The 57,671-nt window shown below is 46.6% G+C and carries 51 protein-coding genes, 1 other RNA gene and 1 riboswitch (1 of these 53 running past the window's edge); of the genes, 9 read left to right on the forward strand and 43 right to left on the reverse strand.

Going from position 1 to position 57,671, the window contains the following annotated elements:
• Positions 1-440 precede the first annotated feature (440 nt).
• From DW642_RS08385 to DW642_RS08440, 12 genes are all read right to left on the reverse strand, one after another.
• Complete coding sequence (locus tag DW642_RS08385; protein WP_055226878.1) at positions 441-1,673, reverse strand: ABC transporter permease; 1,233 nt, start codon at positions 1,671-1,673, stop codon at positions 441-443.
• A gap of 24 nt (positions 1,674-1,697) precedes the next feature.
• Positions 1,698-2,363 carry an ABC transporter ATP-binding protein gene (locus DW642_RS08390; RefSeq protein ID WP_055226876.1) on the reverse strand — a complete coding sequence of 222 codons (666 nt, stop codon included), beginning with the start codon at positions 2,361-2,363 and terminating at the stop codon, positions 1,698-1,700.
• A gap of 31 nt (positions 2,364-2,394) precedes the next feature.
• A complete protein-coding gene (locus DW642_RS08395) occupies positions 2,395-4,071 on the reverse strand; it encodes an ABC transporter ATP-binding protein (RefSeq protein ID WP_055226874.1) in 1,677 nt (558 codons plus the stop codon).
• A gap of 20 nt (positions 4,072-4,091) precedes the next feature.
• On the reverse strand, positions 4,092-4,985 hold the full coding sequence (locus DW642_RS08400) for a leucine-rich repeat domain-containing protein (protein WP_022463281.1): 894 nt from the start codon (positions 4,983-4,985) through the stop codon (positions 4,092-4,094).
• A 6-nt stretch (positions 4,986-4,991) separates the two neighbouring features.
• Positions 4,992-6,401 carry an ABC transporter permease gene (locus tag DW642_RS08405; RefSeq protein ID WP_158554998.1) on the reverse strand — a complete coding sequence of 470 codons (1,410 nt, stop codon included), beginning with the start codon at positions 6,399-6,401 and terminating at the stop codon, positions 4,992-4,994.
• Between the two features lie 141 nt (positions 6,402-6,542).
• Positions 6,543-7,586 (reverse strand): DUF1611 domain-containing protein, encoded by a 1,044-nt coding sequence (locus DW642_RS08410; protein ID WP_055226872.1) that lies wholly within the window; start codon positions 7,584-7,586, stop codon positions 6,543-6,545.
• A 2-nt stretch (positions 7,587-7,588) separates the two neighbouring features.
• On the reverse strand, positions 7,589-8,995 hold the full coding sequence (ccpM, locus tag DW642_RS08415) for a Cys-rich peptide radical SAM maturase CcpM (RefSeq protein WP_055265672.1): 1,407 nt from the start codon (positions 8,993-8,995) through the stop codon (positions 7,589-7,591).
• On the reverse strand, positions 8,988-9,254 hold the full coding sequence (locus DW642_RS08420; protein ID WP_055226866.1) for a hypothetical protein: 267 nt from the start codon (positions 9,252-9,254) through the stop codon (positions 8,988-8,990). Before DW642_RS08420 ends, ccpM begins: the two co-directional genes overlap by 8 nt.
• Positions 9,255-9,712: 458 nt before the next feature.
• Entirely contained in the window at positions 9,713-10,852 is a 1,140-nt protein-coding gene (locus DW642_RS08425; protein ID WP_055226864.1) for a hypothetical protein, read from the reverse strand.
• A gap of 682 nt (positions 10,853-11,534) precedes the next feature.
• Positions 11,535-12,224 (reverse strand): CvpA family protein, encoded by a 690-nt coding sequence (locus DW642_RS08430; protein ID WP_055226862.1) that lies wholly within the window; start codon positions 12,222-12,224, stop codon positions 11,535-11,537.
• Positions 12,225-12,236: 12 nt separating this feature from the next.
• A complete protein-coding gene (locus tag DW642_RS08435) occupies positions 12,237-13,433 on the reverse strand; it encodes a DUF5711 family protein (protein WP_117509901.1) in 1,197 nt (398 codons plus the stop codon).
• 88 nt (positions 13,434-13,521) lie between these two features.
• On the reverse strand, positions 13,522-14,829 hold the full coding sequence (locus DW642_RS08440) for a LysM peptidoglycan-binding domain-containing protein (protein ID WP_242991157.1): 1,308 nt from the start codon (positions 14,827-14,829) through the stop codon (positions 13,522-13,524).
• Positions 14,830-15,029: 200 nt separating this feature from the next.
• On the opposite strand from DW642_RS08440, the gene yyaC reads away from it, so the two are divergent.
• Positions 15,030-15,617 carry a spore protease YyaC gene (gene yyaC / locus DW642_RS08445; RefSeq protein ID WP_055226856.1) on the forward strand — a complete coding sequence of 196 codons (588 nt, stop codon included), beginning with the start codon at positions 15,030-15,032 and terminating at the stop codon, positions 15,615-15,617.
• A 91-nt stretch (positions 15,618-15,708) separates the two neighbouring features.
• Here the strand turns inward: yyaC and DW642_RS08450 are convergent, their stop codons facing one another.
• The 9 genes from DW642_RS08450 to ffs form a co-directional block, all read right to left on the reverse strand.
• Positions 15,709-16,650, reverse strand: a complete 942-nt coding sequence (locus DW642_RS08450; RefSeq protein ID WP_022463274.1) for a transketolase family protein — start codon at positions 16,648-16,650, stop codon at positions 15,709-15,711.
• Positions 16,638-17,477 carry a transketolase gene (locus tag DW642_RS08455; protein WP_055219293.1) on the reverse strand — a complete coding sequence of 280 codons (840 nt, stop codon included), beginning with the start codon at positions 17,475-17,477 and terminating at the stop codon, positions 16,638-16,640. The genes DW642_RS08450 and DW642_RS08455 overlap by 13 nt, the downstream gene beginning before the upstream one ends.
• Positions 17,478-17,586: 109 nt before the next feature.
• Entirely contained in the window at positions 17,587-18,240 is a 654-nt protein-coding gene (gene fsa / locus DW642_RS08460) for a fructose-6-phosphate aldolase (RefSeq protein WP_022463272.1), read from the reverse strand.
• 280 nt (positions 18,241-18,520) lie between these two features.
• Positions 18,521-19,624 (reverse strand): LacI family DNA-binding transcriptional regulator, encoded by a 1,104-nt coding sequence (locus tag DW642_RS08465; RefSeq protein ID WP_022463271.1) that lies wholly within the window; start codon positions 19,622-19,624, stop codon positions 18,521-18,523.
• 2 nt (positions 19,625-19,626) lie between these two features.
• On the reverse strand, positions 19,627-20,223 hold the full coding sequence (gene recR, locus DW642_RS08470; protein WP_022463270.1) for a recombination mediator RecR: 597 nt from the start codon (positions 20,221-20,223) through the stop codon (positions 19,627-19,629).
• Entirely contained in the window at positions 20,223-20,576 is a 354-nt protein-coding gene (locus tag DW642_RS08475) for a YbaB/EbfC family nucleoid-associated protein (RefSeq protein ID WP_022463269.1), read from the reverse strand. The genes recR and DW642_RS08475 overlap by 1 nt, the downstream gene beginning before the upstream one ends.
• Before the next feature lie 32 nt (positions 20,577-20,608).
• Positions 20,609-22,258 carry a DNA polymerase III subunit gamma/tau gene (dnaX, locus tag DW642_RS08480; RefSeq protein WP_117509902.1) on the reverse strand — a complete coding sequence of 550 codons (1,650 nt, stop codon included), beginning with the start codon at positions 22,256-22,258 and terminating at the stop codon, positions 20,609-20,611.
• 143 nt (positions 22,259-22,401) lie between these two features.
• The gene (locus tag DW642_RS08485) at positions 22,402-23,481 is read right to left on the reverse strand and encodes a 6-phosphofructokinase (protein ID WP_022463267.1); all 1,080 of its coding nucleotides are present in this window, start codon (positions 23,479-23,481) and stop codon (positions 22,402-22,404) included.
• A 195-nt stretch (positions 23,482-23,676) separates the two neighbouring features.
• An RNA gene (ffs, locus tag DW642_RS08490) (signal recognition particle sRNA large type) lies at positions 23,677-23,939 on the reverse strand.
• A gap of 214 nt (positions 23,940-24,153) precedes the next feature.
• Here ffs and DW642_RS08495 point away from each other — a divergent pair.
• From DW642_RS08495 to asnA, 3 genes are all read left to right on the forward strand, one after another.
• Positions 24,154-24,897, forward strand: coding sequence for a ThuA domain-containing protein (locus tag DW642_RS08495; RefSeq protein WP_022463266.1), 744 nt, complete (start codon positions 24,154-24,156; stop codon positions 24,895-24,897).
• Positions 24,898-25,030: 133 nt separating this feature from the next.
• Positions 25,031-25,882: a sugar phosphate isomerase/epimerase family protein gene (locus tag DW642_RS08500; protein WP_055219283.1), complete on the forward strand. Its 852-nt coding sequence runs from the start codon at positions 25,031-25,033 to the stop codon at positions 25,880-25,882.
• Between the two features lie 214 nt (positions 25,883-26,096).
• Positions 26,097-27,110, forward strand: a complete 1,014-nt coding sequence (asnA, locus tag DW642_RS08505; RefSeq protein WP_022463264.1) for an aspartate--ammonia ligase — start codon at positions 26,097-26,099, stop codon at positions 27,108-27,110.
• A gap of 214 nt (positions 27,111-27,324) precedes the next feature.
• On the opposite strand, the gene DW642_RS15760 is transcribed toward asnA, so the two are convergent.
• From DW642_RS15760 to DW642_RS08530, 6 genes are all read right to left on the reverse strand, one after another.
• A complete protein-coding gene (locus tag DW642_RS15760) occupies positions 27,325-27,519 on the reverse strand; it encodes a hypothetical protein (RefSeq protein WP_147326112.1) in 195 nt (64 codons plus the stop codon).
• Positions 27,520-27,645: 126 nt separating this feature from the next.
• A complete protein-coding gene (gene tuf / locus DW642_RS08510) occupies positions 27,646-28,839 on the reverse strand; it encodes an elongation factor Tu (RefSeq protein ID WP_022463261.1) in 1,194 nt (397 codons plus the stop codon).
• A gap of 198 nt (positions 28,840-29,037) precedes the next feature.
• The gene (fusA, locus tag DW642_RS08515; RefSeq protein WP_117509903.1) at positions 29,038-31,155 is read right to left on the reverse strand and encodes an elongation factor G; all 2,118 of its coding nucleotides are present in this window, start codon (positions 31,153-31,155) and stop codon (positions 29,038-29,040) included.
• Between the two features lie 15 nt (positions 31,156-31,170).
• Positions 31,171-31,641 (reverse strand): 30S ribosomal protein S7, encoded by a 471-nt coding sequence (gene rpsG, locus DW642_RS08520; protein WP_022463259.1) that lies wholly within the window; start codon positions 31,639-31,641, stop codon positions 31,171-31,173.
• Positions 31,642-31,815: 174 nt separating this feature from the next.
• Complete coding sequence (gene rpsL / locus DW642_RS08525) at positions 31,816-32,232, reverse strand: 30S ribosomal protein S12 (RefSeq protein ID WP_022463258.1); 417 nt, start codon at positions 32,230-32,232, stop codon at positions 31,816-31,818.
• 288 nt (positions 32,233-32,520) lie between these two features.
• Positions 32,521-32,988, reverse strand: a complete 468-nt coding sequence (locus DW642_RS08530; RefSeq protein WP_118697500.1) for a hypothetical protein — start codon at positions 32,986-32,988, stop codon at positions 32,521-32,523.
• A 160-nt stretch (positions 32,989-33,148) separates the two neighbouring features.
• A riboswitch (PreQ1 riboswitch) is annotated at positions 33,149-33,193 on the forward strand.
• A gap of 28 nt (positions 33,194-33,221) precedes the next feature.
• On the opposite strand from DW642_RS08530, the gene DW642_RS08535 reads away from it, so the two are divergent.
• Both DW642_RS08535 and DW642_RS08540 read left to right on the forward strand, forming a co-directional pair.
• Positions 33,222-34,268 (forward strand): nucleoside hydrolase, encoded by a 1,047-nt coding sequence (locus DW642_RS08535; RefSeq protein ID WP_117509905.1) that lies wholly within the window; start codon positions 33,222-33,224, stop codon positions 34,266-34,268.
• Complete coding sequence (locus tag DW642_RS08540) at positions 34,265-34,876, forward strand: ECF transporter S component (RefSeq protein WP_022463255.1); 612 nt, start codon at positions 34,265-34,267, stop codon at positions 34,874-34,876. The genes DW642_RS08535 and DW642_RS08540 overlap by 4 nt, the downstream gene beginning before the upstream one ends.
• Before the next feature lie 152 nt (positions 34,877-35,028).
• On the opposite strand, the gene DW642_RS08545 is transcribed toward DW642_RS08540, so the two are convergent.
• Positions 35,029-37,038 carry a glycoside hydrolase family 127 protein gene (locus DW642_RS08545; RefSeq protein WP_117509906.1) on the reverse strand — a complete coding sequence of 670 codons (2,010 nt, stop codon included), beginning with the start codon at positions 37,036-37,038 and terminating at the stop codon, positions 35,029-35,031.
• Between the two features lie 189 nt (positions 37,039-37,227).
• On the opposite strand from DW642_RS08545, the gene DW642_RS08550 reads away from it, so the two are divergent.
• The gene (locus tag DW642_RS08550) at positions 37,228-38,160 is read left to right on the forward strand and encodes an AraC family transcriptional regulator (protein ID WP_117509907.1); all 933 of its coding nucleotides are present in this window, start codon (positions 37,228-37,230) and stop codon (positions 38,158-38,160) included.
• 362 nt (positions 38,161-38,522) lie between these two features.
• On the opposite strand, the gene DW642_RS08555 is transcribed toward DW642_RS08550, so the two are convergent.
• Positions 38,523-41,621: a hypothetical protein gene (locus DW642_RS08555; RefSeq protein ID WP_117509908.1), complete on the reverse strand. Its 3,099-nt coding sequence runs from the start codon at positions 41,619-41,621 to the stop codon at positions 38,523-38,525.
• Positions 41,622-41,971: 350 nt separating this feature from the next.
• Here DW642_RS08555 and DW642_RS08560 point away from each other — a divergent pair, with 350 nt between their 5' ends.
• The gene (locus DW642_RS08560; RefSeq protein ID WP_117509909.1) at positions 41,972-42,631 is read left to right on the forward strand and encodes a TetR/AcrR family transcriptional regulator; all 660 of its coding nucleotides are present in this window, start codon (positions 41,972-41,974) and stop codon (positions 42,629-42,631) included.
• A 205-nt stretch (positions 42,632-42,836) separates the two neighbouring features.
• Here the strand turns inward: DW642_RS08560 and DW642_RS08565 are convergent, their stop codons facing one another.
• Positions 42,837-43,610 carry an SGNH/GDSL hydrolase family protein gene (locus DW642_RS08565; RefSeq protein ID WP_117509910.1) on the reverse strand — a complete coding sequence of 258 codons (774 nt, stop codon included), beginning with the start codon at positions 43,608-43,610 and terminating at the stop codon, positions 42,837-42,839.
• Between the two features lie 351 nt (positions 43,611-43,961).
• On the opposite strand from DW642_RS08565, the gene DW642_RS08570 reads away from it, so the two are divergent.
• Positions 43,962-44,882: an aldo/keto reductase gene (locus tag DW642_RS08570; protein WP_117509911.1), complete on the forward strand. Its 921-nt coding sequence runs from the start codon at positions 43,962-43,964 to the stop codon at positions 44,880-44,882.
• A gap of 303 nt (positions 44,883-45,185) precedes the next feature.
• On the opposite strand, the gene DW642_RS08575 is transcribed toward DW642_RS08570, so the two are convergent.
• The 13 genes from DW642_RS08575 to DW642_RS08635 form a co-directional block, all read right to left on the reverse strand.
• Positions 45,186-47,186: a glycoside hydrolase family 31 protein gene (locus DW642_RS08575; protein ID WP_117509912.1), complete on the reverse strand. Its 2,001-nt coding sequence runs from the start codon at positions 47,184-47,186 to the stop codon at positions 45,186-45,188.
• A gap of 274 nt (positions 47,187-47,460) precedes the next feature.
• On the reverse strand, positions 47,461-48,153 hold the full coding sequence (gene rplA / locus DW642_RS08580; RefSeq protein WP_022463246.1) for a 50S ribosomal protein L1: 693 nt from the start codon (positions 48,151-48,153) through the stop codon (positions 47,461-47,463).
• Positions 48,154-48,232: 79 nt separating this feature from the next.
• Positions 48,233-48,658 (reverse strand): 50S ribosomal protein L11, encoded by a 426-nt coding sequence (gene rplK / locus DW642_RS08585; RefSeq protein WP_022463245.1) that lies wholly within the window; start codon positions 48,656-48,658, stop codon positions 48,233-48,235.
• Positions 48,659-48,730: 72 nt separating this feature from the next.
• Positions 48,731-49,252 carry a transcription termination/antitermination protein NusG gene (nusG, locus tag DW642_RS08590; protein WP_022463244.1) on the reverse strand — a complete coding sequence of 174 codons (522 nt, stop codon included), beginning with the start codon at positions 49,250-49,252 and terminating at the stop codon, positions 48,731-48,733.
• 16 nt (positions 49,253-49,268) lie between these two features.
• Complete coding sequence (secE, locus tag DW642_RS08595) at positions 49,269-49,469, reverse strand: preprotein translocase subunit SecE (protein WP_022463243.1); 201 nt, start codon at positions 49,467-49,469, stop codon at positions 49,269-49,271.
• Between the two features lie 21 nt (positions 49,470-49,490).
• Entirely contained in the window at positions 49,491-49,640 is a 150-nt protein-coding gene (gene rpmG / locus DW642_RS08600) for a 50S ribosomal protein L33 (RefSeq protein ID WP_055219257.1), read from the reverse strand.
• Positions 49,641-49,983: 343 nt separating this feature from the next.
• Entirely contained in the window at positions 49,984-51,468 is a 1,485-nt protein-coding gene (locus DW642_RS08605; RefSeq protein ID WP_117509913.1) for a C69 family dipeptidase, read from the reverse strand.
• Positions 51,469-51,540: 72 nt separating this feature from the next.
• Complete coding sequence (locus tag DW642_RS08610) at positions 51,541-53,238, reverse strand: M20/M25/M40 family metallo-hydrolase (protein WP_158554999.1); 1,698 nt, start codon at positions 53,236-53,238, stop codon at positions 51,541-51,543.
• On the reverse strand, positions 53,231-54,541 hold the full coding sequence (locus tag DW642_RS08615) for a CapA family protein (protein WP_119188878.1): 1,311 nt from the start codon (positions 54,539-54,541) through the stop codon (positions 53,231-53,233). Before DW642_RS08615 ends, DW642_RS08610 begins: the two co-directional genes overlap by 8 nt.
• A gap of 129 nt (positions 54,542-54,670) precedes the next feature.
• Positions 54,671-55,411, reverse strand: a complete 741-nt coding sequence (locus DW642_RS08620) for a gamma-glutamyl-gamma-aminobutyrate hydrolase family protein (protein WP_055219249.1) — start codon at positions 55,409-55,411, stop codon at positions 54,671-54,673.
• 96 nt (positions 55,412-55,507) lie between these two features.
• On the reverse strand, positions 55,508-56,599 hold the full coding sequence (locus tag DW642_RS08625) for a M42 family metallopeptidase (RefSeq protein WP_117509916.1): 1,092 nt from the start codon (positions 56,597-56,599) through the stop codon (positions 55,508-55,510).
• 43 nt (positions 56,600-56,642) lie between these two features.
• On the reverse strand, positions 56,643-57,443 hold the full coding sequence (locus DW642_RS08630; protein WP_117509917.1) for a M55 family metallopeptidase: 801 nt from the start codon (positions 57,441-57,443) through the stop codon (positions 56,643-56,645).
• A protein-coding gene (locus tag DW642_RS08635; RefSeq protein ID WP_055219243.1) for an ABC transporter ATP-binding protein crosses the window boundary here: on the reverse strand, positions 57,440-57,671 show its 3' portion. Its footprint extends 761 nt past the window's final position; the window shows 232 of its 993 coding nt (coding positions 762-993); the start codon falls outside the window, past its right edge; its stop codon occupies positions 57,440-57,442. Before DW642_RS08635 ends, DW642_RS08630 begins: the two co-directional genes overlap by 4 nt.

Genomic DNA, 57,671 nt, shown 5'->3' on the forward strand with positions numbered 1-57,671 from the left:
TCGAGGATGTGTTTCACTGTTTAATTATCAAGGATCTTTGCTGTTCCGACTCGAATCAGCTCATTTATTTTATCACAGAGCTTTTCGTTTGTCAAGAACTTTTTTAAATTATTTTTCGAAGTTCTTTTGAACTTCCCGGGAACGTTTTGTTCCCTGCTGTTCTCTCGATCAGCAACTCATTTATTTTATCAAACTCATTCGCTTTTGTCAAGAACTTTTTTCAAGTTTTTTTGAAGTAGTTTTGCAACCCGCGGCAGCCACCCGGCTCCGAACTAGGTTTTTCTGTTTCAAAAGAACTCATTCACTGTAGCTCTCGCTGACAGCTTAGTTATAATAACACCCCCGAAAGCAAAAGTCAACACCTTTTTTCGAATTTTCTTATTTTTAGAAAAATACGGTCAATTCTGCATATTCAGTATTTTATCTGACTATTTCTTTTTTTACTCCATCATCAAAATCTTTTTCGGCTGATATCGTACAATCTGGTATACCATAACCATAGAAGAAGCCAGCACAACCCCCATTCCACAAAGATACAATATTATAATCTGCTGTGTCTTAATTGCAGCCTGCACACCGTTCGAAAGATCTACAGCTATTTTTATCACATTCGCCAAAGGATAAGAAAAAATTACCCCCGCTGTAATTGCCAGCAATACCGGGCAAAAAGATTCCATCAACATCTGCAGCATAATCCGCATCTTTGTTTCTCCAACAGAAAGAAGAATGCCAATCTCAAACATGCGATCCCGCAAATTCATAAGAATCAAAAAACTTAATGTGATAGTTCCAAGGATTACGGAAACTATCACCATGAGATTCGAAATCCCTGCCAGGCTCTTCAGGCTGTCGGCCACCGCTTTATAAGCTGAAACATTTACCGTATAGTCCATATCATATTCTTCTTTGATATATTCCGGCATTTTTTTCGCATCTTCAGCAAACGCTCTTCCTTCTTCCGGGTCCTTCAACTGCAATGTAATTTCTTTTACATTATCATTTTCATTCATCTCATAAACTGGTGTATCCAGGGTATAGATAGCATTTGCTGGGTTATTATATACCACATTTCCACTGTAAGCTGCCTCGTTCGTACTGTAAATACCACTGATTTTAAATGTATACCGCTCCTTTGTGTATGGTGAAAGAACAGCTATGGTATCTCCTATTCCCAGTCCATTCCGTTCCGCAATCCCATCACTGACTACCGCTTCTTCTGCATTCTGCGGTACATGTCCCGAAATCAGTGTAACTACAGAAGAAACAGAACTAAAATACTCGACAGGATCAGATGATCCCTCCACATAAATATTTTCTGTTCCATTTTCTTCCTGTCCGTCCATAATTTCAGCTGTAAAGTTATCCGCCAGAGCAGCTGTCACCGTATTACAGCTGCCAAACCGAATTCTTTCATCAGCGCAGAGTTCCAAATATTTTTGATGTGAAATCGAATTCACACCGCGCGGCTCTTCACTGTATATCTGACGCTCATTCGATACAAGCACGCTTCCTCCGATGCTCGTCCGAATCTCCCATATCCGTTCCCGACTTGCCGCGCGGATACATAAGCCAAACAGGATCAGGATGGATAAAATCAGGAAACTTAAAAACATCAGAATTGTATTTTTTTTATGATAAGAAATACTGCGAAATGCTCTTTTGATCCAGTTCATAAAAACTTTCCCTCCCCCTCATGTTTAATCCTGCAATTTTTTCTTTTCCAGCCGTACCACCACATCTGCCTCCGCGGCAAATGCTTCCGAATGTGTAACTGCTATTACACATTTCTTATCTTCATGAGCCAGCTCTTTGAAAATTTTCACAATGCCAGCCGCCGTATCAACGTCCAGATTTCCCGTCGGCTCATCCGCAAGAATCACCTCTGCATTTGTCGAAATCGCACGCGCAATCGCTACGCGCTGCTGTTCGCCTCCTGAAAGTTTATTGATATTGCGGTTCATCTGATCTTCTGTAATTCCCATTCGTGTCAGAAGTTCCCGCGCCCGTTCTTTTTTGTTTTTAATCGGATTTGACGTAATTTCCATTGCCGCCAGCACATTCTCCAGCGGGGTCAGATAAGGCAGCAGATTATACGCCTGAAACACAATTCCAATCTTGCTGTTTCGATATCTTGTATAGCCAATTTCCCGGATATCTTTTCCTTCAAAGCACACGCAGCCGCTCTTAGGTTCTTCCAGCGCACCCGCCAAAGTCAGCGTCGTTGTTTTCCCCGATCCAGAAGGACCAACAATCGTGTAAAGAGTACCCTTCTCAAATGAATAGCTGGCTTTATCCAAAATATCAATTCTCTTTCCGCCGCTCTCGTAAAAATAGCTTACCTCTTTTAATTCCAGTTCTGCCATATTGTTCCTTTCTACTATAATCTAGTCGCCTCTACATTTTTCCAGTTCTCACTTCCGTAAGAAACCCATCTTTTACCAAATATACTTTATCAAATTTTTCCAGTTTATCATAATGATGTGTAATAAAAATCACAGATTTTTCCGGCATTTCTTCTGTTATAATTTTATAAAGATATTCATTGGCTTCTACATCAAATCCACTGGACGCTTCATCAAAAAGCATAACCGGCGCATCTTTCAATAGTGCCCGTGCAACCACAAGCTTTTGTCTTTCTCCTCCTGAAAGAAATGCTCCATCATCTCCTATTTGTGTTTTTTCTTTTTCTGGAAAACGTTGCAAGTATTTTTTCACGCCACTTTTCCTTAGTACCTCATTCAGTTTTTGTCTGTCTGCTTTCCCCTCCAAATCTATATTCTGCACAATGTCCCCCAAAAACAACGCTGATTTCTGACTCACAACAGAAAAAAGGCTTCGGTATTCTGATAATTTTAGCACTTTTATATTTTCACCATTACATAAAATTTCTCCTTCTTCCGGTTCATAAAATCGTAATAGTAATTCCAAAATTGTTGATTTTCCACTTCCATTTTTTCCAATAATAGCCACTTTTTCTCCCGGCTCAAGTTTAAAAGATACTTTCTTTAACACTTCCCTATCCTTTGTATACTGAAATCTCACATTTTTAAATTCTAATATTGGCGAAATCTCTTTTTCCACTCTTTTACTTCCACTTCGTTCCTCTTCCATATTCAAAAATGTATAAAGTCGTTCAGCGGACGGTTTGACACTTGCAAAATGCATACGCAGATCAATTAAACTATTTACCGGTCTTGTAACATAACTAGAATAAGAAACAAAAGCAAAAACTGAACCTATGGAAATTTTTCCCACGAACACCAAATATCCACCAACTAAATAAATAAGAATTGTTACACCCCACTCTAAAACAGCATCCCCAAAAATATTCCATGTCTCAATCATGGTTCCTTTCATTTCAACCGCTAACGATTTACAAATCTGTTTTAAAAATTCGCATTTTCTTAATTCATATAGATTCCACAATTTAATTTCTTCCACAGTATTAATTGTATCGCCAAGCCATCCTCCAAATTGTTGCTCAACTTGAATATACATTTTCATGTTTTTCTCACGCTTTTTAGCAAGACATTTTACTAACACGTATTTCACTGGAATTACTATCACTACAATGCATAACAGTTCAGGACTCAACAGCATAAGTCCAGCAAGTCCACTAATTACACGAAAAACATACGAAAAGCTCATCACTACATATCTATCTGTCATAGACGCAACCTGAGATACATCGCATTGTAACATTTGCACTATTTCCATACTATTTTTCATTTGAAAATAATGTTTTTTTAAATGCAATAATTTTCGAAATACATTGCAATACAAGTTCTTATAGAATGAATTATGTATTTCTGCAAAAGTTTTTGCCTGCACAACTTCAATCATTAAATATACCAGCACACAAACAAATAAACCGGCTACTCCATTAACAATTTGGGGCATATTTTTTTCGAGTATTCCGATGTCTGTGATCTGTTTTATCAATAATGGTTGCAGAAATACAGTTACTGTAGAAACAATAGTGCTTATACTCAAAATACCTATTTCTTTTTTATATTTGAGTAACTCTTTTAAAAAATATAAACATTTATTATTCTCTATTATTTTCTTCATTGTTCACAAATATAATATTTTTAATCCTTTAAGCAAACACTGATTCCTATTAGTCCAACCATACACACCCCAAGAAATATGTCCATCCAGACTATTTTCCCACTTTGCTTTTCTCCACTCGAAGGAGCCTTAAAAAATACTTTTTCAAAGCCTGTATCATTTTTATCAAAATATTTTTGTCCTATAACCTCTTCTTTCGTTTCATTCTCCTTCTTCTCAAGCCAATACTGGATCGAAATTTCCTGCATTTCTTCACCACCATATTCGGCTCTTTGATTATCTTTTGCAAGTTCTTCCGCTATTTTTCCGCCAAAAATCTTCATCGCACTATCTTGACTTTCTTCATAGGGTTTTCCAGCTCCCAAAAATAAAAATTGTCCTACTTTCTCCACGCTATCTGGAATCCGTATTTTTGACAAAGAAGAGCAATACATAAAGGCATTATCACCAATGCTCTCTAAACCATCATAAAAATAAATCTGTGTGATTCTAGTTCCCTGAAATGCGCTTTTTCCTACCTTTTTTAGTGTTTTTGGCATTACAATGCTGATAAACCCAGCAGTTGTATCACTGTACTGACCATCTTCCGCAAAGGCAGATTCCCCGATTTCAACAATGCCTTCGGATATCTGCACTGCCCGAAGATCCGTTTTTCTCAAAAAGCAGGAATCTCCGATTCTCGTCACTTCTTTCCCACCTACTTCTTTCGGTGTGACAATCACGCTTTCCGTCCCGATATAGTTTCGTAAAGTTACAGTTTCATCTTCTTCCACGCTATACTGGTAATCTCCCTCTTGGAGCCAGTCTGCCTGTAGCGAAACCTGTGTCGTTCCAGATTCCACTGCAAAAACGTCTTCCCGCCATACCAGCACCAGAACCATCGCTACGATCATTATCATTCTTTTTTTCTTCATGAACACCTACTTTCTGTCCAGCAATATAGATGCCGGGCTTTCTCTAGTTATTTTGCCGACTTGCAGAATTAATATCAAAAGGAAAAGATCTAAAATACCAAGAATCATCCCCGTCATGATTTTCCAGTTCCACTCAATGGACAAATCCGTATCAACAGTTACTCCCGTTGATTCATACGCAGCTATTTCGCTTGTCGGGAGCGCGTTTTTAATATTTCCCGACAGATCTTCATTTTCCTGCTCCACTTTCTCAGCCTGATTCGAAATCATCCGATCTGCGAAATACTCTGCTGTTGGTGTCGCACACAGCGCCGCAAAAACCAGGGCAATCAAAACCGGAACCAAATTCTCCAAAACGAACTGTCCTAAAATCCTTTTTCTGTGTTCCCCCATCGAAAGTAAAATTCCAATCTCACGTTTTCGCCCTTTGACTGACAGGCTGGTCAGAATGCCGAACAGTAAAATTCCGGCAGTCACAAATCCTACGATCATATATCCTATCAGACGATTCAATTTTTCAACAGGTTTCGCAACCATCTCATACCATTCCTTGTTTCGAATCAACTGATAGGACCATTCTCCAGATTCCAAATCCTGCTGTGATATTACCATTGGCTTTACGCTGGAACGTATTCCATTTTCATCGGTCTGTACAACATCATCCACACTTCCTATTTTTATTTTGTTTTTTGTTTCTTCTATGAATGGTTCAACTGATTTTGTATCTTTCAAATAGACCGTAACTGTATTAAATCCCACATTTTGAATTTTTAATGCTTTCATAGAATACTCGCAGAAAATATCCAGTGGAATAAAAATTAAATTATTGTGCCAGTCATTCACAACGGAATCGGACTGATAAACCTCTGGAGTTCTGTAAATGCCTCGAATTTTGAAACTAATTTCTTCCGGGGCACTTACTTTATAGTATTCGATCGTTCCCTGCTCCATTTTATATTTAACAGTATCGCCCACATGGAGATGATTTTTTTCGGCGTATTTTTCTCCTACCACAGCTTCGTATTTGCCCCGTTCTCCGTAGCTCAGTCCGCTTCCTTCCACAATCCTGTAACCCTTTGCCAGAAAATAGGTATCGTATGCGCAGTCCAGTGTTCCAACAGCCGTCATCGTATACATGCCTGAATCTTTCAGATAACCTTTTAGGCGCTGTTGTGTCTCCTCGCTGATATATGTTTCCGTATCCACCGGATCAAGCCAATATGTTCCCGCTTCCATGGTGTACCCCTGAACATAATTGCTGTCAATGAACTTTTCTACGATTGCGGACGGGATCGCATATACAGTACATGATTTTCCAGCTTCTCCCTCGGCCGGCCCGCGCAGAGTAATAGAGTTGGCCAATGTTTCCTGTGCTCTTTTCACTTTATTTCCACTTGCAATTCCAATCATCAGCATAGAAAATATCGCCAGGAAAAGTACTAAAAACAGTATGATATACATCAATGTTTTCGCAGGAGTACTTCTTAATTTTCTGCTTGCTCTTTTCAACATATTCTTTCTTCCCCCTATATATTTCAAAATGCGACAAGCTTATGTTTAATTTTCAAGTGTCCAAATAATCCTATCGCTCAATTTTTCTATTTGAGAATCACTTTTAATATCAACAACTGATATTTTTTTCAAATGCTCAAAATCCCTTTCCTTGTCAATTAATTTTAAAAAACACATCTTTTTTTGTTCAAAACTCGCATCCATATCAATTGCAAATTCTGATATTCCAATATCATTAATTGTAATATCATATCTTTTTTGAACCTCATCTTTAACATGACTAATAAACGCTTCTTCATAGCGCATATATGGTAGCATCAAAACACTATAATCTGGTTCTATTGCACACATAAACAATTGTGTAGTAATGCCAAAATCATTAGAATATTGTGGATTAAACGAGAGACATGCTCCTGGTATCCCAACAATTACAATATCATAATCTTGTTCTAACCGCTTTACAGCCGCATTTATATTTATAATTATCTCTTCATTCCTATTTTTCCCATTTAAATATTTCTTTTCAAAGCAAAATGTATCTTTCCCAATTAATCCATTTAATCCAGAAACAATTGCTGCAACTTTATATCCTTTTTGTTTCAAACATTTTTGCAGTTCTAATTCCATTTTCAATTTTCCACTATTTTGTGTCAAACCCAAAACGCAAATAACCGGAATATTTATCTTTCTTACTCTTAAATCGTCACACTTTTTTTGAATTTTTAATTTTTTAGCAACAACGACATTTTCATAATGCTGATCTATCTCTAAACTGTTCCTGATATTATTAATAGAAACTATCGTTATGGATTTCTGCTTTGCTGTTTTCACCACGCTCTTTATATATTCAGGCGATGCATCGTGCCAACTTTCAAGAAGAATTAACACTTCACATTCTTTTATAATATTACCTATTCCCTCCTCTATTATTATCTCACTACCATCACAACGTTGAATTTTTTTCCCGCAAAGTCCCCATGCTTTTATTGAAGCAATATGCATAATTTCACCATATCTACATTCATGTATGTTCTCAAATAGTGTTATACTTTCTTGATCTACCGGAAATATACCTACTCTTTTTAACATTTTCATTCATACTCCTCAAATTTATAACCAAGTTCTTTTAAAGTACAGTAATTTTTCATTGCCTCTTCAAATCCCCCTCTAACCTTCCAGCAATGTTTTTCTATTTCTTTATTTGAAATATTTTTAGTGTCATCTGCACATGCTATACAAATTGTGCAATGTTGATATGCCCAACAATCCTTACACCGGTCTTGCGAATATCGTTCTATATTTAGCAAATTTAACACTTTGTTTTTATCTATTCCTTTTTTTATATCACCTATTTTGGAAACTTCTGATATTTCACTCACTCGCTCACACGGATATATATTTCCTTCTGCTGTTACAAAAATTTTTTTCGCGCCTGGAATACAGGGACCACTATGATGATTTACCTTTGAAATCTCTTCTTGCATTTTTTCCTCATGTTGTTTAATTTCTCTCATTTCATTATCAAATTCTTCTTTTACTGCTCTAGCCACAAATTTTTCATTAATTCGTTTTAATTTTGAAAGAAAACATTTAAAATATTCATATTCCTGTTCTTCAACAAATTCTCCGCTAAATTCACATTGTTTATCCGTATAATTATCATTCAAAACAGATATTCTACTCAAATTTTTCGAAATCAGCCTATCTTTATCCAAAAACTCATATATTGTTCTTAACTCATTTTGGGGATCTAACACTGTGTTGAAAGACACATTTTTTTTATAATATTTTCTGTCCATACTATATATCATTTTCATGCTATCTCTCAATTTTTCAAATGATCCTCTATTACTTCCTGCAAATATTCTATTTTTATCGTGCACTTCTTTAGGCCCATCCAAACTAAACATAATTTGTATATTATTTTTAATAAAATACTGAACAATTTCTGGTGTAAACAACGTTCCATTAGTGGTCAAATTAAAATGTACCGTTCTTTGGCAATATTCTCTCTTCACATACTCAACTACTTCTTTTATCAATCTGAACATTAATAATGGCTCTCCGCCATAAAATGATATATATATGTCTTCGCTAGACATCGAATGCCCATACAAATAATCTACTGCTTCTTTTGCAGTTTCCCAGCTCATTTCTTTTTGACTATGATTTCTATTTTTGTAATCACCAGAATAAACACAATAACTGCAACGCAAATTACATTTTTGTGTCACTTGCAAAACTAACTGATTCATTCTATTTTCTAAATAAGATTCTAAAAAGTCCGTAGCAAAATGTTTTACCTCTTCTACCCGCGTTCTTTTCAAATATCCTTCATTTATTAGCTTTTCTATTTCTCTTTCCGCTTTTTCATCCCAAATATTGTTTTCCAAAAAATTATATGTTTCGAAAGACACCTGAATAATTTTATCAGTATTCACATCATATACATAATATTCTTTTGCAGTTTTGAAACAATGAATAAATGGTTTATGCATGTTCTTTTCCTCTTGTTTTATATGCTATTTCTTTGTTAATCAATTTTATTATGTCATCAAATGTATCAAATTTTCCAGCCACAATATCTTTTTCCTTAAAATGAATATCAAATTCTTTTTCTAACTCCACATATACATTTATCAAATCTCTTGCGCTGAATTTTAGATCATTTCCTAAAAGCTTTTGATTTTTCCAGTCTTTTTTCTGTTCTAAATTTCTATATTTCTTTAATATATCTTTCACTTTTTCTTCTATCATTTCTATTCTCTTTCATCAAATCTACTATTGTCAGCATTTTTACTCTACAACAAACATATCAACATTTTAACAAACGCTATTTCAAAGGATCTATAATACTTCTAGCCATATTCTTAAACGATTTTTTATAATGCTTAAATCAACTTTTAAACTTATCCTCTAATTAAAATGAGGACTACCACTAATTAACACTGTAGCAACCCTCATCTTTCTTACATTTTAGTGATTAGCATTAGATCCAAATACACTTGTGTATAACTGATTCTGCGCCTGAGCTTTCTGAACATAGGCAGACCCACACGTAGAAAAGCATGTGCATGAACACGGTCCATTTGCATAAACACTCACATTATTTCTTCCCTTATGTTCTTTCTTTTTAAGCGTTTTCTTCATTTGAATACCTCCCTTCGAGCATAATTTTATTACCCATTGCGATCGCAAAAGTAATCCAGTAAATTTTAGTCGTCTAAAAGTTGCATTATTATCCATTTATATGCGTTATAACAATTTTCAAACTGCATTTGCTCCATCCTTGTTTTCACATTCCATCCTTTTTTATCAAAAACCTCAAAATCTATCAAACTATTACTTTCAAATATATTTTTATCCGTTTGAATAATAAGCACATCTGGATTGTATATTGTATTTACTGCCATTATTAACGTCTCTGTCACATTCCCATGCGTATAAAATTCTAATGGAATTTCTGCCACGCAAGACTCTTTTAGGTTCTTTTCTGATGTTAATACTATACACTCATAGTCTTCCTTCCCAAAACACTCATATAACAACTTTGCCCCAATAACAGTACGTGTTAAAATTATCGGAATTGACCACGCTTTATTATTCACAATCCCATTCCATTCCAATTCTTTTTCATAGATACATTTGTTTATATGATTCATAATAAATTTTTTTGCATCTTGGTATGAACCTTTTTTATTTTTCCTTAAATAACATATCAAAAGCACAGTAATAATCGGAGCTGCAAAACTATTTGATTTGTATTCTTTCCCAACAATCTTCTTTAAAACGTCATCAAAATTTAACTGTATCGAATTCATTTCCGAAAAAGGAAATGATTTAGACACCGAAATTTCTTTTTCCTGCAATTTAGCAATATAATTTCTTACCCCGAAAACCCCATCAAAGCATGCCGGCCATGTAGGAAAGTTTGTATTTGATAGCGCTGCACATAATATCATTTTATTAGAAACCATTTGTTTTATAATATTTTCTATCTTTTTTGCATCTATATAATTTGTTGTTCCAACACTCATATGCACAAGTTTTATCTTTTCTTTTAAGCACCATTCTAACGCCGCTTTGAATGAATCAATGCTACCTCTTTCCCCTGTTTCCATAATTTTTATAGAGATAAATTCTACCTCTGGGCAAAAATATTTGATGATACTATAACACTTATCGCCATGTGTTAGTTTATATCTCTTTCTAAACAGATTATCTTTTTTTTCAGAATTGCACAAAACAACTTTTTTATTCTCATCAACATAGTATTCATTCTCACTCAGAAACAGTCCCCCTGCTGTCCCGTCATCTATAATTACATATTTTCCATCGTTTTTTTTATTTTTCATATGCAAATAGTCTTGTTCAGCTTTTCTTTTTCGTCTACATACTTACATTATATCTATATTTCTTCTTTTTTCAATGTGCTTTTTGTACATATTTTCAGTTTTTATTCATTATAAATTCACATAAATATTTTTTTCACAAAAACATGTAATTTTTTTTATATAAATACGTATATTTATAGATATTTCTTTTCATATCAGTTCAACCCCCATATTTTCCACAACTCTCAACTTTTTCCACTAATATCCTATTTGTTCTTTCATTTCCATTCTTATCCCCTTCTATCTAGCAGATTCTTCCGCTCTCAACTTCAGAGAAAAAGCGGTCGGCGTGTGGGCGGCGGATGCGGTGGGAGGGGAGAAACGTGCCGGGGCGCGGGGCATTGATTTGGGTGGGAGCGGAACCTGACGCGGACGGGACGGAACGGGGGAGATGAAATCCGGCTCACAAAGCCGGATTTCAAGAGACACTGAGTCGGGAAAACATCAGTTTTCCTGACGAATTGTCTCGGTGCTCCCCCGTTCCGTCCCATCCACGCCAAGGTCTCCGCCCCACCCAAATCACAGCCCCGCACCCCGGCACGTTTCTCCCCTCCCACCGCATCCGCCGCCCACACGACGCCCGCTTTTCCTCGTCCCCCCTCCCACCAAAAAACGGCCCCACAAGGAACCGTTTTTTCTCATCTTATAATACATTCTTCAACAGCATCAGCACCGGATTATTCTCCCGAATCCATGCCAGCGCCATATCGCCCTGGATCTGCTTCATGCATACATTCCCCCAGTGTGTCGCCTGAAAGCAGTACACCACCGCAAAGAAAATCCAGATCCACAGCACCGCACGCACGACACCAAGTCCTGCTCCTCCCATGCGGTTCAAAAAGCTGATCCCCGGAATCTCCGCAATCAATTCCACAATTTTCACCGCAATCGTCACGAAAACAACGGCAAGCACCAGCGTCAGAAAGAAAGCAATCCCTTTCATAATCTTTTCCGATACCGCCTTCGCCGCGTAGGATGCCAAACTGTGCAGCTGTTCCTCCTGGTACTCCCGCACCGCGCCGCTTCCGAGAATCTGGTTCACCAGCTCCTCCGGCACGCCCATGCTCTCCAGCCATTTCTTCTGCACATCCTGGTTTTCCCCCGACAGAAATTCATTGTTTTCAAATGTCTCTAAGCATTTCTTCTCCACATACTGCGGCAGCTCCGTCCGCTCATTCAGCACATCCGTCACATACGGATTCATCCAGATCGCCAGTCCTGTCACCAGAATCAGGGACACCATGGACAGCACTGTCCGGACCAGCCCCTTTCGATATCCAGCCAGCGCGGAAAGAATACACACCGCAAGTAATACGTATCTCAGCCAATTCATGTTTTTCTTCTCCTATTTCAGCCGGATCATCGAAACGCCGTCCTCCTCCGCGAGCAGATACCGGTTCTGCCCCATGCCGAGGATCTCGTGAATCTGTGTTTCGCTGACCACGCCGCTGTACTTCTTTCTTCCATTTAAGGTATATACACACAGCTCCTGCCGGTTCGTCAGCAGAATCTGTTTTTCTTCTATCTGAAGGTTCTGGTAATAGAAATCCAGATTTTCATCCGCAAGCTGCTTTCCTTTCAGATTGTAGATTTTCATCCGGTAAGGATGATCGTCACTCTCCCCGCGCAGAATCAGAACCACGCGGTCGTCCGCATACGCGCAGCTTAAAATTTCTCCATCTTCCGATACGCTCACCGTTTCCTTCGGCTTGTTTGTTCCTTCATAAACGCGGAAGCCGTTGTCAAAGAAGGCAACCCATGAGGATGTTCCCGCGGTTTCGATCTGTGGGCACAGCATATCGGTGTAGCTCGATGAGCTTGCAAGATTGTCCACCAGATCCTCGCCCCTGCTTCCGAAATTGTAGAAAGCGACCTGTGATTTCATCTTGCCGCCGTCTTCGTAAGCGTAGGAAACCGCCATCCAGAGTCCGTCCGCAGAAAGTGAGAGATCCATCGGATAGCCCGGGCTGTCCATGTTCGGGTGAGAGGAGGCGATCTCCGTTCCATCGGTATTATAGTATTTGATCCAGCTCTCCCCGTTGTTTTCCAGAATCGCCGCAACGACGCCCTGGCCTGCAATGGATGCTTTCACGATCGGATACGACGCGGTAATTTCGCCGGCCTTTCCATCGGCATCGTATACAACAATTTTGGTTCCGTTTTTATCGTAAATGGCAATTGCATCGCCGCAGGATATCATCTGCGGATTTTCCATGGTATAATGATCGCTCCAGAGGATCTGATTTTTCCGGTCGCGCAGTTCGATGCCGTCGATACCGTAGCGCACGATCTTATTTCCGGATTTCTGAAACATATACGTATCGGTGTCCTCGGTCTCTGTTGCCTGTACTGTGTCGTATCCCTGAAAAGTACGCAGCTGAAGCCATACCCCTGTACCAATTCCGGCCGCGAGAATGGCTCCTGCAAGGATTCCAACGGTGATCCGGCGTCTGCGTTTTCTTTTTCTGTTTTCTGCTTTATACTCCTCAAGATCCCGGACTTTTGCTCCGTTCTCCTGTTCTTCTCTGTTTTTTCCGTCCATTTTCATTCCCCTTATGTTCTTTTCGGACTTATTTTCTGCCGCCCTTTCGGCCGCAGTTTGATTCCGCTCTAGTGTACCATATTTTTCTCTATTTTGGGAGGTATATTTTCTGCCCCGCATATATGAGATCTTCCACCGCGATCTGGTTCAGTTCGCAGATATCTTTCACTCTGCTCATCGTTCCGTAATATCTCTCACTGATTTTCGAGAGGCTGTCCCCCTTCTGTACGGTGTACTCCTGCCAGACCTGCGCGGCGGTTTCTGCCGTCTCACTGCCGGAAGCAGTTACCGGGGCGGACGATGGCTCTGCTCCCGGTGCTGGATCTGTCTGCGCCGTACCGGTATTGTTCTCCGCTGCACCAGTCTGCTCCCCGCCGGATGTGCTTTGCTCTCCGCTGCCTGCCGGATCCGTTCCGGATAAATTCTGCTCCTCACTTACCGCCGCGCTCCCGCTCTCATTTTCCGTTTCCAGTTCCGTTCCTGTGCTTTCCGGTGTCGAAGTATTTTCCCCTGTGTTTCCCTCTTCCGCCGCTGATGCTTCCGCTGCACTCTCCGCCGTCTGTGTCTTCTCTCCCTGTACGTTTCCCGCCACTGCTACCGTCTGCTCCTTTGTTTTCCCCGGAAACGGCAGCGCATCTCCGTATTTCTGCGTCACCGTCACAAGAAGCGCCGCAGCCGCGCATGCTGTCATCGCATAGAGGATCGGCTTTCTGTGATCGTGTTCCGGCTCCTCCCCGCTCTTCTCCTCAATCATCTTCCGAAAATCGCTGACAGCGCGGTCGGGCACGCTCTCTCCGTTTTCGATCGACCGGTTCTGATTCTGATCGATCAGATACGACTGCATCGGCTCATTCTTTTCATAATAAATGTAAAAGCCTCCCGTGCTCCGCAGGGTGCCGCCCTCGTACGTATAGAAGGTTTCCTCTTTTTCCTGTCCGTTGACGCGGAACAGCGTCTTGTCATTTCCGCCGAAGTGGTTCAGATGCGCTCGGATGATCTGTTCATTCAGATCCTCCCCGTATCCCGGAAGAGAAAGTGCCCAGCCGAGGATCTGCTGGTTTTTGAAATATTTTTCCATCACATCGTGGACCTCCGTCCATACTGCATCATCGAAGACCAGGTGATCCGGCGCCGGCTCCATCGTATGAATCGCGGCCGCGCTGCGGATAAAAAAGTAGGAAATTCCGTCCGCCCACTTAAATTCGCCGAACAGCATGGCGGCACGTCCCTCTGGTGCGGAAAAATATTTTTTCAGAAAGGTTCCGACATAATCTTCCAGATAAATCCGCTCCCTGCCGTTTGTATCACCGACCTGGCGGATATTTTTCGGCAGATGAAAGTATCCCTCGTTGCCGTTCGCCTGCTCTTTGTTTTCTTTATAGACAATCTCAATCATGCTTTTCACCCCTTTTTGCCTACTTTATCACGGATGTTCCGCGAAAAAGATCGTTTTGGGGCAGGGCTGTCACGGTTTTTTCCGACTGTTTTCCCGTTTTTCTGCACCGGAGGGCATGTCATGTTTTTTTCATTGCAGGAATAGTTTATACCATATACGGTTAAACTGTGGATGATTCTTCTGAAAGGCAGGTACCGGTCATGTTTCGAAAAAAAGACGCCGAAGTTTACTACATCAATGAGCGAAGCCGCAGCGCCAGCGAAGAGCTGGCGTCGCTGTTTTCTTACTGCATTCAAAAGGACGGACGCATGTTCCGTGAACTGGTATTTCTCTGCATCGGAAGCGACCGGATCACTGGGGATTCCTTAGGACCGCTGATCGGGTACCAGCTTTCGCCGTACTGCAGCCGCATTTTTCATGTCTACGGAACGCTGGATGACCCGGTGCACGCCCTGAATCTACCGGACCGGATTTCGTACATCCATTCCCGCCACCCGGAGGCACTGCTCGTTGCGATCGATGCTTCGCTTGGTTCGCGGCGTCATCAGGGATACATCACGATCGGAAACGGGGCGATCCGGCCAGGCGCGGGGGCAGGGAAGACGCTGCCCGAGGTCGGGGATATTTTTATCACAGGCATTGTGAATGTATCGGGCAGCTTTGAACAGCTTCTTCTGCAGACAACCCGGCTTGCCACGATTTTCCATATGGCGGAATCCATCTCGCAGGGAATCCTGCTCGCCTGCCGGGAACTTGAGGCGGCTGGGACAAGCGAACTTCTGCTTTAAGAAAAACTGCAGACAACAAAACAGGCAGAGACTACACCGTTTTCCGGTGTGGCCTCTGCCTGTTTTCTTTTGTCATTTATTTCGAAAAATCTTATTTACAGAACTCTTTTACCTGCTCGTAAACGCCCTCGCCGTCGAGTTTGTATTTTGCAAGAAGAGCGACTGCCGGGCCGGACTCTCCGAAGACGTCCTGTACACCGATTTTCTTCACTGGAACCGGGCATTTCTCTGCCAGTGCATCGCAGACTGCGCTTCCAAGTCCTCCGATCACCGAGTGCTCTTCTACGGTTACGACTTTGCCGGTCTCTTTTGCTGCTGCAACGATCAGCTCCTCATCCAGCGGTTTGATGGTGTGGATGTTGATGATCTTGGCATCAATGCCGTCTGCTGCAAGTTTCTCTGCTGCTTCCAGAGCGGAGCTTACGCAAAGGCCTGTTGCAACGATGGTGACATCCTTGCCTTCACGGAGAACAACGCCTTTTCCGAGCTCAAATTTGTAATCCGGTCTGTCGTTGATCACCGGCACTGCCAGACGTCCGAAACGAAGGTAAACCGGTCCGTTGTATTCATAAGCTGCTTTCACGCAGGCTTTTGCCTCTACATCATCTGCCGGGTTCAGGATGACCATGCCCGGGATGGTTCTCATCAGGGCGATATCCTCATTGCACTGATGTGTTGCGCCGTCTTCTCCTACGGAAATTCCGGCATGGGTAGCACCGATTTTTACGTTCAGATGCGGGTATCCGATAGAGTTGCGCACCTGCTCAAACGCACGGCCTGCGGCAAACATCGCGAAGGTGCTTGCGAACGGAACGATGCCTGTGGTGGAAAGACCGGCAGCGATTCCCATCATATTACATTCTGCGATACCACAGTCGATGTGACGGTCCGGATATGCTTTTTTGAACACACCGGTCTTGGTTGCTGCTGCAAGGTCAGCGTCGAGTACGATCAGATTGTCATGCTCTGCGCCAAGTTCAACCAGTGCATTACCGTAACTTTCTCTTGTTGCGATTTTCTTTACTTCTGACATAACGCTTCACCTGCCTTTTCCAGTTCTGCCATAGCAATTGCGTATTCTTCATCGTTCGGAGCTTTTCCGTGCCAGCCTACCTGGTTCTCCATGAAGGAAACGCCTTTTCCTTTTACGGTCTTTGTGATGATGGCGGTCGGCATGCCTGTTACGGTGCGCGCCTCATCAAATGCAGCTTTCAGCTGATCGAAATCGTTGCCGTCCGCTACGTTGATTACGTGGAAGTTGAATGCCTCGAATTTTTTGTCGATCGGGTACGGACTGTTGACATCTGCTACGTTTCCGTCGATCTGAAGTCCGTTGTTGTCTACGATCACAACGAGGTTGTCCAGATGTTTTGCTCCGGCAAACATAGCTGCCTCCCAGACCTGACCTTCCTGGATTTCACCATCGCCAAGAAGTGTATAAACACGAAATGCTTTGTTCTGCAGTTTTGCACCGAGTGCCATTCCGACTGCTGCGGAGATTCCCTGTCCGAGGGAACCGCTTGACATATCAACGCCCGGGATATGTTTCATATCCGGATGTCCCTGCAGGTAAGAGCCAAGGTGACGAAGGGTCAGCAGGTCTTCTTTCGGGAAGTAACCTTTTTCAGCCAGTGCTGCGTAGAGTCCCGGCGCTGTGTGGCCTTTCGAAAGTACAAAACGATCGCGGTCCGGATCTTTTGGATTTTTCGGATCCACGTTCATTTCTTCAAAATACAGATACGTGAAAATATCGGCTGCAGACAGAGATCCGCCCGGATGGCCGGCCTTTGCTGCATGAACGCCGCTGACGATCCCTTTGCGGATCTCATTGGCCGTCTTCTGAAGTTCTAACTTGTTCATGTCTTTTCTCCTTGTTTAGTTGAATCGGAATCAAAAGCTGGAAATATCGCTATTGTTCACTTTGTTCACAATACCATATTTCCAGCTTTTATGCAATCATGTTTAGGTCTTATTCGCCGAATACAGCTTTGTAGTCAGCCTGGAATTTTGCGATTCCGGCGTCGGTCAGAGGATGTTTGGTCATCTGTACGATTACGTTGTATGGAACAGTTGCAATGTCTGCACCAGCCAGTGCGCAGTCGGTTACGTGGATCGGGTTGCGGACGCTTGCTGCGATGATCTCGGTGTCGATGCCGGCTACGTCGAAGATCTCAACGATTTCACGGATCAGATCAACGCCGCGGGTGCTGATGTCATCGAGTCTTCCAAGGAATGGGGAAACATAAGTTGCACCTGCTCTTGCAGCCAGAAGTGCCTGGTTTGCGGAGAAGATCAGGGTTACGTTTGTCTTGATGCCCTCTGCGCTCAGAACTTTAACAGCTTTGAGTCCTTCTACGGTCATCGGGATTTTAACAACCATGTTTGGATGGATGGCTGCGATCTCACGGCCTTCTTTGATCATGCCTTCTGCATCTGTTGTGGTAGCTTTTACCTCGCCGCTGATCGGTCCGTCTACGATCTCGGTGATCTCTTTGATGACCTCTTTGAAGTCACGTCCTTCTTTTGCGATCAGGGACGGGTTGGTGGTAACGCCGCAGATAACGCCCATGTCGTTTGCTTTTTTAATGTCCTCTACTTTTGCTGTGTCGATGAAAAATCTCATGTTGTTTTTCCTCCCATATTCATACTTTCGTAAGGTTTCGGGGCCTGTTGTTTTCCGCAGAACGGCTCCGTTTTTCTGTTATCTCCAGTATAGATATGTTTGGTTTTTCCGTCAAGTCGGCCTCATTTTTATTAATTAATTTTATTATTTATAAATACTATTTTATAAATTACTCTGGCGGATTTTTTCTCATTTTTTCCGGTTTTTCCTTTTCTTTGTGTTTTCCCGGTTTGCGCCGGAGCTGTTTTATTCAAAATTATTAATAATAATTTCAGCCGTCCTATTTATTTTTTAATTTTTCGGTTCTTGCATACGAAGTGCTGCGCCGCACGATCAGTTTCGGTTCATACTCGACATGATACGTGCTTAAGGGTTCATTGCCGTCCTGGCTTTCCCGAAGAGACTGGATTTTCCGCAGGATGATATCGCACGCATCGCGGCCCTTCAATGGCACATAGTGGTCGATCGTCGTCAGGGAAATCGAGCGGAAGCTGGAATAGACGGTGTTGTCACATCCCACTACGGAAATATCCGCCGGAATGCGCAGTTTGCTCTCGAGCACGGCGTCCATGATCCCGAACGCGATCATATCATTCATGCCGACGATTGCCGTAAGGTTCTTGTCCTCCCGCAGCAGTTCCTTCGTCAGATAATAGCCCATCTTGTACTCAGAATCCATGCTCGGGATCACCTCGTCGAGGTCCTCATCCGCCGATTTGACGATCACGCCGTCGCCGTATCCTGCCTCCTCAAACTCGCGCACAAAGCCCTCCACGCGTTTCAGGCGCTGGCCCTGTTTGGAAGTCAGCGGAGGTGAAACAAACGCCACATGCCGGTGTCCCAGTTCCAGCAGGTGGCGTGCCATCAGCCTGCCGGGTTTTGCATTGTTCAGCTCGACCGCATCAATTTCCAGCAGCTCTTCTCGGTTGTTGATGATGACAAGCGGAATCTCCGCGGCCAGCTCCTCCACTTTTTCCTTGCAGCTTCTGCTCGGATTGCAGGTGTAGATAATTCCGCGCGGGCGCACACTCTTCATCATCCGAAGATAATTCTCTTCGATTTTCAGGTCCCTCTGCGTATTGCAGACAAATACCCCGTAATTCTTCTCTTTTGCAACTTCTTCGATGCCGTGCAGCAGCATCACATAGTAAGGATTCGTCAGCGTCGGACAGAAGACGACGATCAGCTTGTTGCCGTTCGACTCTCTTCTCATCTTCCGCCGCGGAATCTGGTAGCCCAGCTCTTTTGCCGCCGCCTCCACTTTTTCTACTGTTTCCCGCGAGAACGAAACGTTTTCCCGCCGGTTCAGGATCATGGAGACCGTCGCCTGGGATACGCCTGAGGCTGCTGCGACATCACTGGATGTCACTTTTTTTCTGCCCATAATTACAGCTCCGTTCTGCCCTCTAACGCACGCAGAAGGGTGACTTCATCAATATTTTCCAGATCGCCGCCCACCGGAACGCCGCTTGCAATCCGCGTCACCTTGATGCCGGTCGGCTTGATCAGCTTGCTGATGTACATGGCCGTTGTCTCGCCCTCCAGGCTGGAGTTCGTGGCAACGATAACCTCCGAGACATCGCCCTGGAGGCGCTGCATCAGCTCTTTTAACCGGATGTCGTCCGGCCCGATTCCCAGCATCGGGGAGATGGCCCCGTGCAGGACGTGGTAAACGCCGTCGTATTTTCCGGTTTTTTCATATGCCGCAAGATCCTGCGTCGTCTCCACCACCATGATCACGCTGTGGTCGCGCTTGACATTTGCGCAGATCGGGCACAGCTCTTTGTCGGTCAGGGTCTGGCAGCACTTGCAGTACTGGACGTGGGATTTTGCTTCTGTGATCGAATCGGCCAGCCGTTTTGCCTGGTCGGCCGGCATATTCATAATATGAAAGGCCAGCCGCTGTGCGGTTTTCACACCGATGCCAGGCAGATGGGACAGCTGCTCGATCAACTGATTGATGTATCCGCTGTAGTAATCCATCAGAACGGGAATCCTCCGCCCATGCTGCCGAGTCCGCCGGCAAGTTTGCCCATAGCTTTGGCTGCCTCGTCCTCAACTTTGCGCAGTGCTTCGTTGGTTGCTGCCATGATCAGATCCTCGAGCATTTCTACGTCGTCCGGATCTACGGCATCTTCGCTGATTTTAACTTTGGTTACTTCTTTTTTACCGGAAATGGTTACTTCTACGGCTCCGCCGCCTGCTGTCGCAGTGAACTCTTTCTCCTCCAGTGCTTTCTGGTTCTCTTCCATCTGCTTCTGCATTTTCTGAGCCTGCTTCATCAGATTGTTCATGTTGCCCGGCATTCCTCCCGGAAATCCTCCTCTTTTTGCCATGGTAATATCCTCCTGAAAAATTTGTTTTTAATCTATTCTTCCCCGTCGTCAAAGTCGCTCTCGTCGTCCTCCTCGACCGGGATTCCATGAATCGCCTGCGTCAGTGCATCATCCACGGAAATCGTGGAGAGCGCGGCGTTTGCATGCTGGTCTGCTAAAATGAGCTGGACCTCTACGGTTTTTCCAGTCATCTGTTCAATAATGGTGCGGATCTCATCGGCTGCCTCCGGCCGCTCAACGTAAATGGATGCGAGCTGGTCTGCAAACTCAACAAACAGTTTGGCGTCGCCCGTCTCGCTGTTGTATTTCGGAACGGCGCTCTGCAGAAACTGGCGGAACATGCCGCTTGTCTGGCCGACAATTGCCTTCCAGGACGCGCTGATGCGCTGTAAATCCGCCGGTGCGGCTTTCACTGGTGCCAGTGCATTCTGCGGTGTTTCTGCCGCCGCATAGCCGTCTCCGGCCGCTCCGGAGCCTCCTGCACTGCCGTTTCCTGCTCCCGGTGCATTTGTCACCATCATCGGGATTCCGCGCTCCATTTTTTCTTCGAGAATCCTAAGACGCTCCAGCACGGATTCGAGGTTCTGCTCCATCTGCGGTTTGCAGAGTTTGACGAGCGCCACCTCAACGAGCACGCGCTTCTGCGCCGCATAGCGGAGCTGGCCGGAGAGCTCGGATAAAACGCGGATATAGTGGATCAGCGTCTCATCGTCTACCATCGTGCTCTCTTCTTTTAAAAGCTTCAGGTTTTCTGTAGAGACGTCGAGCAGTTCTTCGGTTTCATCTGCGCTTTTTACCAACAGCAGATTCCGCAGATACCACGTAAAGTCGGTAACGAACTGTCCCAGCTCTTTTCCGCGGTTTAAAAGGGTTTCCAGCGTGCGGATGCTTCCCGTTACATCCCCGGCGAGGATCGTGCGGAGCATCTGGCTGAAGATTTCGGTATCAACAGTTCCGAGAACTTCAAGGACTTTATCGTACGTCAGCTTCTGCCCGAGGTAGAAGGCGATGCACTGGTCCAGGAGGCTTAACGCGTCTCGCATGGAGCCGTCGCCCGCCTTTGCGACGTAGCGGATGGCTTTTTCTTCGACGTCCACGCCCTCTTTTTCCATCAGTTCACTAAGACGCGCCGCGATGGTGTCGATCGTGATGCGGCGGAAATCGTACCGCTGGCATCTGGAAAGGATCGTCACCGGGATTTTGTTTGCCTCTGTGGTCGCCAGAATGAAGATGACATAGGACGGCGGCTCCTCCAGGGTTTTTAAGAGTGCATTGAACGCTCCGGTAGAAAGCATATGCACCTCGTCGATGATATAGACTTTATACCGTCCCTGTGTCGGCCGGTAGGCTACCTCCTCACGGATTTCACGGATGTTGTCGACACCGTTGTTCGATGCCGCGTCGATCTCGATGACGTTCGTGGAAACGCCCGCCAGAATCGCCTTACACGTCGGACATTCGTTGCACGGGCTTCCGTCCACGGGATGTTCGCAGTTGACCGAGCGGGCGAGAATCTTGGCGATCGTCGTTTTTCCTGTTCCGCGGGTTCCGCAGAACAGGTACGCATGACCGATGCGGTCCGCGCGGATCTGATTTTTTAATGTTGTTACAATGTGATCCTGTCCTTTTACATCCTCAAAGGTGGAAGGACGGAATTTTCGGTACAGAGCAGTATAGCTCATAAAATTTTTCTCCTTTTATTGCATCGGCATGGAAGCCTGCCGCCGGCAGTTTCTTTTGGACAGCAGTGCAACAGAAGAACGGAGACCTTGTTCTTCTTGCTTTAAGGCCTCCGTTCTTTTTCCTTGCCTTTTTCGGGAACGCATCAATCGCCGAAGCTGATTCCCATCCGTTTTGCCTGCAGGACTTCCTGTGCATTCGGATCTACGGTCTTTAATTTTCCGGCGCACTCGCCCAGCGGAATTTTCTTTACTTTTCCGTTGACCATTCCGACCATGTAGCCGTACTGTTTGTCCAGAATAAGCTGTGCTGCCTCAGATCCGAGTCTTGTGGAAAGGACACGGTCATACGGACACGGGCTGCCGCCTCGCTGCATGTGGCCCGGTACGGTGACGCGGATTTCCATGCCTGTCTTTGCCTCGATCTCTTCTGCGATCTTGTAGGATACGGACGGGTATTTCTTTGCGATTTCTTCCTGACGTTTTTTCAGCTCTTTCTTCGGAAGTGCTGCGTCTTCTTTTGCAATTGCACCCTCGGCAACGGCAAGAATGGTGAATCCGCTTCCGCGCTCTTTTCGTCTGTTGATGGCCTCGCATACTTTTTCAATATCGTATGGAATTTCCGGAATCAGGATAACGTCTGCGCCGCTTGCGATTCCGGCGTACAGAGTCAGCCAGCCTACTTTATGACCCATAACCTCTACGATAAAAACTCTCTGGTGAGAGGAGGCTGTTGTATGGATGCAGTCGATCGCATCGGATGCAATATTGACGGCACTGTAGAAACCGAAGGTCATATCCGTTCCGTAGATATCATTATCGATGGTTTTCGGAAGATGGATAATATTCAGTCCTTCCTCTCTCAAGAGGTTTGCTGTTTTCTGGGTTCCGTTTCCGCCAAGAATGACAAGGCAGTCCAGAAGGAGCTTGTGGTAGGTATGCTTCATTGCTTCCACTTTGTCCAGACCGTTTGCATCCGGGGTACGCATCAGCTTAAACGGCTGACGTGAGGTTCCGAGAATAGTTCCTCCCTGTGTTAATATACCGGAAAAATCTTTTGCACTGAGCATGCGGTAATCGCTGTAGATGAGGCCTTTATAGCCGTTCATGAATCCATATACTTCGAGATCTTTTACATTGTTTGCAAGGCCTTTTACGACTCCGCGCATGGTCGCATTTAATGCCTGGCAGTCTCCGCCGCTTGTTAACAGACCAATTCTTAACATATGACTTTTCCCATCCTGTTCTTTATTAGATTTTCACGACTGCTTCTTGTTTCTTGGCAGTATTATGGAATGTTTACATTATACCCTATTTTTTTCGTTCTCACAATAGTTCGGGGGGAAGAAAGCGCGGGAGTTTCTATTTTTTGTACGAAAAAAGGAAGTCTGGGGTTCAGGCTTCCTTGGATTTTCTTTTTTATGCGCGCCGCACTTCGAACTCTCACCACAAACGTTACTCCTACAGCCTACTCGGCCCAGGCACCCTCACGGCACACAGGAGATTCCACTTAGTGCTGCTGCATTCCTGCCCTGACACGGTTCATGGAGTCCTGTTGCGTAAGACCCAGACGTCAACGTCACTTATAGAAGGCAGCTTCGCAATGAAAAAGCCCTCGGATTGGCATCACCCCCGCTGTAGCGGATTGCGGGTACAGGGCACCGCTATCTCCCCGGCTGCGCATTGTTTAGTATACGGGATTTCGGAGGGGATGTCAAGGAATTTGTGAATTGAAATATTGGTATAGCACGAGTATAATTTATAGTAAGGCCAGAAAATAACGCAAAAATTCAGTACCGCAGAGTGTGAACGACTGCTTTTTTCATTATTTTCAAGATTTGCTATCGATAACTTTTTGAAAATGATACATTTTTTTCTTATAGAAGGAGGATGGACGAATGATACGAGTTACGGTCTGGAATGAGTTTCAGCATGAGCGAACGCAGGAGAAAGTGAAAGAGATTTATCCGGACGGGATTCACACCTGTATTGCAAAGTTTCTGAGACAAGAGGAGGAGCTTTCGGTTCGGACGGCTGTGTTTGACGAGAAGGAGCATGGGCTGACGGAAGAAGTGCTGGCAAATACCGATGTGCTGGTGTTCTGGAATCATATGCTGCAGGAGGAGTTCTCGGACGATGTGGCCGAGCGGGTTCGGCGTCATGTGCTGGCCGGAATGGGGCTGGTAGTTCTGCATTCAGGGCATTATTCCAAGATTATGCGGAAGCTTCTCGGAACAAGTATGACGCTTCGGTGGCGGCATGGGGATCGTGAGAGACTGTTCTGTACGTGTCCGACCCATCCGATCGCGCAGGGAATTCCGGCATGGGTGGATATTCCGGAGGAAGAGATGTATGGGGAGTTTTTTGATATTCCCAAACCGGATGATGTGGTATTTACGGGATGGTTTGCAGGCGGTGAGGTGTTCCGCAGCGGATGCACCTTTACACGTGGGCTGGGCAAAATTTTCTATTTTCAGCCGGGACACGAGGAATACCCCATTTACCATATGCCGGTGATTCAGAAGATTATCAAAAATGGGGTACGCTGGTGCGTTCCTGTAGTACGAAGACCGGCACCACTGGATAATGCATGGGTGAATCCATCTACGGAGGAAGTGTATCTTTCTTCACACCAAAAATAGCAGCTGCAGTTTACCGATATCTGTATCCCGTTTGATTTTTTCAAAACAGGTGTCTGATTTCACGATCAAAAATGTTCTGCAATACGCGGATGGAATCCGTGTACACATTGCATAAATCAGGAGGAAATGTTATATGAGAAAGCTTTCCGTTTTTTACGAACACATTCTACAGGCGTGTGAGCAGTCCGGTAAGACGATTCCGGAAGTGCTCGCGTTCTGCAGGGAGCAGGGAATTTCGGCTGTTGAGATGAACTACAGTCTGTTTGCATCAGAAAGAGAGGTCATTGCCCCGATGCTTTCCGATGCGGGGCTGGTGATCAGCTGTATGCATGAAACCTTTGATTTTTCCCATGATACGGATCTTGGCAGAGCACAGCAGATGCTCGATACTGCGGCATCGCAGCAGGTTTCGCGTGTCCTGTTTGTTGCAGGCGCGCTTGAAACTGCCGAAGCGGCAGAGCTTGCAGCCTGCAGCAGCACCTATGAGGCAACGAGTACTTTTATGGCCGAAAACAAATCGATTCAAAATATGGTACATGCGCTTTCCTCACTCGCCGAATATGCGGCTTTGCGTGGCGTTACGATTACCTTAGAGGACTTTGACGGTTTTTTACAGCCGTTTGCACGCACATATCCGCTGCTCTGGTTTATGGAGCACGTGCCGGGGCTGCGGTATACGCTTGATATCGGAAATTTTGCTTTCAGTGATGAGGATGTTTCGTATGCTGCCTGGCTTCTGAAGGATTATATTGTCCATGTTCACTGTAAGGATCGTGCCGAAAGCCCGCTCGTTCACGGACGTTTCTGCCGCGGCCTTGGCCAGACACCGGCCGGAACGGGATATCTGCCGATGGCAAAGCTTCTTACAGATTTAGAAGCGTGCGATTACGACGGTTATCTCGCCATCGAGCATTTCGATGCGCCGGATCAGTTATCGTTCATCGAACAGTCCGCAGCGTTTCTGCGCCAGTGGGTTTCCGAATAATTCCGCCTCTTTCATAAGCGCTCTGATTTTCGGAAAAATTCGTATTTCCGGGGAGAATTTCAGCAAAAAAATTATGTCGAAAAAATTCTTTACTATCTTTGGTTTTTTCGTATCTTTTCCTTGCTTTCCATGGAAAACATGGTAAACTAAATTTGAAGCTTTTTGAGAAGGCGTGATTCGAAAAGCAAATCTAAAACAAGAGGGTTTTAAAGTAATGGGAGAAATTATTATTCCGCAGGGTTACAAATCTGCATTAAACCTCCACGATACACAGGTGGCGATTAAAACAGTAAAGGATTATTTCCAGCACGAGCTGACACATCGTCTGCATCTGCTCCGTGTAACAGCTCCGCTTTTTGTACAGCCGGAAACCGGCTTGAATGACAATCTGAATGGCGTAGAACACCCGGTTTCTTTTGAGTTAAAGGATCAGGGTACCAAGAAAACCGCTGAAATTGTTCAGTCTCTGGCAAAATGGAAACGGTACGCGCTTCACAAATACGGCTTCTCTGAGGGAGAAGGCATCTACACCGATATGAACGCCATCCGCCAGGACGAGGTGACCGACAACATTCACTCCGTTTACGTGGATCAGTGGGACTGGGAAAAAATCATGTCCCCGGAAGAACGCAATCTTGATTTCTTAAAGAGTACCGTAAAAGATATCTATGAGGCACTGAAAAACACGGAAAAACATATGGCAGACCAGTACGACTACATCGAAACCATTCTGCCGGATGAAATTTTCTTTATCACTTCCCAGGAACTTGAGGATCGCTATCCGGATCTGACTCCAAAGGAAAGAGAGTATACAATCACCAAAGAAAAAGGTGCTGTCTTTATTATGCAGATCGGCGGCGTGCTTGCTTCCGGAGAGCGTCAGGACGGACGTTCCCCGGACTACGACGACTGGTCCTTAAACGGCGATCTGATCGTTTATTATCCAGTGCTTGACATCGCCCTTGAGCTCTCCTCCATGGGTATCCGCGTCAACGCAGATGCTCTCCGCGCCCAGTTAAAGGAGTGCGGATGCCAGTCCCGCGCGAAGCTTCCCTTCCAGAAATCTATTCTGAACGGCACTCTCCCGCAGACAATCGGCGGCGGTATCGGACAGTCCCGTATCTGTATGTTTTTCCTGCGCAAAGCGCACATCGGGGAGGTACAGTGCTCGGTATGGCCGATGGAGACACGCGAGGTGATGGATGTGATGAATATTCAGCTTCTGTAAGAAATTCTCTGTCTTTTCTCAAATTTCTGTTCTTCTTTCAGAAGATCAAAAAGAAGAATTCCCATGCAGTATTTCCGCACAGGAATTCTTCTTTTTTCTTATTTTTTTCTTTTTTTATCTTACATCCACGTAACCTTCGGCATTCCGCGAAGATCTGCTTTTACATCACAAGAAAATGTCTCCCCCTCATGGGCCTCTATTACTTTTGCATTTTTTAATCCATCTTCTCCAACTGCCTTTTGCCTAAATGGCCGCCTAAAACAGCTCCCAGTCCGCCGCCAAGAGCAGCTCCAAAGGCTGCATTTGCAACATCACCGGCTCCGATTTTTCCCATAGGCCTTCTTGTAATCGCAATCGTATGGGCACCTGCTTCGATTGGAATTACATATGGTTGTTTTGCAGCTCTCAACTTTTGCGGTTCTTGATCATCTATATACAGACAGAAAAACCCCGGTCGCCTTACGGCGCCGGGGTCTCTTACGTTTGAGCACAAGTATCTTTTGATACAATTATATTTAGAATAGTCTACCGATAATTAGTCGATCAGAGTAGCAACACGGCCTGATCCAACGGTACGTCCACCCTCACGGATAGCGAAGGTAAGACCCTGATCCATAGCGATCGGGTGGATCAGTTCGATGGTCATCTCAACGTTATCGCCAGGCATGCACATCTCAGTTCCTTCCGGAAGAGTGATAACACCTGTTACGTCAGTTGTACGGAAGTAGAACTGCGGACGATAGTTGTTGAAGAATGGAGTATGACGGCCACCCTCGTCTTTTGTCAGAACGTATACCTGAGCGGTAAATTTGGTATGGCAGTGAACGGTACCTGGTTTAGCCAGAACCTGTCCTCTTTCGATCTCTGTTCTCTGAACACCACGAAGCAGAGCACCGATGTTATCACCAGCCTGAGCCTCATCGAGGAGTTTACGGAACATCTCGATACCAGTTACAACAGTTTTCTTGGTCTCTTCTTTCAGACCTGCGATTTCAACTTCCTCATTCAGATGAAGAACACCAGCCTCAACACGGCCAGTAGCAACAGTACCACGACCAGTGATGGTGAATACGTCCTCTACAGGCATGATGAAATCTTTATCAGTGTCACGCTGCGGATCCGGGATCCAGCTATCTACTGCATCCATAAGCTCCATGATTTTATCTCCCCATGGGCCAGCCGGATCTTCCAGAGCTTTCAGAGCAGAACCCTGGATGATCGGAGTGTCATCTCCCGGGAAGTCATACTCGTTCAGCAGCTCACGGATCTCCATGTCTACCAGCTCAAGCAGCTCTTCGTCGTCTACCATATCGCATTTGTTCATGAATACAACGATGTAAGGTACACCTACCTGACGGGACAGAAGGATGTGCTCTTTTGTCTGAGCCATAACACCGTCTGTAGCAGCTACTACAAGGATAGCTCCGTCCATCTGTGCAGCACCAGTGATCATGTTCTTTACATAGTCAGCATGGCCTGGGCAGTCAACGTGTGCATAGTGTCTTTTCTCTGTCTGATACTCAACGTGTGCAGTAGAGATTGTGATACCACGCTCTCTCTCTTCCGGAGCTTTATCGATATCTTCGAAGTTCTCAGCAGTGTTTCCTTCTACTCTGGTAGAAAGTACTTTTGTGATAGCTGCGGTCAGAGTTGTTTTACCATGGTCAACGTGGCCGATGGTACCAATGTTACAATGCGGTTTTGTTCTTTCAAATTTAGCTTTAGCCATTTTAAAATGTCCTCCTTAAAATTGCGCCCAGTGGGCTTTTTTGAGACTAAATTGGTGGCAGGAACCCACCTGAATCGTAAACCTGCTAAGTCTGATTATATTGCATTTCTGTCCTATTTGCAAGGGAAATCTTTGAAAAAGATATACATTCAGGCTGTGCAGCCGGTAAGGACTGCACAACCAGTACGGTTTCTCAAATTATTTTGCTTTTGCAGACAGAACTTTTTCCTGTACGTTTTTCGGAACCTGCTCGTATTTATCAAAGAACATGGAGTAGTTACCACGTCCCTGAGTTTTCGAACGAAGGTCTGTTGCGTAACCGAACATTTCAGCCAGCGGTACGAATCCACGGATCATCTTTCCGCCGCCGATGTCATCCATACCCTCGATACGACCACGACGGGAGTTGATATCACCGATAACATCACCCATGTAATCTTCCGGAGTGGAAACTTCGACTTTCATGATAGGCTCAAGAAGAACCGGAGCTCCCTTCTGCATAGCTTCCTTGAATGCCAGAGAACCGGCGATGTGGAATGCCATCTCAGAAGAGTCGACCTCATGATAAGATCCGTCGTATACATTTGCATGAACGCCAACTACCGGGAAGCCTCCCAGGATACCGGCTTTCATAGCCTCTTCGATACCTTCGCCTACAGCCGGGATATACTCTTTCGGAATAGCTCCACCGACAACGGTAGACTCGAATTTGTAAATCTCTTCGCCGTTTGCATCCATAGGCTCGAATTTAACTTTACAGTGACCATACTGTCCACGTCCACCAGACTGTTTTGCATATTTGCTGTCGATGTCTGCCGGTTTGGTAATGGTCTCTTTGTATGCAACCTGCGGAGCACCTACGTTAGCCTCTACTTTGAACTCACGAAGCAGACGGTCAACGATGATTTCCAGATGCAGCTCACCCATACCAGCGATGATGGTCTGACCAGTCTCCTGATTGGTGTGTGCACGGAAGGTCGGGTCCTCCTCAGCCAGTTTTGCAAGGGACTCACCCAGTTTGCCCTGGCCTGCTTTTGTCTTAGGCTCGATAGCCAGCTCGATAACCGGCTCCGGGAACTCCATAGACTCAAGGATTACCGGATGCTGCTCGTCGCAGATGGTATCACCTGTTGTGGTGAACTTGAATCCGATTGCAGCTGCGATGTCACCGGAGTAAACTTTATCCAGCTCCATACGTTTGTTTGCATGCATCTGAAGAATACGTCCAACACGCTCTTTTTTATCTTTTGTTGCATTCAGTACGTAAGAACCGGAGTTCATAGTACCGGAGTACACACGGAAGTATGCCAGTTTACCAACGAATGGGTCTGTCATAATCTTGAATGCCAGTGCGGAGAACGGCTCGTCATCGGAAGAATGTCTTACGATCGGGTTTCCGTCCAGATCGGTACCCTCGATTGGCGGGATATCGGTCGGAGCCGGCATGTACTCAAGGATAGCGTCCAGAAGTTTCTGAACACCTTTGTTTCTGTATGCAGAACCGCAGCATACCGGTACAGCTGTACACTCGCAGGTAGCTTTACGCAGAACTGCTTTCATCTCGTCAACAGACGGGATATCATCATCCAGATAACGCATCATCAGCTCATCATCCAGCTCGCAGATCTTTTCGATCAGTTCTGTATGATACAGCTCAGCGTCGTCTTTCATATCTTCCGGAATATCAGTGATGGAGATATCATCACCCTTATCGTCGTTGTAGATGTAAGCTTTCATCTCGAACAGATCGATAATTCCCTTGAACTCATCTTCCTTACCAATTGGAAGCTGAAGGCAGATAGCATTTTTACCAAGTCTGGTCTTGATCTGATCTACAGCATTGTAGAAGTCAGCACCAAGGATGTCCATCTTGTTGATGAATGCCATACGCGGTACGTTGTAGGTATCAGCCTGACGCCATACGTTCTCAGACTGAGGCTCTACACCACCTTTTGCACAGAACACGCCGACAGCGCCGTCCAGTACACGAAGAGAACGCTCTACCTCTACGGTAAAGTCAACGTGGCCTGGGGTATCAATGATGTTGATACGGTGCTCAAGAGCGCCCGGTTTCGGCTTGCAGTTCTCTTCCAGAGTCCAGTGGCAGGTTGTAGCAGCTGAAGTAATTGTGATACCACGTTCCTGCTCCTGTTCCATCCAGTCCATGGTAGCAGTTCCTTCGTGAGTATCACCAATCTTGTAGTTAACACCGGTATAGTACAGGATACGCTCGGTCAGGGTTGTTTTACCTGCATCGATGTGAGCCATAATACCAATGTTTCTGGTTCTCTCTAATGGATATTCTCTTCCAGCCAACGGATTTTCCTCCTCTTAGAATCTGTAGTGAGCAAATGCCTTGTTAGCCTCTGCCATCTTATGAACTTCTTCTTTCTTCTTCACAGAAGCACCTGTGTTGTTAGATGCATCCAGAATCTCGTTTGCCAGTCTGTCTTCCATGGTACGCTCGCCTCTCTTACGAGAATAAGCGGTCAGCCAACGAAGGCCAAGAGCCTGACGTCTGTCCGGTCTTACCTCGATCGGTACCTGATAAGTAGCACCACCGATACGTCTTGCTTTTACTTCAAGAACCGGCATGATATTGTTCATTGCTTCTTCAAATACTTCGATTGCTGGTTTTCCAGCTTTTTCTTCTACTTTAGCAAATGCGCCGTATACGATTTTCTGGGCAACGCCTCTCTTACCATCCAGCATGATGTTGTTGATCAGCTTGGTTACCACTTTGTTATTGTATAACGGATCTGCTAAAACATCTCTTTTCTGAGTATGTCCTTTACGTGGCACGTTACTTCCCTCCTTAACCATCATTCGATTAAATCATCGGTACTCACACTTATTTGCAGTATGTCCGCGCGTGTAAATTCTCTATAAATCCGCAGCCGTGGGGATTTATGGAATAACGCACAACATTTCGCTTTTTTTGTGATACTAGATATATCTCGAACTCGTTTTACTTAATTATTTCTTTTTCGGTCTCTTAGCACCGTATTTAGAACGGGCCTGTTTTCTGTTAGCAACACCTGCAGTATCAAGTGTACCACGGATGATGTGGTATCTGGTACCTGGCAGGTCCTTAACTCTTCCTCCACGGATCAGAACAACGCTGTGCTCCTGAAGGTTGTGACCTTCTCCTGGGATGTAACTTGTTACTTCGATTCCGTTGGAAAGACGAACTCTGGCGATTTTACGAAGAGCTGAGTTAGGTTTTTTCGGTGTAGCAGTTTTAACAGCTGTGCACACACCTCTCTTCTGAGGAGAAGACATATCTGTGGATTTCTTTCTCAGAGAATTGTAGCTTTTCTGCAGTGCCGGCGCGGTAGATTTCTTTACGGAAGTCTCACGGCCTTTTCTTACTAACTGGTTGAATGTTGGCATTCCATTTCACCTCCTGATAGATTTCTCCGTGTGTCCCACGGGGTTTCATACGGCTGCTTTAGTTCAACATAATTGCTTTGCAGCTTTTGCGCGCACAAAAAACAGTCTTTTACGCACGCTCGTTTATTATAGCGTCTGTCCTTTCAAAAGTCAAGGGGGAAATTCGCAAAAAATCGCGTATTTACGCGGCTTCTGCGGATTTCCCCCATTGATGCATTACTGTGCAAAAGTATTTTTTCTTCCTATTATAATCTCACCAGATTATTTTCTGACATTTTCTGTTTTTCGTTAAAGCGGACGGTTCCTGAAGGCCGGACACGCATCACACCGCTTCGGCTTTTCCTCGCTCTGTGCATTGCCCCAGAGGTCACGCGCTTTCTCTTCGGCACACCCTTTGCACCAGGGAAACATGCGGACATTGCTGATGTAAAAGTTCTCAAAGGTTGTCTCGTCGTTGTTGATGTCAAACTGCTGCTTTCTCGACAGCTCTTCTGTATGTTCTGCAATCCAGGCCTTCTGCCCTTCGGTCGCCGGATACCCCGGTCCGCCGAGGACGTAATCCATATCGGCATGGAGATTTTCCGGTTCGCCTGGTTTGTGGAATCCTACAAATAAAATATAACCGCGGCGCAAAAGCTCCTGGATCGGCTCGTCCGTCTGGCCGTCCGAACCTAAAATCGCCCGCGCGGTCTGCGCATGAAAATTTTCTGTTTTGGGATAGAATTTCCCAGTTGGTGCTAAAAATCCATCTGCCATTTTCTTTTCTCCCATGTTCTCATTTGCTGTATGCTTTTCTATACCATAACCGATTTTTTCAAAACAGGCAAGGTTTGTTTTACTAGATTTTTTTTTTTATCTGTGCTATACTCTTTCCCGTGCATTTATGCAATCGGATTTTCCCGTCTTTTTGCGGGTGTCCGGACTGGTTCGTGAACTTCCCAGTATAAAAAACCAAGTATCTCAAAATTTTCATCAAAGGAGATTGGAAAATGAATGCAAGAAAACTGATCATCGACTGTGATCCGGGCATCGACGATTCTCTCGCCCTGATGCTTGCCGCGGCTTCGAAAGAGCTGGATCTTGTCGGCATCACCACAGTCAGCGGAAATGTACCCGCTTCTATGGGCGCTAAAAATGCCCTCAAAATTCTTTCTATGATTGGAAAACCAGATGTCCCGGTTTATGTCGGCGAGGAGACGCCTCTGGTCCGCGACTACGTGGACGCGATGGACACCCACGGCATGGACGGTCTCGGCGAATCGGGCTGGCCGGATGCCGAAGGCCTTACGCCAAACAAGGACGCTGTTTCTTTCCTGATCGAAACCTTAAAAACAACCCCTGATGTTACCATTCTTGCCCTCGGACCGATGACGAACCTTGCAAAAGTCATCTCCCGCGCACCGGAGTGCCTGACAAACCTGACGGCTCTTGTCTCCATGGGCGGAAGCTATAAGAGCCATGGAAACTGCTCCCCGGTTGCCGAGTACAATTACTGGTGCGACCCGGATGCCGCAGCCGAAGTATTCCGCGCGTTTTCCGAGCTGCCGCAGCTTGCAGGCAAAAAGCTTCATATGATCGGGCTGGATGTCACACGAAAAATTGTCCTGACGCCGAATCTTGTGGAATATATGAAATGCGTAAATCCAGGAGTCGGAACCCGCATTGAGGAGCTGACGCGCTTCTACTTTGATTTCCACTGGAAACAGGAAAAGGTCATCGGATGCGTGATCAACGATCCGCTCGCGGCCGCTTATCTTGTGGATCCGTCGCTCTGCAGCGGTTTTGATGCGTATACGCAGGTAGAAACCGGAGGCCTCTGCATCGGACAGACGGTTGTGGATGCCATGAATTTTTATCAGAAAGCACCGAACAGCCACATTCTGACGCAGGTCGATGTGCGCCGTTTCTTCCTGATGTTCTTTGAGCGCGTTCTCGGCGTGCCGCAGGAGGAATCCGCACCGGTTCTCGACCAGATTCTCACCGCACCGCCGGTCTTCCCACATGAGACGATGTTTCAGAAGGGAGGCGAGGCATGATGAATACTAACCGTACGTTAAAACTCACGACACTCGCGCTCTGCGGTGTCATCAATATTCTCGGCGGTACCATTGCTCTGCTGCTGCGTCTTCCGGTTTATCTGGACTCCATCGGAACAGTTCTGGCAGCCGCTCTGTTCGGACCTGCTGCAGGCCTCGTTCCGGGACTGATCTCCGGACTCATTTCCGGCATGACGAGTGATGTCTATGCGTTTTACTATATTCCGGTGCAGCTTGTCATCGGTCTCGTTGCCGGCCTTGTATTCCGCAGACTCCGCCCGTCCCATACGGCAGGATCCCGCAGCGAGAGTCTTTCCCTCCGCTCCATGGGCTGGAAGCTGTTTCCGGCAGCACTTGTGATCTCACTTCCGGGTACTGTGGTAAGTTCCACAATCACCGCGGTTGTTTTCGGTGGAATTACTTCCTCCGGCTCCACTGTGCTGGTGCAGCTGCTTCACAGCCTCGGTATGAATCTGACTCTCTCTGTCTGCGTTGTACAGGCCATGACAGACTTTGTGGATCGAATGATTGTCCTTGCAGTCGTCCTCGTGATTCTGCCCGCCGTTTCTTCTGCTTTCGGCAGTCTTTCTATGAGAAGCAGAAAATAATCTGTACCAATAGCACAAAGAATCCTGCAAAAAATTCACTTTCTTTTTTGCAGGATTCTCATATTTTGGCATAACAAGAACTCCGGAAAAAAGGGGAGGCTGCATCAGGAGCCATCCCTTTTCCGGAGTTTTTTATTTCTTCTTTAATAAAATCATTCACATGCGCGGATCCATACCTGCATTTCGCCCTCACCTCGGTTGTTCCACATATAATATGGAATCAGCTTCAGTTTCGTCTTTTCCTCTTCCTCTTTCTGATACAGATGATACAACGGCTGTTTTTCCGCATCGCCCAGCTTCATGCGACGTCCCTCGGCCGTTACGCTCACAAAGTGCTCGCCCAGCTCATCGGCTGCTTCTGCGGTTTTTTCACCATTCACACAGAGTTTTGTCAAATGCAGATTCTTTCCGTTGTCTGCTTCTTCCATACAGTAAACAACCGGTCCTCGTTTTACGGCAACACGGCCGGCGTCCTCGCGTACAAGCGGATTGGATGCCAAAAACTGGATTTCCATCGGGAAGTTCAGGCGGATCGTCTCACCCTTCGCCCATACTTTTGTCACATACAGATACCCGTCTTTTTCTTCCAATTCTGCGCCTTTTGGAATCTCTTTTTCATAAGAAGCACACCATCCCGGGATGCGGAATGCAAAGGTGTACGGCTCTTTGGTATCGCTCTCGCAGGTCACGGAAACATGGCCGTCCCACGGGAATTCGGAAGTGATGGATGCTTTTACTTTTTCTCCTTCCACTGTTCCACCCATGTACAAGTGGACAAACAGGGTTGTGTCGTTTTCCGTGTATGCGTAAGATGCAACTGAGCTTACCGTTCTTGCCAGGTTCGGAGGGCAGCAGGCACAGCCGAACCATTTCTGGCGGATCGGTTTTACATGGAATTTCCGCTCATCCTTGTGGCATGCCTCCGGCAGTACCTCCAGCGGATTGACATAGAAGAAGCTCTTTCCGTCGAGCGCCATTCCGGAGAGAACGCCATTGTAGAGGGCTAATTCCATCACATCCGCGTACTCTGCTTTTGCCTGAATCTCCAGCATGCGGCGAGCAAAGAACACAAGACCGATGGATGCACAGGTCTCTGCGTAAGCGGTATCGTTTGGCAGGTCATAGTTGAAAGAGAATGCCTCTCCTATATGAGTGGCACCGATTCCGCCGGTGACGTACATTTTCTGATGCACCATGTTGTTCCAGAGAGTTTCACAGGCTTTCAGCAGGCTCTCATCCTGCGTTGCCCTTGCCACATCCGCCATGCCGGAATAGAGATATACGGCGCGTACGGAGTGCCCCTGCACCTCATCCTGCTGACGCACCGGGCGGTTTGCCTGATTGTAGCTATATCGTTCCTCGCCCTCCGGGCAGGTCAGACCGCGCTCGATATCGTAATAGTATGGTTTTGTTCCGCGCTCGTCGATGAAGTATTTTGCAAGATCGAGATACTTCTGCTCGCCGGTCAGATCATAGAGACGCATCAGAGCCATCTCTGCAATTTCGTGACCAGGATAACCTGCTTTTTTCCCCTCGCCGTGACCGAGTTTGCCGGCAATAAAGTCCGCGAAACGCTCTGCTGCTTTTAAGAGACGGTCTTTTCCGGTCGCCTGATAATAGGCTACGGCGCCTTCCGTCAGATGACCGAAGCAGTACAGCTCATGGTTGTCCTTAAGGTTTGTAAAAATCATATCCTGATCGTTGATCAGATAGTAGGTATCGAGGTATCCGTCTTCTCTCTGTGCTGCGCAGACAGCTTCAATTGCTTCATCTGCCGTTTTTTCCAGCTCCGGATCGGGATGCTGTGTCAGGGAGTACGCAACTGCCTCCACCCATTTGGTAAAATCGGTATCCTGGAACAGGAAGCCATAAAATCTTCCGTCCATTTTGCCATCCTTCGGCAGTGTCTCAAAAGTATCCAGAGGGTATTTGATCTGAACAAATTTGTCTCCTTTTGCTTTCCGCTCTTTTTCAACTTCACCGGCGCGGCGGTAGTTCCGCATACAGAAGCTCGGTGCTGCTCCCGGAACATTGTCATTTAAGGCATTCCACTGATACGGAATTACTTCGGTGCGGACAAGCTCCATCTCTTTTTTCCAGAATGCATCAGTAACCTGGACTTTTGCCAGGGATAATGGTTTGCTGAAGTTTTTCTGATCCATTTTTTCGGTCTCCTTTTTCGTTGTCTTCCGCCGCCTCCTGGTTTGAAAAAGATATTTTCCTTGCTTTCAGGGATGGGAAGCGTTACACTTCTTTTGACGGCTGTTTTCCTGTTTTTCTATAGTTTTATTTTAGCAAAACGGACCTCCGTTTAAAATATAAGAATGTTTGAAAAGGTTTGAAAAAGTCATATGATCTCTGTTTTATTTCCAGATGCCGCCTGTTTTACCTACGACCTCTGCGGCAAATTCCAGTCCCCGTCCCCGGAGTGGATGCACCTGACACGGAATCTCGTCAATTTTGAACTGATGGTTGTGACGGAAGGAACGCTTTTTATCGCGGACGAACGCCGCTCTTACGAGGTTCACCCCGGCGAATATCTTCTTTTGCCGCCGACCGTCCATCAGCATGGCTCGAAAAAGGGAAGCTGCTCTTTCTACTGGCTCCATTTTATCCCGGGTATCCCCTCCGCACCGATCGTCGCTCCTTCTGACCCGACCGCCGGATCGGTTCTGGATGAGTTTCATGCTGCACCGCCATCCTCCTACCGCCTTGAGGACCTCGCTCCCGCCCAGCTTCCATCCAACTACCCCGAAACGTTATGCATCCCGCTCCAGAGAACGCTTTCCTCCCCGAACCGCGTCATCATCCTCATGAAGCAGCTCCAGGACACTTCCCTGCGTTTCCACAACACGTTCCTCAACAACAGCCTGACTGCCGCTGTTCTCGGCGAAATCAACTGTCAGAGTCCCTTCTACCGCACCTACACTTCCGAAACGCAGCGGACGCAGATCCTGCAGGACATCATCAGCTACATCCAGTACCACAGCAGCGAGTCCCTCAAAGTCACCGAACTCGCCCGTTATTTCGGCTACAACGACAAATACCTCTCCTCCCTCTTCCACGAGGGCACCGGGATGACGTTAAAACAATTCATCCTGAAATCCAAAATGGACAGCGCTATGGCCGAGCTGACGGACACAAATCACACGGTCTCTCAGATTGCCTATAACGTTGGATTTCAGGATGCGCATAATTTTTCCACGGCTTTCCGAAAACTCACCGGGATGACGCCGGGACAGTACCGGAAGAGTTATGGGAACCGGAAACTTTCTTTTGAATAGGACGGGAGGATACGACCCCCAGGCACCGCGGGGGGCGGACGCTCCGCTGCGCCTGGGGACCCATCTACGTTTTGGCGGACGGAAGTGATTTACTCAATGGATGGATTCACTTATTCTTTAGAAATTTACTGTTTCTTTTAGAAAATAGACATACTTTGCTCACATTTCTTCACTATACTATATCTCAGATAGTTGATGAACCATTCAAAACTATCTCCCCCCTCATTATGAAAGAGCAGCCCGCATATCCGCGGGCTGTTCTTATTTTTTGTCTTTTTGCACCCCACCTAACGTAAATGCCGCCTGCGGTCGGGGAAAATATCCCGACCGCAGGCGGCCTCACAATCTACCGTGGAATCACATTACTCTTCCGCAGCTTCAATTGCTGCAGTCTCGATAATAAATTTCACGCTTCCATCCATTCCATTTGCCTTACCACTGTAAGAAGTATAAGCACATTTATCCGAATTCAGCGCCTGAATCCGATCCAGTACATCTCCCAGATCATCCTCAAAGGTACTCTTCAGCTTGCTGGTACCCTCTTCTTCAAACTTCTTCGTACCGTCAGCCAGTTCTTTCGCCCCATCGGACAGCTCGTCAATACCATCAACAACCTTGCTGCTTCCCGATTTCAGATCAGAAGCTCCGCTTGCCAGAGAAGAAGTTCCATTTGCCAGTGTAGAAGCTCCGCTCGCCAGCGTAGATGCTCCGCTTGCCAGCGTAGAAGCTCCGCTGTTCAGTTCAGAAGCTCCGCTTGCCAGGGAAGAAGTTCCATTTGCCAGTGTGGAGGCTCCGCTTGCCAGCTGGGATGCTCCGCCTGCTACCTGAGAAGCACCGCTTCTTAAGCTTCCGCTGTTTGCAGAAAGTTTTGCAGATCCATCGCTTAACTGGCTTCCCAGCTGTCCAAGACCTGCGGTCAGCTGTGTCGTGCCGCCCTGCAGAGTCGTAACACCCTCAACCAGAGCCGGTGCATTTGCTTTCAGCTGGCTTGCGCCGGAAAGCAGCGTATCATTGTAAGCACTCAGCTGAGTAAATCCTGCGTTCAATGCATTGATGCCTGCTGTTGCTTTTGCAAAACTCTCATTTGTGCTGCTGTACAGCTGGCTCACACCTGCGGACAGAGTATCGATGCCCTTGTACAGAGTGCTTCCGCCTGCATCAAGCTGTGCCACACCTGCGGTCAGTTTCTGCATTGCACCAAGATTCTGCTCAACAACTGCTTTATTATCGGTGATGGTCTGCATCTGTTTCTTCATGGTCTCAAGCTGCGGCATCAGAGCTGCAACCGTCTTCTGCAGATCACTGTATCGGCTCTTGATGTCGCTCATCTTCTGCTGCATTGCTGCAAGACCGGAGAGATCCGGGCGCTCGATTTCGAAGTTCAGTTCCGGAAGGGTAATCTGCGGAGCTGTAACCGGAGTAACCGAAACGGTTCCGGCGGAAGCGGAAACGCTGACACTTCCGATCTGGTTTCTTGCTTTACTTAAGGAATCGGCAAGCTCTGTATTTCCAGCGCTCTTAGCTGCGGAAATCTGTGCATCCAGTGTAGCTGCTGCTGCAGAGAGCTGATCATTTGCCTGTTTTGCTGCATCGGCGGATGCCTGGCTTGCTGCTGTATCAGCTGCGCTCTGTGCTGCTGCTGTTGCTTCCTGGTTCAGCTGTGCTGCTGCTCCGTCTGCCCATGCCTGAACCTGTGCTGCCATCTGGGTTCCCATCTGCGTTGCCTGATTCGTGATCTGTGCCTCCAGACCGCTTAAGTAGCTCTCAAGTCCTTTGGACAGCGTATCCATCTGGCTCATCAGCTCGTTGCCGTTTGTCATCATGCTGTTGACAGATCCTGCGATTGTGGTGTTCAGAACCCCGGAGAGTGCCTCGGTCTCGGAGATCAGGGTAGAACCGGTGCTGGTCATACCGTCTACCATCGTCAGAAGGCTCTGTACATCGGTGCTCTGCAGCTGCTCGTTCAAACTGGTCAGTCCTTCGGAGAGTTGTTTTGCTCCTGCTAAAATATCATTCTCATCTTTTCCGTCGAGTGCTGCGTTCAGTGTTGCGATTGCACTGTTTACCTCGGTCAGGCCGTCTGCCAGAGGCTGAAGCTGCTCAGCGCCTGCTGCAAGCTGTTTCTCGCCTGCTACATAAGAAGCAACGCCGTCGGACAGCTGTGTTGTTCCGTCGGTGTACTGTTTTACGCCTGCAACGACTTTATTCACACCGTTTACATACTCGGTTACGCTTCCAGTCAGCACACCGTTCTTTCCAAGATACGTCTGGATTGCTTTATTCAGGGTATCAGCGCCCTCGGTGTAGGAGTTTACGCCGCTTGCCAGGGAAGAAGCTCCGCTGCTTAAGGTGGATGCTCCGTTGGACAGGGTAGCTGCTCCGCTGTTTAAGGTAGAAGCTCCGCTGTTCAGAGTAGAAGTTCCGTTTGCCAGAGTCGATGCTCCGCTTGCCAGTGTGCCGGCTCCGCTTGCCAGTGTGCCGGCTCCGCTGTTCAGCTCGTCAGCGCCGTCTTTTAACGTTCCGATACCGTCATCCAGCTCTTTGTAGCTGTCTTTTAAAGTATCCACACCATCGGAGAGTGCCTTGGAACCGTCAACCAGTTCCATTGCAGCATCCTCAAGATCACTCAGTGCATCCTTCAGATCATCGTATCCGGTGATGTTGTCGGTATCGATGGTGTCGAGAACATCGTCAAGTGCAACGGTGAAGGTAGAATCCAGAGAGAAGTTCTCCACATCTGCAGTGATCTCCAGGCTTTCCGGCAGTTCGAAATCGCTGTCACCGGATACCAGATCTTCAAGGGAATCGGAATTTAATCCCAGGCTTTCCTGCAGGCCCGGCATACCAAATCCGATTACGATGTTTCTGCTTCCATCGGAAATGACTTTACCATTGTCGATCTTGACATTGGAGAAAGTATCCTGCGGAAGAATCATTCCGGTCATCAGGACGAATGGGGTGTACATCGTCTCTTTCTTGCCATTGATGTCAACCGTTGTCTTTGTGTTGTTTGTATAGTCAACTTTGATTTTCAGTTTTCCGCTCTTTCCGGCCAGGTCATCCGGTTTGATTTCCTTGCCGTCCAGATAATAGGTGAACTTCACGGAAACCGGAGGTTCTTTTGTGGTTGTTCCCTGATAATAGATATCCTCGCCGTCTGTCTGCCAGGTCAGCTCGTTTCCGCTCTGGGTGAACTCCTCGTCGCCCTTTACGTTTTTGATGTCCTTCAGTTCACTCTCATCTTTCAGGTTCTTTTCCGTTCCTGCGTTCTTCAGCCAGTTGGATACGGTGATCTGATCTTCCGATCCGTCTGCATTTGCATTTACATATACGGTTTCTTCTTTGGAAACCGCTGCGTCCTCTCCTGTCGCTGCATAAACCGGAGCAGCTCCCATAACAGCAGCCATACCAACAGCAAGACCAGACATCATCTGTTTTCTCAGTTTTCTGTTTCTATTCATTGTGATAAACTTCCTTTCTGTGGTTTTTATAATGGTTTTTTATGATGAAATCCAGGATCATAAGAGAAGTAAAACCCGCTCGGAGTAAGATACTGCGGGATACTGTTTCCCTCAGATCGAGGATGTTTTTCCTATGCCTTTCAATCATCTAATGTTATAACGCAAAAATGACTCTTAGTCAACATTAAATACTGCACAAAATTGACGATCGGTCATTTTTTTCTTCGTGCATAGTCACAAAAATGAGAAAATTAGTCATTTTCCCTTTGACAGTTTCCATGTATTCTAACTATAATTGTAGTTAAGTAAATGACACATGATGTGATATTTTTCAGGAAAGGAGACTCTCTGTGGGAAAAATTGACAACAACAAACAAATGAAACGTGAGTCCCTTCTGGACTCTGCTTTCTCACTTTTTATCAACAACGGCTTCAGTAAAACATCCATTTCGGATATCGTGAATAACGCCGGCGTTGCAAAAGGTACCTTCTATCTTTATTTCAAAGATAAGTACGATATTCGGAATCATCTGATTGCACATAAGGCGAGTCAGGTATTTCAGGCCGCCTACTCAGATCTGCTGCGCCACCCGGATATCCATGATTTTGAAGAGCAGGTGCTTTTTATCACCGACAATATCCTCGACCAGTTTGCCGCCAACCACAGCCTCGTGACGCTTATTTCCAAGCATCTGAGCTGGGGATTCTTCAAAAATTCTCTTACCTTTGCTCCGTTTGCCGACACGCCGGCCATCTACACTATCTATGAATCTCTGCTCTCTCATGCAGCATATACGTATCGTTCACCGGAGCTGATGTTCTATATGATTCTGGAGCTTGTAAGCGGTACAAGCTACAACGCTATCCTGTACCAGCAGCCGGTTCCGCTTGAAGAACTAAAACCGGAGCTTTACGCTGCCATCTGTGGCATTTTCAAACAGTTCCGGATCCGTAAGAAACGAAAAAACGCGGAAAATGCAGGCGCGGATCCCGCCTCACTGTTCTCGTAGAAAAGAAAGAATCCTGCTACGGCAGGATTCTCCGCCTGCGGCGGGTCGCTTTGGCGACATAATTCCACTCCGCCGCAGTGCGATCCTGCCCGGAGGGCTTTTTTAATTTACAGGAAAATTCAACGAAGTTTCCTGTAAATCAAAAAATACTTTCGCGGAATCTTTTCAAAAGAAACCACGAAAGTATTTTTATTTTCCTCTTTGCTTATACCTGCTGTTCCAGATATTCACCAATCCGCTGTTCCATCACAGGCACCAGCCACTCGGCATAGCCGGCCTTCATCGGATGAATCGGATCCTGAAGATACAGTTTTCGTTTTTCCGGGGAAACACGGTTGATTTGTTCGTCATTCCAGAAATCGATCACACCGATCTGCCATTTTTCCTGAATTTTCAGAAGCGCCTCTACCATCTTCGCGTACGGCTTGGAATCATACTGTGGATTCGTATAGAACATCACCGGGCAATGCCACGTTTCTTTTGCATATGCAATGATATACTCAATCGCGCCGCAGACAGTTTCGACATCGAAGCTCTCCAGATCGCGGGATTCCGAAATTTCACCGAGCGGGCTGTTGCGTGTTGCATCGTTAGTGGACAGCTGGCAGATAAAAAGATCCACCTGTTGCTTTGGATCAAGCCTGTCGCGCATACGCTCGATGTAGGAATCCTCACCATTATCAATCAGCGTGGTTCCGTTGACCGCTTCTTTGATGCAGGTACAGCTGTCTTTCTTCGCTATGTACTCCGCAAACGAATTGTTGTGGGCAGCAAAGCCCTTCGTCACGGAGGATCCCAAAAATACAACTGTTTTTCCTTTTAACGGACTTGTTTTTTTAAACGGAATACGGGAAACATCGTATCGGACGGAATTTCCCTTTTTAAAATAACCTGTTTTCTTATTCATGCTATATATGCCGCCGACAGCTAAGGCTGCGCCTCCCGCGGCCAGGATTCCGGCTATTATTTTTGCATCCATCGCAAAACCTCCATTATCTGATTCAATACCACTTCACAGATCCTGTCGGATCTTTTTTTCGAATACCCCTATCTTACATCATTTTTCTGAAAATGCAAGTAAACTTTGTTGTCGATTTTGTTCCGATTTTGTTAACAAAATACGGATTTTCTGTGTTCTGGTCGAATTCTGATCGATTCCGGCGATTTTTTTATTCTCTTTCCCTCAAAAACCATTGACTTTCAAGTGCACTTAAATGATATATTAAAAGCAACGTAATTACTATTCTTTCTGTACTTCCAGAGTCCTTCCACGCCTGCTTTACGAAAACCTCTGCGAATACAGAAGCATTGCAAAGGAGAAAATTCTACTATGAAAGAAACAATTTTAGGCAATCACCTGCGAAAAGTTCCTTCCATTGCAGTCGGATGCATGCGGCTTTCCGAAAAATCGAAGGACGAGATGAATCATTTTATCCACTCCGCTCTGGAGCAGGGCGCATATTTCTTTGATCACGCGGATATCTACGGCGGCGGCATGAGCGAGACTGTGTTCGGTGAGGCATTTTCCGGCGATCCGTCCCTGAAACGGGAGGATATTTTTCTCCAGTCCAAATGCGGCATCCGCCAGGGCTTCTATGATCTGTCGAAAGACCACATCCTGGAATCTGTCGATGGTATTTTAAAACGTCTGCAGACGGATTACCTCGATCTTTTGCTGCTCCACCGGCCGGATGCGCTCGTAGAACCAGAAGATGTAGCTGCCGCCTTTGATGTTCTGTTTGAGAGCGGAAAGGTCCGCCATTTCGGTGTTTCCAACCACAAGCCGATGCAGATTGCACTGCTGCAGAAATATGTCCGCCAGCCACTCGTTGCCAATCAGGTACAGTTCAGCATTCCGGTTTCCAACCTTGTTGCAAATGGCATGGAAGTGAACATGGAGACTCCGGGTTCTGTCGATCACGATGGAAGTCTGCTGGATTACTGCCGTCTTCACGACATTACGCTTCAGGCATGGTCGCCGTTCCAGATGCCATCATGGAAGGGATGTTTTCTTGGAAGCGACGAGTACCCGGAACTGAACCGGAAAATCTGTGCACTGGCCGAAAAATACAGCGTCAGTGATACCACGATTGCGGCAGCGTGGATTCTGCGCCACCCGGCGAATATGCAGCTTGTCACAGGTACGGCAAGTGAAAACCGCCTGAAAGAGATTATCGCGGCATGTGCTATTACGCTGACGCGGGAAGAATGGTATGAGCTGTATCTGGCGGCAGGCCATCCGCTTCCGTAAGTTTTTCTGTCCGCCTGCCCATATGCGGAACAAGGCTAAAATCCCATTTTCGGATCCGTGATTGATTTATAACATCGGAAAAGCATTCCTTTGGATCTTATCGATCTTCTGGAATGCTTTTCCCTTTTCCTTTTCTTTTTTCATGCAGCTATCTGCAATCCGCATTGGCTGCCTGCCCATAACCAAATAACTGCTCCGCAGTTTATCAGAAGAAGCTTGCATTCCTCCTGATACAGGCAAGTCCCCAACCACTGCTTATTACTTTTCGTACTCGAAGCAGGTGACTTACTTGATTCGGTTAAATCAGATCTCTCCCACCAGATATCCCTGTTTTCCGTTGCGCAGGAAGATCGGCAGTGTTTCGATCGGCGCCTCAATTTCATAGGCTTTTCCGCCCTCATAAACATCACCGGTATTTGCCAGCGTCCAGGACGCACCGGCCGGCAGATAAACGGTACGGCTCGTTGCTTTTGGCCGGACAATCGGTGCTACAAGGATGTCGGAGCCGAACATGTAAGCATCGGAGATGTCCCAGCATGCTGCATCTTCCGGGAACTCATAGAACATCGTTCTCATGACCGGTGTTCCTTTTTCGTGTGCTTCTGCCATCAGGCTTCTCGTGTAATCGCGCATTTTTTCGCGGACACCGATGAATTTTGTCAGGATTTCATAATTTTTCTCTCCGAAGCTCCATACCTCGTTGTCAGCTCCGGTTCCCTCACGCACTTCGCCAGCCTTGTTGATGATTTCTTCTCTCGGTCTTCGGTTTCCGTGAATACGCATAACCGGGCAGAAGGTACCAAACTGGAACCAACGCACAAGCAGCTCCTGGAAGTCCGGATCTTCGGTCACACCGCCGTGGAATCCGCCGATATCGGTTGTCCACCACGGAATGCCGCACAATCCCATATGAAGGCCTGCGCAGATCTGTTTGCGGAAGTCCTCGTAGGTTGAGAAAATATCGCCGGACCACACAAGGGCTCCGTATTTCTGGCTTCCGAGCCATGCACAGCGGACGAGGTTGACGATATCCTCCTGGCCGCTCTCTTTCTGGCCCTCGTAGAACATACGGGAATACTCTCTTGGATAAATATTTCCGATCTCTTCCACCGGGCCTGCGGCGTAGCGGTAGCACTCGTACTCATAGGTTGAAAACTCCGGTTCAGCCTCATCGAGCCAGAAGGTGCGGATGCCGAGATCTGCATAATTTTTCTTTACTTTCTCCCATACATACTTTCTTGTTCTCGGATTTGTTGCATCCAGGAAGACATTATTTCCATGGAACAGCATCTGTACATCAACACCTGCGTTGCTCTTCACGAGGAGTCCCTGCTGTTTCATTTCTTCGTAATTCTCGCTTCTCCAGTCGATCTGCGGCCAGATGGAAACCATCGTCTCGATGCCCATCTCATGCAGCTCGTCGATCATTGCTTTCGGATCCGGGAAATATTCTTCATCAAAACGATAATCACCGCATCTTGGCCAGTGATAATAGTCGATGACAAAGACATCCAGCGGAATGCCGCGTTTTTTGTACTCGCGTGCCACATTCAGTACCTGCTCCTGATTGTAGTAGCGCAGTTTGCACTGCCAGAAGCCAAGGCCGTACTCCGGCATCATCGGAACTTTGCCAATGGCATCTGCAAAGTGCTCTTCAATTTCCGCCGGGGTATCACCTGCGGTTACCCAGTAGTCGAGCTGCTTTGTGGTGCGTGCCAGCCATTCCGTTGTGTTTGTTCCGAAATGAACCTCACCGACTGCTGCATTGTGCCACAGGAAGCCGTAGCCAAGGCTCGATACATAAAACGGAATGCTCGCCTGCGAATTGCGGTGCGCCAGTTCCAGGTTGCATCCCTTCAGGTTCATTCGCTCCTGCTGATACTGTCCCATACCGTAAATCTTCTCATCCGGGTTGGAATCGAAGGATACTTTCAGCTGATAAGCGCCGCCCTTCAATGCACGGTAATCGTGTGCGCGCAGGCAGAGCGCTCCGCCGTTCGCGATCTCGGAGAGCAGCACCTCGCCCTTCTGATTCAGGAACGTAATCCGCAGCTTCTGTCCCCACGGCTGAAGCTCGAGAACCGCCTGGATTTTACCGTTTTTGATCGTCGCTTTCAGTTCATCCACCAGCTCAATTTCCGCTTCCACCGGTTCCGGATCAAGCAGTGCAATGCTTCCCTCTTCTATCTCCGAAAGAAGCGTACCTCTCACCCGAAGACTGTCCTTCTGCCACGGCTCCATTCGGACCGTCTCCCCATCCTGCCGGAAAATCAGCGCATTTCCCTGTTTTTCAAAATACTGCATAAAAACCTCCCTTTCCATCCCCCGCCGCCCCATAAGCGCACGCGGGCTCTGCTGTTTTCGTTTGCTTTCTACTTAGTATTATACTAACATTTCGGGCAGAATACTTGATCTTAATTTTCATGTTCTAACACTATTTTGATCTTTTTCAATTATTTCCCATTGAAATAAAGCTCTTTCTTAAGGAATCGGAATTCGCCTTTCCCCTGCGTCCGTTTTTCAACGCAAAGAACCCCCGGAGCCATTACAGCCCCGGGGGTTCTCAGTATTTCATTTATTATGCAAGCTTCAAAGTATTAACCTTAACTCCAGGTCCCATAGTAGGAGCCAGAGTAACGCTCTTCAGGTACTGTCCCTTCAGAGTAGCCGGTTTTGCTTTGTTGATTGCACCGATCAGCGTCTGGAAGTTGTCGCTTAACTGCTCCTCAGTAAAAGAAGCTTTTCCGATTGGCACGTGGATAATGTTTGTTTTGTCAAGACGATACTCAATCTTACCTGCTTTGATCTCTTTAACGGCTTTGGTAACATCCATAGTTACGGTACCAGCCTTCGGGTTTGGCATTAAACCTTTCGGTCCAAGTACACGGCCCAGACGACCAACAACACCCATCATATCCGGTGTAGCAACAACAACGTCGTAATCAAACCAGCCATCGTTCTGGATTCTCGGGATCAGCTCCTCAGCTCCAACGAACTCTGCACCTGCTGCAACAGCCTCATCAGCTTTTGCGCCTTTAGCGAAAACAAGGACACGAACCTGTTTTCCGGTACCGTGCGGCAGAACAACTGCTCCACGGATCTGCTGGTCTGCGTGACGTCCGTCACAACCAGTTTTGATGTGAACTTCGATTGTCTCGTCAAATTTAGCAGTAGCTAATTTCTTAACTGTGGAAATAGCATCTGCCGGATCGTACTGAATGCTACGATCAACTGCTTTTGCAGCCTCTAAATATTTCTTACCATGTTTCATTGTCTAATAACCTCCTGGTGGTAGTTGCGGGAATCTCCCTCCCACGTCAATACGAGAAGATGTAAACTCTTCTTCTAAATTAGTCCTCTACAACGATACCCATACTTCTTGCGGTACCTGCGATCATGCTCATAGCTGCCTCAACAGTTGCTGCATTCAGGTCTGGCATCTTCATCTCTGCGATCTCACGAACTTTGTCCTTAGAGATAGTAGCAACTTTCGTTTTGTTCGGAACGCCGGAACCAGATTTCAGGTTGCAGGCTTTCTTAAGCAGAACTGCTGCCGGAGGAGTTTTGGTTATGAAGCTGAAACTTCTGTCTGCATATACAGTGATAACTACAGGGATGATCAGGTCTCCCTTATCTGCTGTTCTTGCGTTGAACTCTTTGGTAAACTGTACGATGTTTACTCCGTGCTGTCCAAGTGCAGGTCCAACCGGTGGTGCTGGTGTTGCTTTACCAGCAGGAATCTGTAATTTGATATATCCTGTAACTTTCTTTGCCATTTTACGGCACCTCCTAAATAAATGTGGTAATTGCGGGAATTTCCCTCCCACGAAACGCCCCTGGGGCATTTCTTACATCTTCTTGACTTCTGCGAAACTTATTTCTACCGGCGTTTCGCGGCCGAACAGCTCAACATTGATGGTAACCATCTGTTTTGTATCGTTGATACTCTGAATCAGTCCGGTTGTATCCTTCCATGCGCCGCCTGTTACAACGACTGCATCGCCGACTTCAAGGTCAAGCTCAACCTTTTCCTCACCACCGGTGATTCCAAGGTTCACCATTTCCTCATCCGTAAGCGGTACCGGCTTGGATCCCGGTCCTACGAAGCCCGTAACACCTCTGGTATTGCGGACAACATACCAGGTATCGTCGTTCATGATCATGTTGATCAGAACGTAGCCCGGAAACAATTTCCGGAGTACCTGTTTCTTGGTTCCGTTCTTGACTTCAACAACTTCTTCCATAGGAACACGTACTTCCAAAATCTGATCCTCAAGATGACGGTTCTCAATTGTTTTCTCAATATTGGCTTTTACTTTGTTTTCATAGCCCGAATAGGTGTGGACTACATACCAGTTTACTTCTGACATTCTGACACCTTTATCCTTATTTGATCAATAAATTGACGAACTCGATTACAGCGCTGTCAACCAGGGTGATTAACCCGCAGGTTACTGCAGAGATCGCTACGACTGCAACGGTCTGCTTGCCCAGCGTTTTGTTGTCAACCCAGATGATTTTTCTGAACTCTGCTTTCAAGCCCTTGAACCAGCTCTTTTTGGATGCTTTTTTTTCAGTTTCTGCCATTGGATCACCTCTTACCAAAGATTATTTGGTTTCTTTGTGCATTGTGTGCTTTTTGCAGAATCTGCAGTACTTCTTTGTCTCCATTCTCTCAGGATGGTTCTTTTTCTCTTTTGTCATGTTGTAATTACGCTGTTTGCATTCAGTACATGCCAATGTGATTTTTACGCGCACGACTTCCACCTCCACTGTGTATTTGCGTTATCGCTTGTGATCCTTGCGGATCAGCGGCGGTCTCTTCATTTCTGCCCTGTTTTTGCTGCTCGTACTTCAGCAATTTCAGGCATAAAAAAAAGACCTTCTTCCATGTCGCTGGTTTATTGTAGCACAGGAACTGCCTGTTGTCAACAAAATTCACCAAAGTACGCTGAGATTTTTTATCAGGATCGTATCGTTCACCGGTGTCCGGCGAACTGTAACACCCTGTTTGTTCGAGGCGGTTCCGGACAGGAAATGATTCTGCGCGCAATTTTTCCTGCGCGCAGAACCATTCTCTTATTCTTTCCCTTAAAAAGCCTTACGCATCCGATCTGGAATACGCGTTTTTCATCTGGTTGCTGAGTTCAAAGAGTACCTTGTGCAGTGTTGCACCCGTCTCTTTTTTCAGCATTTCAGCCATTTTGTTGTTTGCTTCTTCTCTCAATTGTGTCTGTTTTGTTTCGTCTGTCTCCCCTGCAAGCAGCGCATCGTACTGATGGATCAGTGCATGGCCTTTTGCCATCACCTTTTCCTGATACCGTTCAATGTGGAAGATAGAAGACTTATAGGACGCATCTGCCATTGCTGCTATCATGCGGCTTGCCCAGTAGAAATTATCTGTGGAAACCTCTCCCGTTGTGTTGGAAAGATACTCCGGTGTTGTCGTCACATCGGTGTAGAACGGAACCAGCACATTGAATGTATTTGACGCAAATGCAATCCACTGCAAAATGCCGTTGTCTCCTTTGTGATCCGGGCGCATCTGGATGACAGAAAGGAAATCGGTCCGGTTGACACCGATGGAGCGATATGCTCCCTTCCACGATTTATCGCCGTATGCGGCATACGGGTCGTACGGTGTTCCCTGATAGTGGGAGGACAGTACGTATTTCACATCCTCTACGGTGATCTTCTTCTCCGGAACCATCATCCACGGAATATCGTCGGATACCGGTGTGTAATCGGCATCCGGTCCGTCCCATTTTTTCGTGTGCGGGTTCAGACAGCGCTCCATGAACCAGGCACGCGGTGTATTGTAAACGTGATCGGAATCATCGTGGCTTCCGAAGGCATCGCGCGGATTAAAATTTCCATCCATAGAAAGATCCAGATGATATGTTTCAATAAATTCTTTCAAGTCTGCTGAGCACATATATTCCTTCTGTTCGCCGAGTGCATCCTCCAGATCAAAATGGTCGATGCCAAGCTGGTTCGGCATGGCCACATAATGGTCATCCGGCACTTTCACTGCCATCCAGTGATGGCCGCCGATCGTCTCCAGCCACCAGATCTCATCGTGGTCCTGAAATGCAATGCCGTTCATCTCGTATGTACCGTACTGCTCCAGCAGGCTGCCAAGTCTTTTGACACCTTCTCTGGCGCTTTTAATATAAGGAAGAACAATATAAACGAGGTCCTCCTCGCCGATTCCGCCCGGAACCTCTTCTTTTCCGTCTTCCGCCGGCTGATAAACGACAAGCGGATCAGCACCCAGCACACGCGGATTCGATGTGATTGTCTCGGTCGCAGTCATGCCGACCTGCGCTGCATTCACGCCGCTTGCCGCCCAGACACCCTCGCCTTTTTCTGCGTTTGGCACTGCAGTGTACCGCATCGGATTGTCCGGAAGCTCAATGGTCAGATGAGAAATCTCGGTTTTATAGGTTCTCGGCTGCTCCTCCGGGTGAATCACTACAAATTTTTTCGATGTATAATGGCCTGCACCAGAATCGTCGTTTCGCGCGATCATGGTGGAACCGTCATACGATGCTTTCTTTCCAACTAAAATGGTTGTACAAGGCATAGCTATAGCCCTCCTTTTGCTGTCTTATGCTTCCGATTATGACATCTTCAGCTGCGATTTGCAAGCACCATGTTATCTGTCGTTTTCTTCCTTTTTCACAAAATAAACCGTATCAATTCCTTCTCCCCTGTCATCCTTCAGCCGCCGGACAAGACTATATCCCAGCTTGTCCAGGATATGCTCCTGGGCCCCGTTCGTGGACCAGGTACGGAGAGTAATCCGGCTTCCCGGAAATTTTGCTGCGATATCCTTTTCTGCTTCTGCATACATTACCTCCGAAATTCCCTGTCCGCGGTAATCCGGCCAGACGCAGAGGGTGGTCAGATAGCAGGAATCCGGATATGCTTCCAGATTCTCACAGTTAAAGTGATCCTTCCAGGTCATAAAGGCCCGCACGACTCCCTCTTCCTTCCACAGCACCACATGCTGACTGCAGATATTCTCCAGATATTCTGCAATTCCATCCGTCTTTTCTTCTGTCTCGGCCCAGTTCGTCTGGGATGTACTGTTGCGGTGGGAAAGCGGCGGAACGAAATCCTGATCGCACAGCTCCAGCAGCTGCCGGATTTCCTCTTTCTCTTTTCGATCCTCTATCCCGTCCCTTACAACGACTCTGCTCTCGCAGCACATCCACGGAAGCCGGCATACGAGTGCTACGGCTGCACACATGCCATCTTCTACGCTGGCGGCATCGAGCCATTCTTCTCTGGTATGCGCTCCCCCGCCCCGGCAGAAACCGACGCAGATAGCAGGAATATGCCGCGACAATGGGATATTACAGTCTGTGGATGCTTCAGAGCATACCGCCTCTTCCCCATCGGCTGCCTTCAGCGTTTTCTGTGCGCACCGCGTCATACGTGCCATCTGGACAGGATCGGTTTCTCTTGCGCACGGCCGCTTTCCGACGAGCTTGCAGGAATACTGTACCTCCTCACTCTGGCGTGCTGCTATGGTCTCCTCCAGATATGTTTCGCAGGCTTCCAGGCTCCTGTAATCCTCCGAACGGAATTCAAACAGCATGGAGGCATCCTGCGCAATCGTATTAACAGAGGTTCCTCCCTCTATTTTTCCCACATTGTATGTTGTATGAGATGCTGCATCCGTCTGAAAACGGTAAAGCTCTCCGATCAGGCCCGCAAGCTCTGCAATAGCATTTTTTCTTCCGAAATTCAGGAAGGAATGACCGCCCTTTGTTTTTGCCGAAATCCGATACCGGACAGACCCGATGCAGATGGGATACATTTTATCCCGATACAGATCAAAGGCTGCCATTCCGCACAGATTTTTTTCATAATGGTCGACAAGCGCGCGAACTCCGCACAGATTGCCAAGCCCTTCTTCTCCAAGATCCGCTGCAAAAATCAGACCGCATGGAAGCTCCGGCTCTGTCTCATGAACGTATTTTGCCGCCATCAGAAGCATCACAACATTCACGGTATCGTCTGTGATGCCGGGACAACGCCAGATCATTCCGTCTTCTTTGATCTCCAGCGGCTCCTCCAGCGAAAACACGGTGTCCAGATGCGCCGTATACAGAACCTTCTTTTCCTGTTCCGGCCGATACTCCCAGATTACATTTCCAAGCTCATCCGTATGAACCGACTCCATGCCCTGCTGTTTCATCCATTCCATGCAATATGCGATTCTCTGATCTTCTTTTCCCGTTTCCGTCGGGGTCAGTGTCAGCTCCCGCAGCGTCTGCAGCGCAAGTTCTTTGTTGTTCCGGCAAAAGTTTCGGTATTCCTCTTCTATTTCCCATTTTTTACGCATGAAGTACAATCCTTCCTTCTTTGTATTCCCATTCTGTTCCATATCTCTTGCTCACGCGGGTGAGATATTCTGCAATTTTTTCTGCTGTTTTTTCGTCTGCTACGTACGGAATATTTTTTTCTGCGTTTTCCCTGTCCATACCAAGCTCGACCGGCAGAAGCTCCAAATGTGTGCATTTCCCCTGACAGATCTCGAAATACGGCAGCACACTCCGATAGACCTCCGGAATTTCGTAGAGGGAATGTGAGGACTGCTCCTGCCGCCTGGCGATTCCGATGGATGCTGCCGTGTGAATATTCAGACCATATTTTTCCATGTAGTCCGCAGGCAGAAGGCGTACATACTGATTTTCAAAAATAAAATTTCCGAGGCAGTAGAAAATCGGACAGTCATGATACAGTTCGATTCCCTTCAGCTGATGCGTTCCGCCCCCGATCACCGCGCTGGCGCCCGCATCGATACAGGCGTGTGCAAATTCCTCCAGAAAATAATCCGCTTCCTCGTCATTGTCCTTACGGATTTCATGGGAATGTACCATAACCAGGACTGCCTCACATGTCATCTTCGCTTCCCGGATTGCATCGACGGTGCGTTTCACATCGATCGGATTCGGGCTGGAGCTTCTTCCCTCTGTTCCGTCCTTGCTGATTTCAAACATTTTCCCGCCAAATTCCATGATACCCTCGGGAAGCGGAGCGATAAATCCCTCCTGCCGGTGCAGATCCCGCAGTCCGTTGATTCCGGTCACCTCTGCAATCTTTGCAAGATCCTGCGCATGTTTCTCCGTAATGGTATATTTTTCCGAAAAGCGCAGCGGATTTAAGCCCGGCCTGCCAGGCTGCCGTTCCGTCTGGCTTCCCGCCCTGGCTGCATTTTCAAAGGTAGAACAGATATCAATCACCGCAATCTGTCCCGCTGTTGTGTCCAGAATAGCAGGACGCGATGCTTCGTAAAGATTTTTGCCTGCTCCGGCATATGCCACATCCTTTTTTTTCAGTTCGCTGATCGTAGATGCAAGTCCTTCGTAGGAATAATCCATCGTATGATTATTCGAAATCCCAAGAAAATTAAAACCGTAACGCAGGGTATCTTCCAGACACTTCGCATCTGCAGTCAGCCATGTTCCGCCGGAATACGCCGATGCGTAACAGCTGCCGTCCGATATCGTTGTTTCCAGATTCGCCATCCGAACCTCTCCCTGCATCAGAAATTCGCGAATCGGCAAAACATCCTGATATCCCGGCAGAAGCCGTTTCATAATCAGAATATCACCCGCCGCCGATACTCTTATTGTTCTGTTCATTCTTTTTTTGCCTCCCGAACGATTCCTGCTCTCTGCTTTTAGAATCGCATCTTTATCCATTCTTATTTTTTCGTAACGGTTCAAAAGTCCCATCCCGGTTTTTCTTTCCTTTTACATGGTTCCAAATCGTTACTTTTTCTCTCTGTATCTGCTGCTTCTTTCTACCAGATCCGCAAAAAGGCGGTTCATCTCCGGCGCTGAGTGGATCAGCCCTTCCGGATGCCACTGTACGGCCACAATCTGTCCGTTGCGGCTTTCTATCGCCTCGATGGTTCCATCCGGCGCCGTTGCTGAAACCACGATGTCCTCTCCCGGCGTACGCACTGCCTGATGATGCATGGAGTTTACCGCATGGGTTCCCGCCCCAAGGATTTCTGCCAGATGGGTTCCCTCTTTAATTTCTACATGGTGATGCAGATACGACCGCTCCAGGGACTGCAGATGCAGAATTGTAGTTTCCTTCTGTGTATAGATATCCTGGTACAGATCACCGCCGCACAGGACATTTAAAAACTGAATTCCTTTGCAGATGCCAAGCATAGGCATTCCCATCTCTTTTGCTGCCCGTCCAAGTGCAAACCATGCCTCGTCGATCTCCGGGCGGATGGTCTGGATCTGCGGTTTTGGCTCTTCCCCATAATACCACGGATTTAAGTCCTCTCCACCGGGAACCAGAATTCCGTCGCACACAGCAAGTATGCCTTCCGGATCCGCTTTCATGGCAACTGCCGGAATTGCCATAGGAATTCCGCCGTTATTCAGAACTGATTCGATATAATCGCTGTTGACATACATTCTCTCCGCACTTGAAAAAAGTCCCGGCTGTGTTTTATACGTATTTCCCAAGATTCCAATGATCGGTTTTCTCACTTGTAAACTCTCCTTTTTTACCAGATATGCCGAAAACGGCTTCACCTTTCCTGTGAACCCGCTTCCGGCATGCTTTTTCTTTCGTTATCGAATATTTTACAGTACATCCTGATGGCAGATATGACGGATCTTTTCCTCATCTAAAGCACGAATGACATTGGCTGCCATTGCGCTTGCTGCCTCCAGGTCTTCTTTTGCGCAGAAATTGTAATGGCTGTGCGCATAGCGGGATGGAACACCAAGCACCAGACACGGAACTGCTTTTCCTGTCACGCTGATTTTTGCTGCGTTTGTACTTCCGCCTCTTCTTACACTCTCCTGGTATTTGATTCCGCATTTTGCTGCCACTTCCTCGGCCAGTGAAATAAACTGCGTATTGGAAATATAGCTGTTGTCCAGGATACGAATCTGAACACCCTTCTTCATGCAGCCCTGTGCCTGTCCTGCGCTGATGAAAAAGTCATCGGAAGGAGATCCTTCAAATACAATGGCAAGATCCGGTTTTACAATCTGGCTCGTTACCACAGCACCGCGAGTTCCGACCTCCTCCTGCGCCGCAAAGGCACCAACAACATTAACTGCAAGAGAAGCCTGCTCCTTTTCCAGCTGTTTCATCGTATCTACGATGCACGCGCAGCCGGCACGGTTGTCAAATGCTTTTCCGAAGCAGATTTCATGCTCTGCATCGTATTCAAAGGTTACATCCGGCATCATCGGATCACCGATATGGATTCCGAAAACGTTTTCAACCTCCTCGCGGCTGGTTGCTCCGACATCCACATACATTTTTTCAATTTCCAGAGTCTGACTGCTGCGTTCCGCTGTTGTCATGAAATGAACCGGTTTTGCACAGATAATACCATGTACCATTTTTCCGGATCTGGTGCGGATCCATACCGCATGTGCCGGAAGGCTGGTCAGATGAAAGCCGCCAAGCATGATAATGCCAAGGCATCCGTTGTCCTGGATATTCTGTACCATGAAACCGCATGCGTCCAGATGGGCATCCAGCTGGATGACCGGACGGGAATCCTTCTCTGTTCCCGGCATCCGCACATACAGGTTATTCATTGCGTCATTTTCTACATCAAATTCTTTGCAGTAATCTGCTATGGTACGGATGACATCCTCCTCGAATCCACTTGGTCCAAATGCATCGGAAAGCTTACCAAACATTTCTATATCCATTGTTTTATCCTCTTTTCTTTGGGTTTCTGTCAGATTTATATTCTTAATATACAACAAAGCAATGTGCTGTGACAATATCCATCCAGCGATCTGTCTCCAGCTTATTTGTGAAGGTATCTACCTTCTGCATTCCCGGATAAAACGACATCGTGTACGCTTTTTTCCAGTCTTTATAGGTTACCTCATACGTAAAGTGCTCAGGAAGGGCCACTTGGCACTCTTTTTTCTGTCCGGCAACTGCCTTTTTTACCCCTTCCCGGATTTCGGAGATCACTTTTTCTTTCGCTTTGCACCACGTTGACGCACCGACACCATGCTTTGTTTCCACCGTCGTAATGCCCGGAACCAGTTCCTTGGCCTGTCGGCAGATCTCTTCATCTCCGGAAAGAAACAGCACCGGTACGTGATGTGATGCTGCCGTATAGCTGTTCAGCATGCACTCACTCATCACTTTTCCATTCAGATGGATATACAGGCTGTTTCCTGTCGATGTGTGGCTGATCGAAAAATTCGGATCTCCTGCCGGTGCATGGTATCCAAGATACAACACGCCGTCATAGCTGTCGTCGATGCCATACATCATATTGTACGGATGACCGCTCTTTCCCCGGATCAGGGTGACATACTCCGGCATTTTCAGTGGGTCAATGTTAGATGCATCTCCATGACCGTCCTTTACAACGATCTCATCCGCCCCCGCTTCATGCGCCGCTTCGCATGCCGCAACGACCTCTTCGGTCATCTCCTCTGCAAATCTCTGGTACACGCTTTCCTTCTTATGCGTTTCATCGGTCAGTGCCACTCCGGCACATCCTTCGATGTCTGCACTGATAAAAAGCTTCATTTCTGCTGTTCCCTTCTTTCTTTATCATAAAGATGACAATATACGTAATGTCCGTCATCCACTTCATACCGCTCCGGCGCCTGTGTTTTACAGCATTCCATGCATTTTGGACATCTGGTGTGGAATTTGCAGCCTGTCGGCGGCTTGTGCGCGGACGGGATACTTCCCTCAAGCAAAATTCTTTCTCTTTTTGCCGTCGGATCCGGAACCGGAACTGCGGAAAGCAGT

Source organism: Blautia sp. AM23-13AC (assembly GCF_003435675.1).
Classification (GTDB): Bacteria; Bacillota; Clostridia; order Lachnospirales; family Lachnospiraceae; genus Fusicatenibacter; species Fusicatenibacter saccharivorans.

Bases quoted from the DNA above. Each gene is read 5' to 3' on its own strand.
- DW642_RS08385 (WP_055226878.1), bottom strand. From the start codon at position 1,673: ATGAACTGGATCAAAAGAGCATTTCGCAGTATTTCTTATCATAAAAAA.
- DW642_RS08390 (WP_055226876.1), bottom strand. From the start codon at position 2,363: ATGGCAGAACTGGAATTAAAAGAGGTAAGCTATTTTTACGAGAGCGGC.
- DW642_RS08395 (WP_055226874.1), bottom strand. From the start codon at position 4,071: ATGAAGAAAATAATAGAGAATAATAAATGTTTATATTTTTTAAAAGAG.
- DW642_RS08400 (WP_022463281.1), bottom strand. From the start codon at position 4,985: ATGAAGAAAAAAAGAATGATAATGATCGTAGCGATGGTTCTGGTGCTG.
- DW642_RS08405 (WP_158554998.1), bottom strand. From the start codon at position 6,401: ATGCTGATGATTGGAATTGCAAGTGGAAATAAAGTGAAAAGAGCACAG.
- DW642_RS08410 (WP_055226872.1), bottom strand. From the start codon at position 7,586: ATGTTAAAAAGAGTAGGTATATTTCCGGTAGATCAAGAAAGTATAACA.
- ccpM (WP_055265672.1), bottom strand. From the start codon at position 8,995: ATGCATAAACCATTTATTCATTGTTTCAAAACTGCAAAAGAATATTAT.
- DW642_RS08420 (WP_055226866.1), bottom strand. From the start codon at position 9,254: ATGATAGAAGAAAAAGTGAAAGATATATTAAAGAAATATAGAAATTTA.
- DW642_RS08425 (WP_055226864.1), bottom strand. From the start codon at position 10,852: ATGAAAAATAAAAAAAACGATGGAAAATATGTAATTATAGATGACGGG.
- DW642_RS08430 (WP_055226862.1), bottom strand. From the start codon at position 12,224: ATGAATTGGCTGAGATACGTATTACTTGCGGTGTGTATTCTTTCCGCG.
- DW642_RS08435 (WP_117509901.1), bottom strand. From the start codon at position 13,433: ATGGACGGAAAAAACAGAGAAGAACAGGAGAACGGAGCAAAAGTCCGG.
- DW642_RS08440 (WP_242991157.1), bottom strand. From the start codon at position 14,829: ATGATTGAGATTGTCTATAAAGAAAACAAAGAGCAGGCGAACGGCAAC.
- yyaC (WP_055226856.1), top strand. From the start codon at position 15,030: ATGTTTCGAAAAAAAGACGCCGAAGTTTACTACATCAATGAGCGAAGC.
- DW642_RS08450 (WP_022463274.1), bottom strand. From the start codon at position 16,650: ATGTCAGAAGTAAAGAAAATCGCAACAAGAGAAAGTTACGGTAATGCA.
- DW642_RS08455 (WP_055219293.1), bottom strand. From the start codon at position 17,477: ATGAACAAGTTAGAACTTCAGAAGACGGCCAATGAGATCCGCAAAGGG.
- fsa (WP_022463272.1), bottom strand. From the start codon at position 18,240: ATGAGATTTTTCATCGACACAGCAAAAGTAGAGGACATTAAAAAAGCA.
- DW642_RS08465 (WP_022463271.1), bottom strand. From the start codon at position 19,624: ATGGGCAGAAAAAAAGTGACATCCAGTGATGTCGCAGCAGCCTCAGGC.
- recR (WP_022463270.1), bottom strand. From the start codon at position 20,223: ATGGATTACTACAGCGGATACATCAATCAGTTGATCGAGCAGCTGTCC.
- DW642_RS08475 (WP_022463269.1), bottom strand. From the start codon at position 20,576: ATGGCAAAAAGAGGAGGATTTCCGGGAGGAATGCCGGGCAACATGAAC.
- dnaX (WP_117509902.1), bottom strand. From the start codon at position 22,258: ATGAGCTATACTGCTCTGTACCGAAAATTCCGTCCTTCCACCTTTGAG.
- DW642_RS08485 (WP_022463267.1), bottom strand. From the start codon at position 23,481: ATGTTAAGAATTGGTCTGTTAACAAGCGGCGGAGACTGCCAGGCATTA.
- DW642_RS08495 (WP_022463266.1), top strand. From the start codon at position 24,154: ATGATACGAGTTACGGTCTGGAATGAGTTTCAGCATGAGCGAACGCAG.
- DW642_RS08500 (WP_055219283.1), top strand. From the start codon at position 25,031: ATGAGAAAGCTTTCCGTTTTTTACGAACACATTCTACAGGCGTGTGAG.
- asnA (WP_022463264.1), top strand. From the start codon at position 26,097: ATGGGAGAAATTATTATTCCGCAGGGTTACAAATCTGCATTAAACCTC.
- tuf (WP_022463261.1), bottom strand. From the start codon at position 28,839: ATGGCTAAAGCTAAATTTGAAAGAACAAAACCGCATTGTAACATTGGT.
- rpsL (WP_022463258.1), bottom strand. From the start codon at position 32,232: ATGCCAACATTCAACCAGTTAGTAAGAAAAGGCCGTGAGACTTCCGTA.
- DW642_RS08530 (WP_118697500.1), bottom strand. From the start codon at position 32,988: ATGGCAGATGGATTTTTAGCACCAACTGGGAAATTCTATCCCAAAACA.
- DW642_RS08535 (WP_117509905.1), top strand. From the start codon at position 33,222: ATGAATGCAAGAAAACTGATCATCGACTGTGATCCGGGCATCGACGAT.
- DW642_RS08540 (WP_022463255.1), top strand. From the start codon at position 34,265: ATGATGAATACTAACCGTACGTTAAAACTCACGACACTCGCGCTCTGC.
- DW642_RS08545 (WP_117509906.1), bottom strand. From the start codon at position 37,038: ATGGATCAGAAAAACTTCAGCAAACCATTATCCCTGGCAAAAGTCCAG.
- DW642_RS08550 (WP_117509907.1), top strand. From the start codon at position 37,228: ATGATCTCTGTTTTATTTCCAGATGCCGCCTGTTTTACCTACGACCTC.
- DW642_RS08555 (WP_117509908.1), bottom strand. From the start codon at position 41,621: ATGAATAGAAACAGAAAACTGAGAAAACAGATGATGTCTGGTCTTGCT.
- DW642_RS08565 (WP_117509910.1), bottom strand. From the start codon at position 43,610: ATGGATGCAAAAATAATAGCCGGAATCCTGGCCGCGGGAGGCGCAGCC.
- DW642_RS08570 (WP_117509911.1), top strand. From the start codon at position 43,962: ATGAAAGAAACAATTTTAGGCAATCACCTGCGAAAAGTTCCTTCCATT.
- DW642_RS08575 (WP_117509912.1), bottom strand. From the start codon at position 47,186: ATGCAGTATTTTGAAAAACAGGGAAATGCGCTGATTTTCCGGCAGGAT.
- rplA (WP_022463246.1), bottom strand. From the start codon at position 48,153: ATGAAACATGGTAAGAAATATTTAGAGGCTGCAAAAGCAGTTGATCGT.
- rplK (WP_022463245.1), bottom strand. From the start codon at position 48,658: ATGGCAAAGAAAGTTACAGGATATATCAAATTACAGATTCCTGCTGGT.
- nusG (WP_022463244.1), bottom strand. From the start codon at position 49,252: ATGTCAGAAGTAAACTGGTATGTAGTCCACACCTATTCGGGCTATGAA.
- secE (WP_022463243.1), bottom strand. From the start codon at position 49,469: ATGGCAGAAACTGAAAAAAAAGCATCCAAAAAGAGCTGGTTCAAGGGC.
- DW642_RS08605 (WP_117509913.1), bottom strand. From the start codon at position 51,468: ATGCCTTGTACAACCATTTTAGTTGGAAAGAAAGCATCGTATGACGGT.
- DW642_RS08610 (WP_158554999.1), bottom strand. From the start codon at position 53,238: ATGCGTAAAAAATGGGAAATAGAAGAGGAATACCGAAACTTTTGCCGG.
- DW642_RS08615 (WP_119188878.1), bottom strand. From the start codon at position 54,541: ATGAACAGAACAATAAGAGTATCGGCGGCGGGTGATATTCTGATTATG.
- DW642_RS08625 (WP_117509916.1), bottom strand. From the start codon at position 56,599: ATGGATATAGAAATGTTTGGTAAGCTTTCCGATGCATTTGGACCAAGT.
- DW642_RS08630 (WP_117509917.1), bottom strand. From the start codon at position 57,443: ATGAAGCTTTTTATCAGTGCAGACATCGAAGGATGTGCCGGAGTGGCA.